The following is a 54,974-nucleotide window of genomic DNA, read 5'->3' on the forward strand; positions in this document are numbered from 1 at the left end:
GCAGAACGCTTGACTTCCAAGACAGTCGCTCTGGCCTGCCGGCCATCTCCCCCACGAGGGGGGAGATTGGCAGCTTCGGCGCGGCGCTCCGCCCTCACTCCCCACAAGCCGAAAACCCCGTGCCCGTGTTCCACTCTGCGAACGGTACAACCGCGCCCTCGACCGACACATTCCTGCGCACCGTCTTGCCGTCAGGCTGTTGCTTGCTGCTTTTGCCCTTGCCGGTCAGCACATTGTAGTCGCAGCTGCTTTTGGAATTTTCCTTCAGGGCATCGTCATGGTCGTAGGCAAAGCCGGCGACGATGAAGGCGCCTTCGCGCCAGGCGATGGTCAGCGTCTGGTTGGTGCGCTCGCTGCCTTGCGGCATCGCCGGCAGATGGAATTTGATCGAACCGTTCGCCAGCGCGGTCAGTTGCGGCTCCGTGTCGGAGTTCTCGTAGCCCGGCCGGTCGTAGCCGTTCCATTCGCCGTAGACCTGCTCACGCACCACGTCCGCCGGCTTGAGATAGTTGTGCTCCTTATCCCCAAGGAAGAAATGCACGTCCATCGGGTCGCTGGGCTGGGTCTCGACGATCATGACCAGGTCGGTGGCGCCGTCGCGGTTGAAGTCGCCGGTGGCGGCGGTGATGATCTTCTGGCTTTCGATCGGTTCGGCCATGGCCGAGGTCGACAGCAACAGCGCAAGCCCGAATAATATGGATCGCACGGCATTCCCCCGAATTGCAGTCTGCCTTGCCCGGCTTCGACCAACGGGGATGCAGCGCGCTTTGCGAACTTTCACGCCTGGAAACTGGCATGGGCGTCGGCTGTGGCGCAAGCCACTCCCGCAAGGTTTGCTACGAGGTCCCGCTGCTGCTTTATTCGAGGATTAGGAGGAAGGACGCTGATGCTCGCAAAAGGAAAATCCGCCTGATGGCGCCGGTCAAGGTCGACCCCGACAAGGTCAGGGAATTCCGGGATCCGGAGAGCTTCTACGCCTGGCTCGGCCAGCATCACGCCACCGAGACCGAAGTCTGGATCAAGGTCCACAAGGTGGGTTCCGGCCTGCCGTCGATCACACCCAAGCAGGCCATCGACGTCGTGCTGTGCTTTGGCTGGATCGACGCCGTACGCAAGAGCCTCGACGACATGAGTTACCTGCAGCGCTACACGCCGCGCGGCAAAAAGAGCATCTGGAGCCAGATCAATGTCGACAATGTCGCCCGCCTGATAGCGGAGGGCCGCATGACCGAACATGGGTTGAGAGAGGTCGAGGCGGCCAGGGCCGACGGCCGTTGGGGCCGTGCCTATGCCAGCGGCAAGGACATGAAAATCCCCGACGATCTGCAGGCCGCCATCGATGCCGAACCCAAGGCGAAAGAAATGCTGGCCAAGCTCAGCGCCCAGAACCGCTTCGCGCTCGCCTTCCGCACCCACAACATGAAGACCGAAGCCGGCCGCAGGAAGAAGATCGAGACCTTCGTCGAGATGCTGAAGGGCGGCGAGACGATCTACCCGCAGGGCAAGAAATAATCGCGGGCGGCCTCGATCGAGACCGCCCGCAATTGGAATGAGGCGCTACCGGCCGAGATCGAGTGCGGCCGTCAGGTCGCCCATCGGCGGCTGGTCATTGTTGCGCAGTGCCTTGTCGCGGGCGACGATGCCGGGAAGCACCGGCAATTCGTAGCGCGCGGTGATGAAGCGCAGGATCGACGTCGTGTCATATTGCGTGTGGTCGACGGTTCCCATCTTCGCATAGGGCGAGATGATCATCGCCGGAATGCGGTTGCCCGGCCCCCAGCGGTCGGCCTTGGGCGGCGCGACATGGTCCCAGAAACCGCCATTCTCGTCATAGGTGACGACAACCAGCATATGGCTCCATTGCGGGCTCTTTTCGAGGTGGGAGACAAGATCGGCGAGATGCTGGTCGCCGCTGGCGACATCGGCATAGCCGCCATGCTCGTTGAGATTGCCCTGCGGCTTGTAGAAGGTCACGGCAGGCAGCTTGCCGTCGTCGATGTCCTTGATGAACGCCACGCCGTCCATGCCGCCGTCCTTCAGATGCTCGGCGCGCGCGGCCGTGCCCGGCGCATAGGCGGCGAAATAATTGTAGGGCTGGTGGTGGAACTGGAAGTTCGGCACCGGCGTGGCGTTCTTGCCGTCGAGCGCGGCCTGCCAGGCGCCGCCATACCAGGCCCAGGAGACGCCCTTCAGCGACAGCAGATCGCCGATGGTGATCTCGTGCTGCGGCGGCAGCGTGGTCGGCTGGGCCGGGTCGGCCAAGGCCTTGTCGCCGCCCTCGGCCGGCTTGTTGGCGCTCGGCTGATACGGCGGTTGCATGGTGTTGACGGCGTAGAAGTCGGGCGTGATGGCGCCGTCATTGACGAATTTCGGCGCGCCGCCGAGTGCCGAGGGCGGCGAGTTGTCGGCAACCTTCAGCGTCTTGCCGTCGGCGTCGACGACGGCGATCTGGCCCTTGACCGGGCTGGTGTCGGCATGGGGATAGACCGGCGCGCAGGCGCAGGCGAGCATGATATGGTTGAGGAAGGAGCCGCCGAAGGCGCCCTGGAAGAAATTGTCGGCCAGCACGTATTTCTTCGCCACCGCCCACATCGGCAGCACCGAGCCGTCATAGTGGCCCAAGACGAGACCACCCGAATCCGCCCAGGCGACGAACTTGTCGTTGCGGCCACCATCGATCTGCATCTGCTCCTGGTAGAAGCGATGCCAGAGATCGCGGGTGATGACATTGGTCTTCTCGTTGAAGCCTTTGGGATCGTCGATGGCGAAACTGGCATTGGCCAGATGCGCCGACTGCGCCTCGGTCACCGGAGGCACAACGCCTTTGGCGGTCAGGCCGCCCCAGGCGGGCGGCAGTTCGGCAAGCGGCTTGCCGTCGCGGTCGAGCTGGCGCGCCTGGTCCGCCGTCAGGTTCGACAGGCCGTTGGCGCCGGGAAAGCCGCCATAGAGATTATCGAAGCTGCGGTTCTCGGCATAGATGACGACGACGGTGTCGATCTTGTCGAGGCCGGCGGGCGCGGCGCTGGCCGCCGTGGCAAATGAAGCCAGGGCTGAGCCGGCCAGAAAAAGCGAATTGAGGAGCTTGAGCCTCGTCATGGGAAGTACCTCGTGGCTGGGTTGGCTGGGGGAGCAATGCCTGGCGCGGGGGCGACGAACCAGCAGGGATGGGAGCTACTTCTCTGCCTTGTCACCTTTGTGACATTTTCCATCCTGGCGAACACGGTTTCGTGAGGGAGGGAACCGGTCATCAATCCGTTGCAGTGGCTACCTATTTCCCCGTGTAGAACCGGACTGAACCCTATGAATGCGGCACGACGCAAAAGCCTGACGATCGCAATCGCCATGGCATCGATGCTGGGGCTCGCCATGCCCGCGAACACGGTCCTTGCCGGGCCGGATGGCGTCCATCCCGGGCCGATGTCGCGCGCCGATGCCTATGCCAGGGCGGCCGCGCTGACCGGGCTTGGCCGAAAAATGTTCTTCGATCGCTCGCTATCGGCCTCCGGCCTGCAGGCCTGCTCGTCCTGCCACGATCCGCACCATGCTTTCGGCCCGGCATCGGCGGCGCCGGTCGAAATCGGCGGGCCCGGCATGGACCGGCCTGGGGTGCGCGCCGTGCCGTCGCTTCGCTATCTGCAGGCGGTGCCGGCCTTCACCGAGCATTTCTACGATTCCGACGACGAGGGCGATGAAAGCGTCGACAACGGGCCGACCGGCGGCCTGACCTGGGACGGCCGCGCCGACCACGGCAGCGACCAGGCGCGGATCCCGCTGCTGTCGCCCTTCGAGATGGCCAACAAGGATGCCGGCGATGTCGTGGCCAGACTGCGCAAGGCGCCCTATGCCGGCGAGCTCGAGGCGGTCTTCGGCGACAAGGTGTTCGACGATCCGGACAGCGCCTTCGACGCCGCTGTCGAGGCGCTCGGCACCTTCGAGCAGAGTGCTGCCGATTTCTATCCCTATTCCAGCCGCTACGATCGCTTCCTCGCCGGCAAGGCGACGCTGTCGGCGCAGGAACTGCGTGGCCGCGCGCTGTTCGAAGACGAAGCCAAGGGCAATTGCGCCAGCTGTCACCTGAGCGAACCCGCCAATGACGGCGAGCCGCCGCAATTCACCGATTTCGGCTTCCTCGGCATCGGCGTGCCGCGCAATCCGGCCATTCAGGCCAATGCCGATCCGACCTATTTCGATCTCGGCCTCTGCGGTCCGCTGAGGACCGATCTCAAGGGCAGGGCGCAGTATTGCGGTCTGTTCCGCACGCCGACGCTGCGCAACGTGGCGCTGAAGCAGAGTTTTTTCCACAACGGCTACTTCCATTCGCTGCGCGACGCCGTCGCCTTCTACGCCACGCGCGACACCGATCCCGGCCGCTGGTACCCCAGGAATGCCGACGGCACGGTCCGCCAGAATGACGACCTTCCCAAAACCTATTGGGCCAACCTCAACCAGGATCCGCCCTTCGGCAAGAAGCCCGGCGGCAAGCCGGCGCTGACCGATCCCGAGATCGACGACATCGTCGCCTTCCTGCAGACGCTGACCGACGCCGACCAGCAGGCCGGCGCGCCGCCGGTGCGGTGAGCGGCCGGGATGATCACCGGCGTCGACGCTTGCGGGGCCGGCAGGCCAGCGAGCAGCTTCACGCAGTCGTGACCGGCCGGCCGGGGTGACGCGCGGCATGCTACGAAAATAGCATTCTCGCACCTCGGGGTGGATGCTAGGGTCGCGGCCCGTGCACCCAAGGCACGCAGCGGCCCGCAGGACGGAGGCATACTGAGCGGGACGCCGGCCGTATTCTCAGCAAATCGGACGACACTGTTGAACCATCGTGACGCTGCCGCGTTTCCTGCGGTTGGCCACAAGGGAGGAACCACCTGTGAAAGCATCCTATCTCGTCTCGGTCGCGTTGCTTGCGGCGACCGCCATGCCTGCAGCAGCGGGCGAAATTTCCGACGGCAAGGTCAAGATCGGCATCCTCAACGACCAGTCCGGCGTCTATGCCGATTTCGGCGGCAAATGGTCGGTCGAGGCCGCCAAGATGGCGGTCGAGGATTTTGGCGGCAAGGTCCAGGGCGCGCCGATCGAAATCATCAGCGCCGATCACCAGAACAAGCCCGACATCGCCTCCAACATAGCGCGCCAGTGGTACGACACCGAGCAGGTCGATGCCATCATGGAACTGACCACGTCCTCGGTGGCGCTCGCCGTCCAGGGGCTTTCCAAGGAAAAGAAGAAGATCGACATCGTGACCGGCGCCGCTTCGACCGATCTTACCGGCAAGCAGTGCTCGCCCTATGGTTTCCACTGGGCCTACGACACCCATTCGCAAGCCGTCGGCACCGGCGGAGCGCTGGTGCAGCAAGGCGGCGACAGCTGGTATTTCATCACCGTCGACTACGCCTTCGGCTATTCGCTCGAGGAGCAGACCGCCAAGCTGGTTAAAGCCAGCGGCGGCAAAGTGCAGGGCGAGGTGCGTTATCCGCTGGGCTCCACCGACTATTCGTCCTTCCTGCTGCAGGCGCAGTCCTCCGGCGCCAAGGTCATCGGGCTGGCCAATGCAGGCCTCGACACCTCCAACTCGATCAAGCAGGCGGCCGAGTTCGGCATCGTCGCAGGCGGCCAGCGGCTGGCGGCGCTGCTGTTCACGCTGGCCGAAGTGCACGGGCTCGGCCTGCAGGCGGCGCAGGGCGTCGTGCTCACCGAAGGCTATTACTGGGACCGTGATGACAAGAGCCGCGATTTCGCCGACCGCTTCTTCAAGCGCACCAACCGGATGCCCAACATGATCCAGGCCGGCACCTATTCTGCGGTGACGCAGTACCTCAAGGCCATCGACAAGGCCGGCACCGACGAGACCGAAGCGGTGGCCAAGCAATTGCATGAGATGCCGGTCAACGACGTCTTCACCGCCAACGGCAAGGTGCAGGCCGACGGCTCGATGGTGCACGATATGTATCTCTACCAGGTCAAGAAGCCAGAAGAGAGCAAGAAGAACTGGGACTACTACACCTATCTTGCGACCATTCCGGGCGACAAGGCCTTCATGAAGGCCGAGGAAAGCGGCTGCCCGCTCGTCACCAAGTGACGAGCGCAACCGTCGCGACCGTCCGGCCGGACGGTGATCAGGACGTGCCGCGGGTGGTGCTTTCCGCCCGCGGCCTTCGGCGCGACTTCGCCGGCTTCGTCGCGGTCAACAATGTCGATCTCGACGTTCATGACGGCAAGATCCACGCGCTTATCGGGCCGAACGGCGCCGGCAAGACCACGATCTTCAATCTGTTGACCAAATTCCTGCAGCCGACCAGCGGCAGGATCGAGCTGCTCGGCACCGACATCAGCCGGACCTCGCCGGCAAAGGTTGCGCGCATGGGCCTGGTCCGGTCGTTCCAGATATCGGCGATCTTTCCGCATCTGAGCGTCCTCGACAATGTGCGCGTCGCGCTGCAGCGGCCGAGCGGGCTGGGCTTCCAGTTCTGGCGCTCGCTGTCGGCACTCGACGAACTGACGCCACGGGCACGCGAACTCCTCGGCATCGTCGGCCTCGACGACGCTGCGAACCGGCTCGCCGGCGATCTGTCCTATGGCAGGAAGCGCGTGCTCGAAATCGCCACCACCCTGGCGCTCGATCCGAAAGTGCTGCTGCTCGACGAGCCGATGGCCGGCATGGGGCACGAGGATGTCGGCACGATCTCGCAAATCATCCGTTCGCTGGCTCGCGACCGGGCCGTGCTGATGGTCGAGCACAATCTGACCGTCGTCGCCGATCTTTGCGACTGGATCACCGTCATGCAGCGCGGGCAGGTGCTCGCCGCCGGCGACTACGCGACCGTAAGCCAGGACGAGCGCGTCCGGATCGCCTATATGGGGACGGAGCATGAGTGAGCCGCTGCTTGCCGTGCGCGATCTCCACGCCTGGTACGGCGAAGGCCAGGCGCTGCATGGCGTGAACCTCGATGTCTTTCGCGGCGAGACCGTGACCTTGCTTGGCCGCAACGGCGTCGGCAAGACCACCACGCTGCGTGCCATCATGGGTCTGGTCCGCAAGCGCACCGGCAGCGTCACTTTCAACGGCGCGGACCTGATCGGCCTGCCGCTGCACCGCGTCGCCCATCAGGGCATCGGCTTCGTTCCCGAGGAGCGCGGCATCTTCGCCACGCTGACGGTCGACGAGAACCTGATCCTGCCGCCGGTGGTGGCCAAGGGCGGCATGAGCGTCGACGAGATCTTCGAGCTCTTCCCCAACCTCAAGGAACGCCGCAACAGTCCGGGCACAAGGCTCTCCGGCGGCGAACAGCAGATGCTGGCGATTGCCCGCATCCTCAGGACAGGCGTGCAGATGCTGCTGCTCGACGAACCGACCGAAGGCCTGGCGCCGGTCATCGTCCAGCGCATCGGCGAATTGCTGGCGACCTTGAAGAAGCGCGGCATGACGATCCTGCTCGTCGAGCAGAATTTCCGCTTCGCCGCCCGCATCGCCGACCGCTTCTATTTGATGGAGCACGGCAAGGTGCTGGAAGCCTTCCCGGTCGGCGAACTCGGCGCGCACACTGAACTGCTGCACGAAGTGCTGGGAGTATGATGGCGCCATGACGATGATCTTCGGCATCCCCATCCAGGCCTTGCTCGGGCAGTTGCTGGTCGGGCTGATCAACGGCTCCTTCTATGCCATGCTGAGTCTCGGGCTGGCCGTCATCTTCGGCCTGCTGCGCATCATCAATTTCGCCCATGGCGCGCTCTATATGCTCGGCGCCTTCATCGGCTATTTGCTGCTCGTCCATGTCGGCATCGGCTACTGGCCGGCGCTCGTCCTGGTGCCGCTCGCCGTCGGCCTGTTCGGCATGGCGGTCGAGCGCGCGGCGCTGTCGCGGCTCTACAGGATCGATCCGCTCTACGGCCTGCTCTTCACCTTCGGCATGGCGCTGGTCATCGAAGGCGTCTTCCGCTTCTATTACGGCGTGTCGGGAAATCCCTATGCCGTGCCGGCGCTGCTTGCCGGCGGCACCAATCTCGGCTTCATGTTCCTGCCCAATTATCGCGGCTGGGTGGTGCTGGCCTCGCTTGTCGTCTGCATCGGCACCTGGCTCTTGATCGAGAAGACCAGGCTCGGCTCCTATCTGCGCGCCGCGACCGAGAACCCCGAGCTGGTCCAGGCCTTCGGCGTCAACGTGCCGCTGCTCCTGACGCTCACCTACGGGCTGGGCGCCGCCCTTGCGGGGCTTGCCGGCATCCTGGCCGCACCCGTCTACCAGGTCAGCCCGCTGATGGGGTCGGATCTCATCATCGTCGTCTTCGCTGTCGTTGTGATCGGCGGCATGGGCTCGATCTTAGGGGCCATCGTCACCGGTTACATGCTCGGCCTCGCCGAGGGCCTGACCAAGGTTTTTTACCCCGAGGCGTCGAACCTCGTCGTCTTCGTCATCATGGCGATCGTGCTTCTGCTGCGGCCGGCCGGCCTGTTCGGAAGGGATGCCTGATATGAGCGAACTGACCCTTCAGGAAAGACGCACCGCTGCCTCCGTGCGGCTGGAATGGGGCCTGGTGGCGCTTGGCGTAGCGGCGCTGATTGCCGCGCCGTTCTTCATCTACCCGATCTTCGTCATGAAGATGCTGTGCTTCGCGCTGTTTGCCTGCGCCTTCAACCTGCTGCTCGGCTACACGGGGCTGCTGTCCTTCGGCCACGCCACCTTCTTCGGCGGTGCCGCCTATTTCTGCGCCTATGCCGTCAAGGCATGGGGCTGGCCGCCCGAGGCAGGCATCCTGCTCGGCATGGGCGGCGCCGCACTGCTCGGGCTGGTGATGGGCTTCCTCGCCATCCGCCGGCAAGGCATCTATTTTGCCATGATCACGCTGGCGCTGGCGCAGATGTTCTACTTCTTCTGCGTCCAGGCACCCTTCACCGAAGGCGAGGACGGCATCCAGGGCGTGCCGCGCGGCAGCCTCTTCGGCATCGTCGACCTGAACGTCACGATGAACATGTACTATGTCGTGCTCGCCATCTTCCTGATTGGCGTGTTCGCCATCTGGCGCATCGTCAATTCGCCCTTCGGCATGATCCTGCGCTCGATCCGCGAGAACGAGAACCGCGCCATCTCGCTCGGTTATTCGGTCGGCCGCTACAAGCTCGCCGCCTTCGTCATGTCGGCGGCACTTGCCGGGCTTGCCGGTGCTACCAAGGCAATCGTCTTCCAGTTCGCCACGCTCACCGACGTGACCTGGCAGATGTCGGGCGAGGTGATCCTGATGAACCTGCTCGGCGGCATCGGCACCATGGTCGGCCCGGTCGTCGGCGCCGGCCTCGTCGTCGGCCTGGAAAACACCTTGGCCACCTCGGGCTTCCCGGTGACCATCGCCACCGGCCTGATCTTCATGGTCTGCGTGCTCGTCTTCCGCCGCGGCATCGTCGGCGAAATCTACGCGCGCTGGCTGGCGCCGGCGGCAGCCGGCAGAGACCGCTGACCGATCCCGAGATCGACGACATCGTCACCGAGATGGGTGGAAAGCGGAACGGCAGATTTCGGGGAAGCAGCTTAGGAAAGCAGACGTGCAGTTCGCTCGCTTCTATGTCTGTCATGGGCCGAGAGAGGACTGGCAGCTTCAAGACTCGAATCGTCAGAAGCGGACATTCAGCTTCTTGGGGGCATCGACGTGATTTACCCGAAGCCGACATCGCCCCTGGCTCTTCCCGCATTGCTCTCGATCGCGCAATTGCACCTTGCGCGCCTATCCCGATTGTCGGATCAGAATTGAAGCCAGTTGCTAGTCGGGCAATCCTGCCAAGCGCATGCATTCGATGAGGTCGTCAGCCATCTTGGGGTCAACAAACATTGGATTCTTCCGCAGGGCACGCAGCGAGTAGCGCGGAATCAGGCGGAGCAGCTCGTCCACGTAATGCTTGGCTTCCTTGGGGCGACCTTGACGAGCATAGGAACACGCCAATGTCACTAGCGCGCCGAACAGAGCGGGATCTTGTTGAAGCCCCTTCTTCGAAACGTCGATCGCTTTTTCATAATCGCCGAGGAAGAAATAAGCGTGTCCCATCGCGTCATATAGCCAGGTTCCGCGAGAATCGCGTGGGTTGCCGCGTTCCGCTCTTTGGCAAGCAGCCAAGCCACCTTCCAAATCGCCACGAAACACCAGGGCATGCCCCAAGACCGCGTAGGCCTCGGCATAGTTCGAATTGAGCTCTATCGCCCGTTGGGCCACCCTAATGGCCTGCTCTGCCTCTCCGGTCACCGCCAGCATGAACGCCAGAGACTGATTGGCCTGCGGGTTTGTTGGCGCCAGGTGAACCGCCTTCTCCGCCCAGCGCCGGGCCTCTTCGAAGGCCAGGCGCGCCGGACGAATCCATCCGCGCAACCCGATGTGCACGTGGCATTGACCAAGCAGGGCGTGAGCATTGGCGAAATCGGGGTCGATCTCGATCGCTCTTCTGAGATCGGCAATCGCCGCTTCCACATCCTGCTTCGTCATCCTGTGATAGGCGGCGATCGCCCGCAAATAGTGGTCCCATGCACCGAGATCGTCCGGCCGTTTTCCTCGCGCCCGCTCGATCTCAGCCAACGTGATTTCGGGTCCGACTACCGACGCGATGCTGGCCACGATGTCGTCCTGCAACTCGAAGAGATCATCCATCTTGCGGTCGTATCGCTGTGCCCATACATGGCGATCTGACTCCGCATCGATCAACTGAGCGTTGATTCGCACGCGGTCACCGGCCCGGCGCACACTGCCTTCGAGAATATACCGGACCCCGAGCTCCCGCCTAATCTTCTTCACGTCAACGGCCTTGCCCTTATAGGTAAAGGCGGAGTTGCGCGCGATAACAAACAACCATTCGAAACGCGAAAGTGCCGTCGTCAGATCTTCGGATATGCCATCCGAGAAATACTCTTGGGCATGATCATCGGACATGTTGTCGAACGGCAGGACGGCGATCGACGGTTTGGCCGGCAAGGGAATAGGGCCAGCCGGTTGGCTCGACACGCTCGCCGCAACCACTCGATACGTCCGTACGGGATCTGCGATATTTCTTACCTGGTGAGTTCCGAAGTCCTGGAACCCGGCGTCGAGTTTGCCTTTTACCTGGTCGAAGGCCATGCCGGAGATACAGATGCCGCCTGGGTCAGCCAGCTTTTCAAGTCGCGCCGCGACGTTGACGCCATCGCCATAGATGTCTTCGCCATCGATGATGATATCGCCTACGTTCACACCAATCCGAAAGGAGATCGACGCGCTATCGGGCATTGCGAGATTTCGTTCGGCAACGCGGCGCTGAATGCAGACTGCACAGTCCACCGCATCGACCGCACTGGCGAACTCAATTAATGCTCCATCGCCCATGAGCTTCACCAGACGCCCTCGATACTCGGTGAGGATCGGGCTTATCAAGTTGCGGCGCAGTTCCTTGAGCGCACTCAGTGTTCCTGTCTCGTCCGCTCCCATGAGGCGGCTGTAGCCCACGACGTCAGCCGACATTATAGCAGCAAGACGCCGCTGAACGCGTTGCTTCGTCATTCCCTTCCGCCTCTGGCTAACGCGGTCGCAAGTGTATCGCCCACTGCCTTGGTGTGTCTACGAAGGTCTCGTTTCCCCAAATTCGACAGGCCACCGCGCGATGCGGCGACTGGCGCGGATCCGTCAATCGGGCATGGTCCGCCGTGGAAGAAGGAGCGCGAGATGATCGCTGAGGTCGCTCATCGTAACCGGCGCCGTGTCTGGAACTGCTTGCCCAAACAGGTACATGCCGGGTGCCTCGACTACGCCGCCGTCGTGACGTGTCCGGCCTTTGCGACGACTTTAGAGAACGGCAGGTTTGACAAATGCCATGGCGCCTCTCGAATGTCCGAAACGCGGCGCGTGACGGCCCCCCGGGGCACGCCGAGAGGCCACTATGATTCTGATCAGATCTCAGTCCCTTCGGCGAGGGCAAGCGCATCTTCGACGTCCACGCCAAGATAGCGAACCGTATTCTCGATCTTGGTATGGCCGAGCAAGAGCTGCACCGCTCGCAGGTTCCCCGTCGCCTTGTAGATGATCGAGGCCTTCGTGCGACGTAGCGAATGAGTGCCATAGTCCTCTGGGCGAAGACCGATCGCTGTAACCCATTCATCGACTAACCGGGCGTACTGTCGTGTGCTCATGTGAGCAGAACAATCGACCCTGCTTGGGAAGGCAAAATCGTCGACTGTTCCGCCACGCCGCTCGAGCCACGCTAGCAAGCTCGATCTCGCGTCAGGCATCAACTCAAACTGGACAGGTCGTCGTGTCTTTTGCTGAATTACAATTGCACACGTTCGGATTTCTGGACCGACGACCAGGCTGCCGATCTTGATTTTCACCAGGTCGCATCCGCGTAGCTTGCTGTCGATTGCGAGATCGAAAAGCGCTCGATCGCGCAAGCGCCGTTCGCGATCGAGGAGGAATCGTATAGCCCATATTTGCCGTTGCTTCAGAGGTCGCTTCGCACCAACTTTCTTGCCGGCATTCCAAGCCCGTCGCTCCTGATCCGGAGGATCATACCGTGAAATTCCCATAGTTGTTTCTCCTTCGGCCACATTGGCCGAAAGGAAAACGAATTATGGAAGCGACAATCATTTTGGGCCGAAAGCGGACTGGCAGCTTCGAACCTCAGATCTTTAATTGCGGACCTTCAGGTCGATAGCGACCGCTGCGGCCCGTCGTGCCGTGGGTCGGGCTGCGCGATGCGCACACGTTCGGCCGAAGTCGCCTCTTGAGCTGTCTAGTCCCCGAGCGGCAGGCCACTGGAACGAAGGGCGGCCTTCTCGGCCTCAAGTTGCGTGGGATCGCGTCGGATTTGGGTCGAAGCCCATCTTCGAATGGTGAAGTCAGGATGTCGGGATAGAAGACGCTTGGCTGTTTGCTCGGCTAAATCAGCACGTCCGCTCTGGCAATATGCAATCACGAGGTCGACGAGGCCGAAGCCGGGATTGCGCGCCTCGTAAGCCTTGAACGCTGCGATCGCAATCTCAAAATGACCTGCGAGGCGATAGGCGTGGCCGAGATGTCCGAGGTAATATCCTGGATACTTGGGACTGAGCTTCGTCGCCCTCTCACTGTACTCGATAGCCTTCTCGGGGAGACCTGCGGAGGCGAATACGAAGCTCGCGAAGCTCGCCGCGTCGGCAGACCCCGGAGCCAGTTCGACGGCCTTTCTGGCATGGGCGGCGGCCTCATCAAAGCGTCCCTCCAGCAGGAGCACAAGGCTCGACGTCGTGAAGGCAACGGCACTTTCAGAATCGAGTTCGAGAGCCTTGTCGGCGTAGGATCGCGCCTTATGCTGAGCCGTCTCGCGGGTATCCCACCAACCAAAGCGGGCATCCACATAATGGAGCAGGCCAAGCATTCCGTTGAGCGCCGCCGAGCCAGGGTCGAGGGCCAGCGCCTTCTCCCAATGGGGAAGCGCCCGACCGCAGTTCTCCTTCGTCACCGCCTGTCGGTAATAAGAAAGGCCGTGAACCCATTGGGTCCAAGCCTCCACATTGCTCGTTGTCGTGTACTGAAGCCGTGCCTGTTCACCCTCCGTCAAACTGACCTGCAGCTCCGTGGCAAGGACGAGGGTGATCTCGTCCTGGACGGCAAAGATGTCCTCGATGGTGCGGTCGTAGCGCTCAGCCCAGATGGCAGAGCCGGACCGCCCGTCGATAAGCTGCACCGAGATGCGAATGCGAGAGCCGCTCCGCCGGACGCTGCCCTCAAGGACATGGCGCACGCCCAGTTGCTTGGCCACGTCCCGGACGTCAGCGGCCCGGTCCCTGTAGATGAAGCTGGAATTGCGGGCGATCACCCGCAGGCCCGAGAGCTTGGACAGGGTGGTGATGATGTCCTCGGCGAGGCCATCTGCAAAGAACTCCTGGTCCGGATCGCCGCTCAGGTTTGAGAACGGCATCACGGCGATCGTCGGCAGGTCTTCCCGAGTCATCGCGTGCGACGGGGGCTGGTCCGTGCTTTCCTTGCCAAGGTTGGCGCGATAGACGCGGACGGGTCGCGAGATGTTCTTCAGAACGACCTCGCCCATGTCAGAGAAGGTGGTGGCCACCTTGCCGTCGACCTGGCGCCAGACGTCCTCCGAGATCGAGACCCCTCCCGCGGGAGCTACACCCTCGAGCCGTGCGGCAATGTTGACGCCGTCCCCAAGGAGGTCGGTGCCATCGACCACGACGTCGCCGACGTGAACTCCGATGCGCAACTCCACGCGCCGGTCCGCCTCGGTATCAGAACTGCGGGTCGCCATCCCGCTTTGGATCACGATGGCACAACGAACGGCATCCACAGAACTCGGGAATTCGATCAGAAGCCCGTCACCCATTGTCTTGACGATGCGCCCATGTGCATCTGCGATCGCCGGCTCGATAATGGCGTCCCGCAATATCTTTAGGCGGGCCAACGTTCCTTCCTCGTCGAGGCCGGTAAGTCGGCTGTAGCCGACGACGTCAAGTGCGACGATCGCTGCTAGCCGTCTGATAACGCGTTGCGGCACGGCTACCTCCCGCTACGGCAAGACCATGGTTGCGGGCCGAATTCCTCGACATCTATTGCCTCCGCCGTCGATCGTTGGCAACATCGTCTGGGAACTTAGCACCCCTCATTCGTGCGGGAGCCTGTCATGAGCAGCGCTGAAACGCATACGGGAAAATGCTTTTGCGGTTCAGTCGAGTTCAGCGTCACTGGGCAACCGGTCGCGATGGGCTATTGTCACTGCAATTCCTGTCGCCATTGGTCGGGGGCACCGGTCAACGGCTTCACTCTTCGGCCCCCGTCCGCCTTGACCATATTGAAGGGAGCCGAAAACATCGCGACCTACAGTCGTAGCGGAAGAAGTCTGCGCCGCTGGTGCACGGCCTGCGGAGGGCATCTTTTCTCCGAACTGCCGGCCTGGAACCTTGTCGACGTGTACGCCCCGCTCATTCCGTCGCTCAGTTCGAACCGGCAGTTCACGTCCATTACCAGGAGACGGTTCTTCCAATGAAGGATAGCCTTCCCAAGCTGAAAGACCTGCCTGAGGAACTCGGCGGATCGGGCGATATGCTTTCGGATTGAAGGTCCTCCGCGAGAATCGGATCGCGACCTTCGCTGCATCCAGCACAAATGCCGGGTCATGGCGCAACCACCTTGGTCGCCGGCGATGTCTGCTTTCAGGAACCGGCAAAAGTTATCTCTACGACCGAGATTAGGCGCAAAGCGGCCAACGCGGTGCGGCAGTCGAATGTCTGCTTTCGGGCAACGGTCAGCAACGTCGTTGCGGCCAAGATGGAGGTCGAACCAGTCGTTCGGAATGATTGGGTCTTGACCCACCTTACGCAGCGCGCTTGGGTTCCAACGCGAACGGGCTGAGGCCGAGCCAGGTCTGCATCTTCCTGCCGATGGCCTGGTCGCCGGTCAAGGCGACCTTCGCACCGGCCTTCTCGACCGTCGTCAGCCCCATCCAGATCGCCGTCATCGTGTGCAGGTCGGTCGAGACATAGAGGTCAACCTCGAAGCCCGGATCGTACCAGCACAGGTCGACCTCGCCATGCTTCTCGTCGATCAGCCACCACGAGCGTTTGGACGCCGGTAGCTCCTGATACAGAAACTGTATCACGGTCCGTCCCTCGGGCAGGGGCGAGGGGTTCAGATTGCGGGAGATTGGCAGCTCCGACGCTCCGCCACCTCACACCGGCACTTCCAGCCCGACCTTCACCCGGTCCATGGCGACGAAGGTGCGGAAGCGTTTGACGTTGTTGTTCTCGAAGAACAGCCGCCGGGTCAGCGCCTCATAGTCGGCCATCGTCGCGACGGTGATGACGAGGATGAAGTCGGCATCTCCCGTCACATAGTAGCATTGCTGCACCTCGGGCACGGCGATGAAGCTGCGCTTGGCGGCGTCGATCAGCTCGGCCCGTTCGCTCTCCACCTCCACCTCGACGAACAGTGTGATCGGATGGCCGACCTTGGCCGGGTCGACCAGCGCGACATTGGCGCGGATGATGCCGGTTTCCTCCATGCGCTTGATGCGCCTTTGCACGGCCGGTGCCGACAAATTGACCGCTTCGCCGATGGCCCGCTGCGGCGTCGTGTTGTCCTTCTGCAGGATGGCGAGGATGGCGCGGTCGAAGCTGTCGAGGCTTTGCGAAGCGGGCATGGCGACATCCAGACGAAACAAACTTGCAATCAGATGGTCAAAACAGAGCGCATTTCTCATCCGCCTTGCAATAGATTTCAGCCACTCAAGGGAAAAAGACCATGCTGCTCAACCGCCGTCCTGAACATCGCCAGCCGTTGGTGGCCGCCGATGCGGTATCGCTTGGCGTGGCCGGGGCCGACGAGGCCGAGCGCTTTCTGAGCCATCGCGAGAACCATGCCGGGACGCCGCTGCATGCGCTGCCGGCGCTGGCGGCCGAACTCGGCGTCGGCTCGCTGCACGTCAAGGACGAAGGTTTGCGGCTCGGGCTCGGCAGCTTCAAGGCGCTGGGTGGCTCCTATGCCGTCATCCGGCTGGTGCTGGAGGAGGCGGCTAAGCGGCTCGGCCGGACCGTGGATGTCACGGAACTGGATGAGTCCGACGTGCGCGCCATTGCCGCCGGCATGACCTTCGTCTGCGCCACCGACGGCAATCACGGCCGCTCGGTGGCGCAGGGCGCCGGCCTGGTCGGTGCCCGCTCGGTGGTCTTCGTCCACTCCGGCGTCAGCGACGAGCGCGTCGCCGCCATCGCCCGCTTCGGCGCCGAGATGGTGCGGGTCGACGGTGGCTATGACCATTCGGTGCGGGAAGCCGCCGAGGTCGCGGCCGCGCGCGGCTGGACGGTTGTCTCCGACACGTCCTGGGCGGGCTATGAGCGCATTCCGGGGCTGGTCATGCAGGGCTATACGGTGATCGTGCGCGAGGCGCTGCGGCACCTGCCCAAGCCGCCCACCCATGTCTTCCTGCAGGCCGGCGTCGGCGGTTTCGCTGCGGCCCTAGCAGGCCATCTCGCCGTCGTGCTCGGCGAGGACAGGCCGACGGTGACGGTGGTCGAGCCCGCGCGGGCTGCCTGCATCTACGCCACCGCCGAAGCCGGACGTCCGGTGAAAATCCCGCATGACGAGCCGACGGTGATGGCGATGCTCGAATGCTACGAGGCCTCGCCGGTCGCCTGGCGCGTGCTGGCGAGGGTCGGCGATGCCTTCATGACGGTCGAGGAGGAAGACGCGGTCGCGGTGATGAACCGGCTGGCGCGGCCGGCGGGCGACGATCCGGCCATCGTCTCCGGCGAGAGCGGCGGCGCCGGGCTCGCGGGGCTGGTCCGCGCCGCGGCGTCGCCCGACATGCGGGCAGCGCTCGGCCTTGATGCAGGCTCGCGCGTGCTGGTCATCAACACCGAAGGCGCCACCGATCCCGGCCGCTATGCCGAGCTGGTCGGCATGGCGCCAGAGGATGTCCTGCTGCAGACTGCGTGAAAGGCGGATGACCATGGCCGAAGTCGATCAGGAAAACCTCCATCGCGACATGACCGCATGGCGGCATGAATTGCACGCCCATCCCGAATTCGGCTTCGAGGAGAAGCGCACCGCGGCCTTCGTCGCGCAAAAGCTGCGCGAGTTCGGCCTGGAGGTTGCCGAAGGCATCGGCGGCACCGGCGTCGTCGGCACGCTGACCAGAGGCAGCGGCAACCGCGCGATCGCGCTGCGTGCCGACATGGATGCCTTGCGCATCGCCGAACAGGGCACGATGACCTACCGCTCGCAAACGCCTGGCACCATGCATGCCTGCGGCCATGACGGCCACACCTCGATGCTGCTCGGTGCTGCCAAACTGCTGGCCGGAGAAGGCGGCTTCGACGGCACGGTGCGCTTCATCTTCCAGCCGGCCGAGGAATGGGGCAGGGGCGCGCTCGCCATGCTGGACGACGGCCTCATCGAGCGCTTCCCCTTCGAGGAGATATTTGGCCTGCACAACATGCCGGGCCTGCCGGTCGGCCATTTCGAGACCCGCGCCGGGCCGATCATGTCGGCGGAGGACAATTTCGAGATCGTGCTGAAAGGCGTCGGCGGCCATGCCGCGCGGCCGCATTCCGGCAGCGAGACGCTGGTCGCCGCCTGCGCTTTGGTCATCGCCCTGCAGACCATCGTCTCGCGCCGGCTGAGCCCGGCCGACATCGCCGTCGTCTCGGTCACGGAGCTGATCACCGACGGCACCCGCAACGCGCTGCCTGGGCTCGCCCGCATCCTCGGTGACGCCAGGAGTTTCCGGCCCGAAGTCAGCGCCGCGATCGAGAAGCAGATGCGCATCATCGCCGAAGGCACCGCGCTGGCGCACAATGTTTCGGCCGAAGTCACCTACACGCGCGAATTCGTGCCGCTGGTCAACGATGCCGCGCTCGTCGACGAGGCCTTCGTTGCCGCCAGGAGCGTGCTGGCCGACAACGCCGTCGGCGTCGCGGCGGAGCCGATGACCGGCTCGGAAGACTTTGCCCGCTTCCTGACCCATGTGCCGGGCTGCTTCGTCTTCCTCGGCAACGGCGATAGCGCGCCGCTGCATAATCCCTCCTACGACTTCAACGACGAAGGCCTGTTGCACGGCGCGCGGTTTCATACGGCGGTGGTGCGGAGGCGGCTGCCGGGGTGAGGTCGTAGCCGGCGAGCCGAGAGGCCGAAATGTCGGCGCTTGAACACCCCCCTCTGTCCTGCCGGACATCTCCCCCTCAAGGGGGGAGATTAGATTTCACTTCGGCTTTCGCCAATCTCAAGCACTGCAGGATGGGCGGCAAGGCCGGAGCTGCCAATCTCCCCCCTTGAGGGGGAGATGTCCGGCAGGACAGAGGGGGGCGCGAAGGAACGCGACACAGGGTGAGTGGCCCCAAGACTCCTAAATCCCATCGCCCGTCTTCTCGATCTCCTGCAGATAAAAGATCTTGCTCGGCTGCAGATGGTCGACGCAGAGCTGGGCCAGCACCCAATTGTCCTTGCGCTTCATCGCCTCGATCATGAACCAGTGGTGCTGGCGCGAGACTTCGAGCTTGTCGCGGTCGGCCAGCGAATTCGCCCGCACCGGCAGGCTGAGCCGCATGTAGTGGTCGATCGACGACACCAGATAGTCATTGCCGCAGGCCGAGAACATGGTCAGGTGGAAGCGGTCATTGGCCTCGTGAATGCCGCGCAGATAGTGGGCGTCGACATGGGCGCTGTAGATCCGGTGGATCTCCATCAGCTCCGCGATCAATGCATCGCTTGCCGGCAGCGGGATCATCAGCGCCGCCTGGCGCTGCAACAGCTCGCGGACCTCGTATATCTGCCGCACCTCGTCAGGCGACAGGCGCCTGACCATCGCGCCCTTGTTGCGCTCGCGGGTGACGACGCCGAGTTTTTCCAGCTGGTAGAGCGCCTGGCGGATGGTGTGGCGCGAGACCGGGAAGCGGGCGAGCAGCACGTCCTCGACCAGCCGCGTGCCCGGCGCCAGCTTGCCGAAGATAATGTCTTCCTCCAGCGCCTTAACGACGTCGGCTTCCTTGCCGCCATAGTCTGCCATGTTGAGCATTGTGTCGTCCTCGCGCCGTCTGTGGGCCACTCTAGCCGCAGACCGATCCTTCCCGCAACTTGCAGAAAAGGCTTCACATAATCGATAATATGGTGTGCGCAGGCAAGGGGGATTGGCCGATTTGGCGTCTGGTAGAAATCGGAAGCCAAGGATTATTGACAATCTTGGCCGCTTGCCTATGGTGCGACGTCAGCGGTGGCCCTCGCTCCGGCGACGCGGTCCCGATGTCGGCGCAGATTGAGTCCACAGGTGTCGATTGGTCTATCGCGGCCTCAGAAAGGGAGTGACCAGCTACGGCGACGCGGCCTTTTCACTGTTTTTGCGCAAGGCCTTCATCAAGGCCGCCGGCTATTCGGACGATGCGCTGGACCGGCCGATCGTCGGCATCGTCAACACCGCCAGCGACTACAATCCCTGCCACGGCAATGCGCCGCAGCTGATCGAGGCGGTCAAGCGCGGCGTCATGCTGTCGGGTGCGCTGCCGATGGTGTTCCCGACCATCTCGATTCACGAATCCTTCGCGCACCCGACCTCGATGGTGCTGCGCAATCTGATGGCGATGGACACCGAGGAGATGATCCGGGCGCAGCCGATGGATGCTGTCGTCGTCGTCGGCGGTTGCGACAAGACGCTGCCGGCGCAGATCATGGGCGCGATCAGCGCCGACCTGCCGACGGTCGTCGTTCCGGTCGGGCCGATGGTGGTCGGCCATCACAAGGGCGAGACGCTCGGCGCCTGCACCGACTGCCGCCGGCTGTGGTCGGGGCACCGCGCCGGCGAGATCGACGCCGCCGAGATCGAACTGGTCAACGGCCGGCTGGCCCCCTCCGTCGGCACCTGCATGGTCATGGGCACCGCCAGCACCATGGCCATCATCGCCGAGGTGATCGGCCTCACCGTCCCCTTTGCCGCCTCCATTCCGGCGCCGCTGGCCGAGCGGGTCCGTTCGGCGGAAGCGTCGGGCCGGGTGGCCGCCGCGCTTGCCGTCAGCGGCAGGCCGTTTCCCAGCGAGCTCGTCACCCCGGCGGCACTGCGCAACGCCATGGTCGTCATGCAGGCGATCGGCGGCTCGACCAACGGCATCATCCATCTTGCGGCGATCGCCGGCCGGGCAGGGCACGCGATCGATCTCGCCGAATTCGACAGGATCGGCCGCGAGATGCCGGTGCTGGTCGACCTGAAGCCGTCGGGCGAGCACTATATGGAGCATTTCCACGAGGCGGGCGGCGTGCCGCGCCTGCTCGCCGAACTCACCGGCTTCCTCGATCTCAGCGTTCCCGTCATCGGCGGCGGCACGCTTGCCGACCGGGTGATGAAGCGCGAGCACATGCACGACCAGCATGTCATCCGGCCGCTCGGCCAGCCGCTGAAAGCGCAAGGCGCCATGGCCGTGCTGTCGGGCAATCTCTGCCCGCGCGGCGCCGTCATCAAGCATTCGGCGGCGTCGCCGGCGCTGATGCAGCATACCGGCCGCGCCGTGGTCTTCGAATCGGTCGCCGACCTTGCCGAGCGCATCGACGATCCCGATCTCGACGTCGTCGCCGACGATGTGCTGGTGCTGCGCAATGCCGGGCCGAAGGGCGCGCCCGGCATGCCGGAGGCCGGCTACATTCCGATCCCGAAGAAGCTCGCCGCCGAAGGCGTCAAGGACATGGTCCGCCTGTCGGACGCACGCATGAGCGGCACCGCCTTCGGCACCGTCATCCTGCATGTGTCGCCGGAAGCCGCCGCCGGCGGTCCGCTCGCTTTGGTGCGCAACGGCGATCGGATCAAGCTCGATGTCGCCGGGCGGCGCATCGACGTTCTCATCGACGACGCGGAACTGGCCAGGCGCGCCGCCGCGGCACGCCCCGCCGTCGAGCGGCCCGAACGCGGCTATGCCCAGCTCTACCATGACCACGTGCTGCAGGCCGACCAGGGCTGCGACTTCGATTTCCTCGTCGCCAGGCCGGCGCACGGCGAGGGGGCTGACGAATGAACGCGGAACGGCCCGGGATCAGGACGGAACCACGGCTCTGCCTGCCGCCGCTGGCGCCGGTGCGGCGCGACGCCAACCGCCTGCCGCCGGGAACCTGCGACACCCACGCCCATGTCTTCGGGCCGGTCGCTCGCTTCCCGCTCGACCCTGGCCGCGGCTACACGCCTTCGCCGGTCACCATCATCGACTACCGCCGGGTCATGGACGCCTTTGGCATCGAGCGCGCGGTGCTGGTGCAACCGAGCGTCTATGGTTTCGAAAACAGCGTGCTGTTCGAAGCGCTGGAGACCATGCCCGACAGGCTGCGCGGCGTGGCGGTGATCTCGCCCAAGGCGCCCGAAACCTTGTTCGCCTGGGCGCATCGGCTCGGCGTGCGCGGCCTGCGCATCAATCCGCGCAATCCGGCCGGCCTGACGATGAAGGATTTTCACGCTGTCGCCGAGTGCATCAAGCCGTTTGGCTGGCACATCCAGCTGCAGGTCGACATCGAGGATTCTGCCGATCTGGGCCACGTCGTCGCCGCTGCGGGCGTTCCGGTCATCATCGACCATTTCGGCTTCCCCGACCTGGCGCGCGGCCCCGATGGCCGCGCCTTTGCCGAACTGGTCGAGCTGGCGGCCGCCGGCCAATGCATTGTCAAGATGTCGGCGCCCTATCGCGTCGCCCCGGATCGCTACGCCGCGCTCAAGCCTTTCGTCGAGCGCCTCGTCGACCGCGCACCGGCCGCGCTGATCTGGGCGCTCGACTGGCCGCACACCGAATGCTTCGAGGCGGTGCCCGACGACGGCGCCATTCTCGACCTCGTCTGGGACTGGCTGCCCTCGGAGGAATTGCGCCGGCAGGTGCTCGTCGACACGCCGCGAAACCTGTTCTGGGCAGACGGCGAGCCCGCTTCAACCAAAGCCTCCGGATCCAAAGCATGAAGACCCTGAAAGGCGTCATTGCCGCAACGCCCACGCCGCTCAATGCCGACCTGTCGATCGACACCGACCGCCTGATCGGCCATTGCCGCTGGCTGCTCGGCGACGGCGGCTGCGACGGCATCAATTTGCTCGGCACCACCGGCGAGGCGACCTCGTTCTCGGTCGAGCAGCGCATCGCCGCCATGCGCGCGGTGGCGCAATCAGGCGTTCCGCTGCAGCGCATGATGGTCGGCACCGGCGCCTCGGCGCTCGCCGACTCGGTGGCGCTGACCAGGGCCGCGCGGGAGCTCGGTTTCGCGGGTGCGCTGCTTCTGCCGCCCTTCTACTACAAGGGCATCGATGCCGAGAGCCTGGCCAACCATGTCGGCGAGGTGATCGCCAAGGCCGGCCCATTCGGCCTGAAGATCTACCTCTACCACATCCCGCAAAACACCGGCGTGCCCTTCGTCGCCGAAGCCATCGCGCGGCTGCGCGAGCGCTATCCCGACATCGTCGTCGGCCTCAAGGATTCTTCCGGCGACATCGCCTTCTCGCGCTCACTTGCCGTGCAGTTTCCCGGCTTCGACGTCTTTCCGAGTTCCGAAGGCAGCCTGACCGAATGGAAGAGCTCGCGCTTCGCCGGCTGCATCTCGGCCACCACCAACGTCACCGGCGCGCTGTCGCAGATCGCCTGGTCGGATCCCGACAGCGAGAAGGGCCGCCAGGCGGCGGCTTCGGCGATGGCCATTCGCGGCGTGCTCGGCGGCTTCCCGCTGATGGCGAGCGTCAAGGCGGCATTGGCCGCAATGACCGGCGATGGCGGCTGGGAGCGGCTGATGCCGCTGCGCCGCCTGTCGCCGGCCGAGCGGGCCGAGCTGTTTGCGCGGCTGGGCAAGACCGATTTCGCCGCACAGCACGCGCCGGCAACGACCGGCTGAGACACGGAGTCTACGGAGAAGAAAAGGGAGGTCCGTCGGAGCAGTTCGAAAAGCCAGCGCGCCGGCCGGACCTCGGACGCGCATCGCAGGAAAAACATCAACGGAGGAGAACGGAAATGAAAAGACGTACATTCATCGCACTCGCCGCGGCAGCGGCGGCAGCAACGACCATCAGTGTTTCGCCCGTCTTCGCGCAATCGAAGGAGATCGTCTACCTGGCTCCGGCGCTTGACGTGCCGTTCTGGCGCACCGTTGCCAAGGGCGTCGAGGCCGGCGCCAAGGAGGGCGGCTTCAGCTTCCAGGCGCTGGAGGCGCAGAACAACGCCCAGAAGCAGCTCACCAACGCGCAGGACGCGATCACCCGCGGCGTCGCCGGTATCGTCATCTCGCCGACCGATTCCTCGACCGCGCCGAGCGTCCTGAAGCTCGCCGCCGCCGCCAAGATCCCGGTCGTCATTTGCGATATCGGCACCACCGAAGGCGAATATGTCTCCTTCATCGCCTCGGACAACACGGCCGGCGCCAAGGGTGTCGGCGAGGCGGTCGCCGCGGCGGCGAAAGCCAAGGGCATGAAGGAAGCGCCCTACGGCATGATCACCATCTCGCTCGCCCGCATCAATGGCCAGAAGCGCACCGACGGCTTCCGCTCGGCGATGGAGGCAGGCGGCTACGGCAAGGAGATCGCGCTGCAGCAGATGCAGGCCTACACGGCCGACGAATCGTTCAAGTTCGCGCAGGACATGCTGACCGGCAATCCGAACCTGAAGGCGATGTTCATCGAGGCCGACACGCCGGCCATGGGCGCGCTGCGCGCCATCAAGGCCAGCAACCGCTCCGGCGACATCATCGTCGGCGCCTTTGACGGCATTCCCGAATTCGTCGATCTTCTGAAGAGCGGCGAACTGACGGCGGCCGGCATGCAGCAGCCCTGGCTGATGGGCGAGACGGCGGCCAAGTCGCTGACCGAGCACCTGGCCGGCAAGACGCCGCCGAAGGAGGTCCTCGTGCCGGTGATGATCGCCACCAGCACCAACATCGAAGAGCTGCTTCCCGAAGCCAAGAAGAACGTCTTCGGCGAGTAGCACAGGCATGTTTCAATCGCTGCGCCGGTATGGTCCGGCGCGGCTTTCCAGCGAAGGCGTGAATGCAGGCGACAGCAGCGAAAGAAACCCTGTTCACGGCAAGCGGAGTCGAGAAATCGTTCGGCCGCACCCGTGCGCTCGCCGATGCCTCGATCACGCTGCGGCGTGGCGAGATCCACGCTCTGCTCGGCGCCAACGGCGCCGGCAAGTCGACGCTGTCGCGCGTCATCTGCGGCCAGATCCGGCCGGATGCCGGCGATATCGCCTACAGGGGCAAGCCGTTCTCGATCCGGCGCGCCCGCGACGCCATCGATGCCGGCATTTCGCTGGTCATGCAGGAAACCAGTCTCGCCCCCGATCTGTCGGTGGTCGAGAACATCTTCTTGCCCGAGCTTGGCCGGCCCGGCCTGCCCAGATTCGGCGAGATGCGACGGAAAGCCGAGGACATACTCTCCCGCCTCGGCCAGCGCGCGCAGTTGCCGCTCGACGGCGACGTGCGCGCGCTTTCCGCCGCGCAGCGCCAGCTGGTCGAGATCGCCAAGGCGCTGGCGCAGGACGCCGACCTCATCATCTTCGACGAACCGACGGCATCGCTCAGCCCCGGCGAGGTCGAGCGGCTGTTCGACATCATGGTCAAGCTGCGCGACGAGGGCAGGGCGCTGGCTTTCGTCTCGCACCGGCTGGAGGAAGTGTTCGCCGTCACCGACAAGGTCACGGTGCTGAGGGAAGGCCGCACCGTCGCCGCCGATGTCGCCACCGCCAAGCTGACCCAGACCGAACTGATCCGCCACATGGTCGGCAGGGAGCTCAGCCAGATCTACACCGAGCGGGCGCCGAGCGAACATGCCGAAAGGCCCGTCGTGCTCGAAGTCGAGAAACTGAAAAGCGCGCCGCTCGTCCGCGACGTCTCCCTCAGCCTGCATCGCGGCGAGATCGTCGGCCTCGGCGGCCTTGTCGGCGCCGGGCGCTCGGAGACGCTGGAGGCGATCTTCGGCCTGAGGCGCCGCGATGGCGGCTCAGTGCGCCTCAACGGCAAGCCGTTTGCGCCGCGCAAGCCCGCGCAATCGATCCGCGCCGGCATCGGCTTCGTGCCGGAGGACCGCCGCCGCCAGAGCATCGTGCCGGACCTCAGCGTCAGGGAAAACCTGTTGCTTGCTCATCTCGGCGCCCATCGCGGCTTCGGCCTCGCCTATCGGCGGCGCGACGAGAAGGTGAGCGAATTGCTCGCCATGCTTGGCCTGCCTGCCGACCGGTTGCTCGACGCCAGCATGCTGAACTTTTCCGGCGGCATGCAGCAGAAGATCATCATCGCCCGCTGGCTGATGCTCGATCCCAAAGTGATCCTGCTCGACGAACCGACCAAGGGCGTCGACATCGGCACGCGCTCCTCGATCTACGCCATGCTGCGCGCCATCGCCGACCGTGGCGTCGCGGTGCTCATCGTCTCATCCGACTTCGACGAATTGCTCGGCATCTGCGAGCGCGTCGTCGTCATCAGCGACGGCATGTCGATCGCCGACATGCCGAGCGCGGTGCTCGACGAGGAGAAGCTGACGCTGCTGGCCGCGCCCCGCACCTCGATGGAGCGCAACGTCCGCTTCCTGCGCGACCTCGCCGCCACCTATCGCGGCGCCGCCTTCTGGGGGCTGATCGAGGACGAGAAATTGTTTTGCCTGAAGGTCGCCGTCGCCGATCAACGTGCCGCGCCCGGCTTCGGCGACGGCGCTGCAGTGGATTTTGGAGAGACGCTGATTCCGGCGGCACTCGCCGCCGCGAAATCGCAATTCGTCGCCGAGGCCGACGGCGGCCTGAACACCTTGATCGTCGATGTCGCGGGCTCGCGTGGCCATGCCATGGGCGCGGCCGGCCTTGTCCTGCCGCACGACACTGAGCCGCCCGACGCCGGCCAACTGGCTGCTGTCATCAAGGCCCACTACGCCGCCCAAGACTGATGCCGCTGATGACTGACAAGGAACGCCCCGCAATGGCCGCGAATGAAACGATCGGCACCGCCTATGCGTCGCCACCGCCACGCCAGGCGCTCAGATGGCTGACCGCACGCCTGGAAGTCAGGATGCTGCTGCTTGCCGTGCTGATTGCCGTCACGCTGTCGCTGGCCTCGCCCTATTTCCTGACCACCATCAACGTGCTGAACCTGCTCGACCAGTCGGTGGTCGTCGGCATCGTCGCCATCGGTATGACCTTCGTCATCCTCACCGGCGGCATCGACCTATCCGTCGGTGCGGTGGCCGGGCTGACCGGCATCATCTTCGGCCTCGTCGTGCCTGACCTCGGCCTGCCGGTCGGCGCGCTGGTGGCGATCGTCGCCGGCGGCCTGATCGGCCTCGTCTCCGGCGTCCTGATCAGCTATTTCGGCCTCGCCGCCTTCGTCGTCACGCTCGGCATGATGTCGATCGGCCGCAGCCTCTGCTACATTTTCTCCGGCGGCATCTCGATCTCGAACATTCCGGAATCGCTGAGCGACTTCGTCTACACCAAGGTCGCCTTCATCCCGATGAACGTCTTCGTCCTGCTCGTGCTCTACCTGCTGGCCTATCTCTATCTCGGCTACACCAAGGGCGGCCGCACCATCTATGCCATCGGCTCCAACGCCGAAGCCGCCAGAACCGCCGGCCTCAACGTCGTCGGCTACGCCATCCTGCCCTATGTCGTCTCCGGCGCGCTGTCGGCGGTATCGGCGCTGCTCCTGGCCGGCAAGATCCTGTCGGTCGATCCGCTGGCCGGCAATCTGCTGGAGCTCGACGCGATTGCCGCCGTCGTCATCGGCGGCGCCAGCCTGTTCGGCGGGCGCGGCTCGATCATCGGCACGCTGATCGGCGTCTTCATCATGGTGATGATCCGCAACGGCCTCAATCTGATGGGCGTCTCGCCGTTCTGGCAGGGCTCGGCGATCGGCGCCATCATCATCGCCGCCGTGCTGGTGGAAAGGCTGGTGAGCCGCCGGGGCGCCCGATGACGTCAGTACCCTCCAGCGCCGCCTGCATCCGCCAGGAGCCGGCATGACCCTGCGCATTGGCATGATCGGCGCCGGCTGGGTGACGCGCCACCACCTCGATGCCTGGCGTCGCCTTGCCGACCGGGCCGTCGTCGTCGCCATTGCCGACCCCTCCGCCGAGGCGCGCAACCCCCGTGCAGCCGAGTACGGCATTGCCGGCATCCATGCCGACGCCGCCGACATGCTGGCGGCCGAAAAGCTCGACGCCGTCGACATCGCTTCGTCGCGCGAATTCCATGCCGGCCATGTCCGGCTGGCGGCGCGAGCGGGGCTGGCCATCCTCTGCCAAAAGCCGCTGGCGCCGAGCTTTGCCGAAGCGGAAACGCTGGTCGCCGAGATCGGCAATCGCGTCCCGTTCATGGTGCATGAGAACTGGCGCTTCCGGCCGCATTACCGGCAGATCAGGCACTGGCTGGACGCGGCCGGCATCGGCCGCCCGCTGCAGGCACAGATGAGCGCGCTGAGCAGCGGCCTGGTGCCGGACGCCGATGGCCAACTGCCGGCGCTGCGGCGCCAGCCGATGCTGGCTGCGCTCGGTGAGATGCTGGTCAAGGAGATCCTGATCCACCACATCGACACGCTGCGCTTCCTGTTCGGCGAACTCTGCCTGCGCTCCGCCGCCGTTGGCAGGCTGAGCGATGCGGTGATCGGCGACGACCACGCGCTGCTGTCGATGGTCGCCAGCGATGGAACACCAGTGATCCTGCAAGGCAATCTCAACGCCCGCGGCTATCCCGGCGAGGTCTTCGACCGGCTGGAGGTCTTTTGCGAACGCGGCCGTATCCTTCTGGAGCGCGACCGGCTGACGCTTGACGGCGAACGGTCCGAAACCGTGGCGATCGACCTGGCGGCGAACTACGCCGCATCCTATCGCGACACGATCGCCTGCTTCCTCGACGGTCTGGCGGCGGGCCGCATCCTCGAAAACAGCCCCACCGACAATCTCGGCACGCTGCGCCTCGTCGACGAAGCCTATCGCTGGCGGCGCCCGACCTGAGCCGGGCGAGGGGACGTGCCTTGCGCATGCCGTGCCGCCCTCATTCCCTTTTCGCACCCTTGTCGCTGTTTTGGGGCTTTCCCCTTGCGGGGACGTAGATTGTCGAAGCCCATATTGTGGTCGGCATCCGACGTGTTCCAGTTGCAAGCCAGATAGCGGACGTCAGCCGTTCGCCCATGCTGCTGTGAGTCGAACAAAGCCCCGCCACCCTGTGGGCTATTGGCATCGGTGCAGCAGTCATGAAACGCTCTTTAGACCGAGTGAACCAGGGCACTCAGTCGTAATTGAGTGATTTCTAATATATATATAAGTTGGTCCGCGCGGGGGGCTTCTTCCTATCCCGCAAATGGCCGATGCGGTGCGATAGATCTAGCAACGAGCGCCCGACCGCACCGGCCATTTCACTCCTCTGTGCAGAGTGTCGGTAAGCCAGCAGTCTTTCCGGCGCTCGATCACTTGCGACCCAAGCTTGAGAGCATGTTCCGCCGGCTCCTTTCTGTATCGATACAGCGTTGGCAGCTCTGGCGGCGGCGGCTCCCGATCATCCCGACGGCCCAGACGAGCATTTTGCTCCCCATGCGACCGTTGAGCTACCTGATGCCTCGCGAGTTCCAGACAATTTTAACGATTGGGTTGGCAGGCCGAGCCATGCACCGGCACGACGGCGCACTCATTGGCCGCGTTGCAAACAATTTTAATAATTTAGCTGCAGCTAATAAAATCCGCTATAATGCGCAATCAGCCGGCAACCTTCTACCCCCCGTTTGCTGGTTAGGCCTGGCGGCCGATCGAGCCCCCCCTCACACGGCCGCTGGGCCGCACTGCTTGGCCGGCCTCTGGCGCAGTTCGAATTAGAGAAGGGAGGGCAAGGGGATGGCTGCCTATCTGATTGCAGATGTCGATGTCACCGACGCTGCCACATTCGATGAATACAAGCGCGAGGTCCCGGCGACCGAAGCGCGCCATGGCGGGCGATATCTCGCGCGCGGCGGCGCAACCCGAGTGCTCGAAGGCGATTGGGATCCGCATCGGCTGGTCATCGTCGAATTCCCCGACATGGCCGCGCTCACTGCCTGGTACGATTCTCCGGAGTACGAGCGCCTGAAGGAAATCCGCTTCCGCAGCGCCAGGACACGCATCATAGCGATCGAGGGAACGCCGGCGGCCTAGCGAGACCGACGGAAGCGCCTAGGCACAGTTCCTCGGTCACACCATACGTGCAGGCAGCCTATCTGCTACTTTGTTCCGGCGGCGGACTTGGTTGACCGCCTGGCCGGCGCCTTTACCCCAAAGCCCCCCGCCCAACGGGCGCCGGCCATCTTCCCTGGCAAATTGGCTTATGCAACCTTCAGGTTTATCACCCGCATCACTGCGACCACTGTTCCGTTGTTCGTAGCAGCCTCCTTCGTGCTACCCTTGCCGCAACTCCACACATCGCCTTCCTTGGCCGTGAATTGCATGTCGCCGGCCGTGACCTGCAGTTCGCCTTCAGTGACCGTGCAGACCATGTCGTCCGCCATGACGTCCCCCAGCGGGCTAGTTCCCTTCGGCTGGTAGACGACATCTTCCATGGCGATGGTCTTGTACCCCTTGATATGGGAGTCTCGTGTTCCCAGTTCGACGAGCCGGACACCGGGGAAAATCTCTTTGCCATCAGTCGGACCGTAGGTCTTGGCCGCTGCCGGAGTCGGCAATGCGACCAATAGCGGGGCCGACAACGAGGTGGCACCAAGGGCGAGAGCATTACGTCGATTCATCTTCATAACATCCTCCCTACGTTAGTCCGCCCACCGGGCGAACCTGATATTTTACGCGCTCGAGCAGCCAAATAGTCAAAACACAATTGAGCAGGCCCATTCCGCCCCCGACAGCGGGTGGCTGTAGAGGCCACCGCCTCTTGTCCGGCGTCACGGCGTGGCTGGTGAAAGACAGAGTTTGGTCGACGCGGCCCGCCTCAGGCGACGGGCGAGAGCCAGCACGATTTTCTTGCGCGCTCGCCATACGTTTATGGGCGGTTCGACTCTGGCTCATCCGATTGGATGGTTAGGAGAACCGAAACACAGCCGTTTTGCCAAGTTAGCGGCAATGCATGGCCGGACTACAATCTTTTCAGCCGGCGAACCGTTGCCGGTCAGGCCCGGCGGCCGATTCGAGCCCACGAGCCCTCCCGGCCGCTGGGCGGCTCGGTCGCCGAGCCTCAAGCCTCGCCAGCGCGCGTTTCGGCGGCCAAAGTGCCGGAGAACGCATGATCGCTATCTGGACCAATGCCGGAACAATCATCGTGTTCGATCCCGAAGTCGGCACTGCATCTGGCCGTTCCGAGCATGAAGCATGGAAAGAGATCGAGCGCCGCAAGGCGATGAAGCAGGAACGGCGAGCAGTCCTACAGTGCTGAAGCGCAGGTTCAGAGCGCGGACACTACTGGGACGGATGCAGCTTTCATTCAATGACGCGGGACAGGGCCGGTAAGCTGAGGAGGCCTGATGGCCCGGTCTGCTTCGTTGGGTTGCCACAGAATTTGCAGGCCGGGCCGCGCCCCCCGGCGGTTTCGATAGCCGGAGCCCCGAAACAAATTGCTCCTTATTCGGCGGTTAGACAAATCACGGTTGATTGCGCCATGGAGAGGGCGGGAAACCCGCGTCTCTCCTTGTACGGGGAGACGCGGGCCAGGTTGCCACCTGTTGCACGTCACCAGCGGTGAAATGCAACCGGACACAATCATTAACCATCGCTAATGTCTAGGCCGGGATTCCGCGATTGAGAATGAGCAGCGGGGACCGGGTGGGGGGCTTGGGGTAGGTCCCCGCTGCCTTGGGCTGCCTTCGCAGGGTGCAGTGGCAGCACAACCAAATAGGTGACTGAGCATGAAAGAACGAATGGCAGGTGAGCCGTTTTGAACGTCCTGTCAGTCCTCTTACACCGGCCAATGCCGGGGCCGGCGTCTCAAGGAGTGCGGCCGGGGGACGGACCTTCAAGACGTTGCGACTTCCGTAACCCCAACCGCACACCCGGCTTGACGTACGTGCCCACCCAATTGACCCCAGCGTCAAGCGACAGATCAATAGTAGCCGATGTCGATCGCCCCCAAATCGGCCGCTTGAGCTAGCGCGGATAGACAATTCGGGTCAGCGAGGTTCGACGCGGAGAAAAGAAGGTCGGAATATCCGTGCCGCCGCCAGCGCGCGTCCTTGCCGGCCCTGTAGGCAGCTTACGTCAGTCCCAACTGCACCTGCCATTTGTTAACCTCTACGGCTGGGCAGCGCTAACCATCACCCGCCATTCCCTTTCACGTATATTCGAATATGCTAATTTAGATATGGCGCAGTTGTTAAGACCACTGTCCTGCGCCGCTGAGCGCCGGACACCTGCTGATCTTCTCTTCGCTAGCCCGACCGGCACCGGCGCTCCCTTTCCGATTTCATGTAGCAGCCCGCGTCTTTGGTCCGCTTCCCTGAAATCCTGCATCGAAGCGCGTGGTCCTCGCCCCGCAGCTGCTTCACACGGCCGATCAGACCTGGCCTGACCCCCATGGCGCCGGCCCGGAATGCCTCTGGACGCGCTCCCAGAGGCGTTCCCGCAATCCCGTCCTTGGCGAAGCGAGCCACCATCCAGCCGCTGGGCCGCACCCGCGCCCCCAGGCTAGCGGAGGCGCGGGCCGATTGGGTCACCCCAACATGCAGCACCGTAGAGGCGATGCTGCGAGGTGACAGTCATCGATCCGAGCGCTCGGCTCTATTAAAAAAGTTATAGAAACCGAAAAAAACAATGCCCTTGATTCTGAAGCGGAGGAAGCCCGCGCCAGCAATTGGCTGCTCACGCCGAATTCCGAGCACGACCGCGGAAGCTGGGCGGCTGAAAAAGGCCCGCCGGCCAGAGCCAGCGGGCGAAGTTGGGGGTGGATTAGCCAGAGTGAAAAGGCTCCAGCAGAATGGGTGCAGTCGCCGTGACTTGGGCGATACAACCGGCGCCTGGCTCCCGCTTGCGCCCCGGTTGCCGGCCCCGGTAACGGATTCTTCTCTGCTTTTGTGCACATTGTCCGCGACAGGGTGGACAAAAACCGGGCATGGCAGACGACAAGACACGCAATGGAGAGTTCTGGGCACTGGCGCTCGAGCGTGCCCATCTCGGCGTCTGGGACTGGGATATCAAGAGTGGCGCCTGCTATTATTCGCCGACCTGGTCGAAGATGCTCGGCTATGACGAGGGCGAGCTTGCCGACGCGGCCGACCTCTGGCTGCAGTTGACGCATCCCGACGATCGCGAGCGCGCGAAGGCCAGCGGCGACGGCCATATTGCCGGCCTGACCCCTTCGATCGAGACCGAGCTTCGCCTCAGGCACAAGGACGGCCACTGGGTCTGGGTGCTGGACCGCGGCGGCATTGTCGAGCGCGATGAAAACGGCCAACCGCTCAGGCTGATGGGCGTGCAGACCGACATCACCAGGCAGAAGGAGGCGGAAGCCGCACTCGAGCAGGTCAATGTCCGCTTCCGGCTGGCGCTCGCCGCCAGCGGCACCGGCATCTGGCACCATGATATCGGCACCCGCAAGAGCTATTGGGATGCCCGCACCAGGGAGATCTTCGGCCTCGTCGCCGACACCGATGAGGTGACGGCCGACCTCTGGCACACCTATCTGCACCCGGACGACAAGGATGCCACCGAGCGCGCCCACCAGGTGCCTCTCGGTTCTGCCACCGTCATCGCTTCGCAGTACCGCATCGTCAAGCGCGACGGCGAGACCCGCCATGTCGAATCCCTGGTGCGCTTCATCGCCGCCGGCTCGGCGGGCCAGATCCTCGGCACCGTGCGCGACATCACCGAGGACAAGACACGCGCCCAGGAACTGGCCTATGCGGCCAACCACGATGCGCTGACCGGGCTCTTGAACCGCGCCGCCTTCGACAGGCTGCTGGCCGACCATATCGCCACGGCGCGCCGGCTGCCGCTGGCAGTATTCTATGTCGATCTCGACTACTTCAAGGCGCTTAACGATTACGCCGGCCATGCCGCCGGCGACCTTGCGCTGAAGGGCGTCGCCGGCAGCATCGTGCGCTGCCTGCCGCCATCCGCTTATGCAGCGCGCCTCGGCGGCGACGAGTTCGCGCTGCTGGTGCCGAATTGCAATGCCGCGCAGGCAGAGCGGCTGGCCGCTGCCGTTCTCGTGGCGGTGCGCGACGCCGACCTTGGTGCCGCGGCGACGTCGCGCAGGCTCGCGGCCAGCGTCGGCATCGCCTTTGTCTCCGACCACAACACCACCGTGGCCGACGCGCTGGCCTGCGCCGACGACGCCTGCTACGCGGCCAAGGCCGCCGGGCGCAACCGTTTTGCCGTGTTTTCGCCGGAGACCGCGTCGGGCTCCGGCGGGCTCAACGCGGCACGGCTGGCCGCCGACCTGGTCGACGCCATGGAGGACGGCAGGCTGAAGCTGTTCGGCCAGCAGATCCATCTGCTTGGCAAACCGTGGCAGGAGAGCCGTCATGTCGAGGTGCTGGCACGGCTGATCGGACGCAATGGCCGGATGATCCCGCCCGGCGAATTCATCCCGGTGGCGGAGCGCTTCGGCCTCGCTTCCCGGCTCGACCGCTGGATCATCAGGACGGCGCTCTCGCAGCACGGTCCGGCAATGCGGTCGGGCGCGATTTCGCTCGGCTTCAACCTGTCGGCGCAGACGCTGAGCGACCCGCAACTGTGGGACTTCGTCGACGCCGCCATCGCTGAGTCCGGCGCACCGCATTCGGGCATCGGCTTCGAGATCACCGAGACCGCCGCCGTCACCAATTTCGACGCCGCTGAACAGTTCGTGCGCAAGGCGCGCGAGCGCCGCTGCCGCGTCAGCCTCGACGATTTCGGCGCCGGCATGAGCTCGTTCGAATATCTGCGGCGCTTTCCCGTCGACGCGATCAAGATCGACGGCTCTTTCATTGAGCACATCGCGCAAAGCCGCTTCGACCGCGAGATCGTTCTGGCCATCACCAGCATCGCCAGAAGCCTCGGCTGCTCGGTGGTGGCGGAGAAGATCGAGCAGCAGACGGCGCTCGACATGCTGCGCGACATGGGCGTCGACTCCGGCCAGGGCTTTCTGCTGCACCGGCCCGAGCCGCTGGAGGCGATTGTTTCTCGAGCGACGGCTCAGGCGGTTCTGCCGGAGCGGCGGCAGGCGTAAGCTCTTTTTGTCGGCTTCTTGAGCAGGCTTGCGTCGCACCGTGGCACCGCCGTGGGATGGGCGGCGACGATGCCGGCGTCGGCGGCGGCGTAGGAGGCCTCGGCGCGCGCGGCTGCGGGATCTCGCGCCAGCGCCGCCTGCTAGTGGTGGCGTTGAGGCCGCGAAAAGCACCGTAGGCGGCGCCGATGCGGGTCGCGAGGTTCATAACTGTACACGTCCGACGGGAACGACTGGCATGCCGGCCTTCGCCATCGCTCGCTGGAAGTCCGCGAGCAGCAGTTCAACAGGCACCTGCAGGGTACGTCGCCATCTTCTCGAAGGTCGGCACCTTCTTGCCAGCCTTGGCCCGCAGCCGATGAGCTTTTTCGTGCGAACGGGGCGGCGGCGAAAGTCGTCGCTCTGCAGATACATAGCGAGAAGTTCGTCCATCACTCAGGCCTTTCCGCCTGGCGGGGAAAGCGAACACGCGTCACGAGGTTTTCGCGAAACGTCTTCACTTCGGCCAGCATCTGTTCGAACGAAGGATCACCGAGCGGCGGCAGGAACGGTGCCGAGAGGTCAATCCCGATGACCTTTGCGCGATCCCGGACCCTAGCCAACAACGACGTTACGTTGATGAGTGTCATGCGATCGGGGATCGTCGTCGCCTTATTATGATCGAACTCCCCGAGTTCGCGCATCGTGCCGTAACTGATATTGACGGCTTCGCGGAGGCCAAGCCCCTTACGGCTTTGCCCATAAAGCTCGACTTCTTCCAAGACCTGACCGCGCTCGAGAGCGACGAGGAATGTCGGCTCGGCGATCTGGTCTGCCTTCGAGACGGCCGCGCACCACTGGTCGTTGAAGCCTTTCAAAAGCACGGCGGCCACTTTGCGCGTGAGCGCGGGAGCTAGCTCGTCGGTCAGCTTCCAGGCGACAGCGTCAAGGTCGAGGAACGTTCCTCCAGCCAGCATGCGGTCGAGCCCGGCCATGAAGACAGCTTCGCGCCGGCTGATCGCAGCCCTGAACGTGGTCGGCTTTACTTCCGCGAGGGCGAAAAATTCATCCGAGGAGAGAGTACGCATCGCTTCACCTTCCTTTTGTTGCGACATGCAATTAGCACTAATTGCGCGTCGTAACAAGACCGGATGACGTAGGCTGTGGAAAAGGCGGGTGCGACGCCTGTTGACTCCTCGACATTATACATTATATGCAATTGTATATTGAAAAGAGGAAGTGCGGCGATGCAGCCAGTCAGGATCACCAATGAGCTCTCGGTCACGGGACAGCCGCGTGTCGCGCGGCCCGTCGTCTGGGGCCTGTTCGATCCGCGCAGTTCGAGCATTCAGTATGTCGTCTCCGACCCGGCGACCATGCGCTGTGCCATCGTCGATCCGGTTCTCGACTTCGACGAGAAATCCGGCGCGACGGACACCCGCAATGCCGATGCCATCCTTGCCTATGTCGCGGACAATGGCCTGACCGTCGAATGGATCCTCGACACCCATCCCCATGCCGATCATTTCTCGGCGGCCTCCTACCTGAAGGGCAGGACGGGCGCGCCGACCGCGATCGGCGCCCGCGTCGTCGACGTCCAGCGTCTCTGGAAAAATATCTACAACTGGCCCACGCTGGCGGCCGACGGCTCGCAATGGGACCGGCTGTTTGCCGATGGCGATCGCTTCAAGGTCGGCTCGATCGACGCGCATGTGCTGTTCTCGCCTGGCCATACGCTGGCCTCCATAACCTATGTGATCGGTGACGCGGCCTTCGTGCACGACACGCTGTTCATGCCGGACAGCGGCACGGCGCGGGCGGATTTTCCCGGCGGCAGCGCGGAGGTTCTGTGGGCATCGATCCAGCGGATTCTTTCGCTGCCGGACGGGACGCGCCTGTTCACCGGCCATGACTACCAGCCGGGTGGCCGCGAGCCGCGCTGGGAAAGCACGGTGGCCGAGCAGAAGCGCTCGAACCCGCATATCGCCGGGATCGACGAGGCGGCCTTCGTCGCGCTTCGCCAGGCGCGCGACCGCACGCTGCCGATGCCGAAGCTCATCCTGCACGCGCTGCAGGTGAACTTGCGTGGCGGGTGCCTGCCGGAACCGGAAGACAACGGCCGGCGCTATCTGAAATTCCCGCTCGATGCGCTTGCCGGCGCGGCCTGGGGCTGATCATGACGATGCCAGCCAAAGCCGCGATGACTCGCGCCGACATGGAAGGCAGGGCAGGGGAGGTCGCCGGCCTGCTGCGGACCCTGTCGCACCCCGCCCGGCTGATGATCGTCTGCACGCTGGTCGAAGGCGAGTACGCCGTCGGCCAGCTCGAAGAGGAACTCGGCATCCACCAGCCGACGCTGTCGCAGCAACTCACCGTGCTGCGCGACGCCGGCATCGTCGAGACGCGGCGCGAGGCCAAGCAGATCTTCTATCGCCTGACGGAAGCCAAGGCCGCGCGCCTCGTCGAGGCTCTTTACACGATCTTCTGCGCCGAAGCGGTGACGCCATGATGCATTATTGGCCTGCGCTTTTCGGCGGCATGCTGATCGGCCTCTCGGCCAGCCTGCTGCTGCTCCTCAATGGCCGCGTCGGCGGCATCAGCGGTATCGTCGGCCGGCTGCTGCTGGCGCGCGCCGCGACGAACGCGGCCTTTGTCATCGGCCTGCTCCTCGGTCCGCTGCTGTTCCTCGCCGGCTTCGGCCACTGGCCGTCGGTGACCATCATCGCCTCGCTGCCGATGATCGCCGCCGCCGGCCTGCTGGTCGGGTTCGGCTCGCGCATGGGCTCCGGCTGCACCAGCGGCCATGGGGTCGCCGGTCTCGCCCGCCTTTCGCCGCGCTCCTTCGTTGCCGTGCTGAGCTTTCTGTCGGCCGGGATCGCGACCGTTACCTTGATGAGGATCGCCGGACTGTGAATCTCCAGACTTTGCGTTTTCTTGCCGCCCTGGTCTCCGGCGGGGTCTTCGGTTTCGGCCTGTCGCTTTCCGGCATGCTCGATCCCGCCCGCGTCCGCGGCTTCCTCGATGTCGCGGGCGACTGGGACCCGAGCCTCGCCTTCGTGCTCGCCGGCGCGGTCGCCGTGGCGGTGCTGGGCACGTTGCTCTCCAGGCGCATGAAGCGGCCGGTCCTCGACCACGCATTCCATCTGCCGCCGGATACCGGCATCGATCGGAGGCTGGTCCTCGGCTCGGCCCTGTTCGGCATCGGCTGGGGCATGGCCGGTTTCTGCCCCGGCCCCGCACTGGCCAGCCTGACGCTCGGGCTCGCGCCTGCCTTCCTGTTCGTCGCCTCTATGGTCGTCGGGATGACTGTCTACGACCGCCTCGTCGCCGACCGCAAGGATCAGGCGGGCTCGCGGAAATTTCCATTGAGGATATCGCGTGCAGCGCTACGAACGCCCTCTTTGGAGGAGCCATTGGCCGCGAGATGCTCAAGCTCATCCGTCAGGCAGTCGGCGAGGGCAGGAGAGTAGGCAACGACGCTGACGAGTATCCAGTATATCCAGATGTCGTCGTTACCACGCAGGATCTCGCGCAGATACGGCGCGAGCGGTGGACCGATGCCGGCCAGGAGCGGCTGCAACGCTTGCGCTACGGGCCAATTGATGTCCTGAAGCCATTCGAGAAGCTGCGGCAGGATCGGCTCGATTGCTGGATAGCCGAGCGCCGTCAGGGCGGAGGCCTTGTCGGTATCGAGCTTGTCGACAGGCACCAGATCCGCCAAGTTTTGTTCAGACGAGTTCACCGGGCAATCCTACCGTCGGCATCGGAGCAAACAGGTCGACCTAACGCCCTCTTGCAGCCGCGCCGGCCTTTTTCGCCTCTCCATCACCTGCAAGATGGTAAGGCTGGATAAGCACCTCCGCGGGGATGCGCCAGTTCTTGTGAATCCGGTGCGCCATGTCCATCGTCAGCAAGCGCTTCCTGTTCAGGATTTCCGAGGCCCGGGACGCCGATCCGATGATCTCGGCGAGGGCCAGTTGCTTGAGCCCCGCCATTTCCATGTGGGCGCGAATGGCCGTAACCGGGTCGAGTGCCTCGATCGGGTAGTGCCTGGCCTCATAGGCCTCGACCAGATCGGCCAGCACGTCGAAGCGATCGCTATCGGGAGAGCCGACCTCGGGCTCGTTCTCGAAGTATTTGGTGATCTCCGCGATGGCCCAATCATAGTCGTCTTCGGTTTTAAGAGGGCGAATGTTTTCCATCACACTGTCTCCGCATCGATCCTGTCGTACTCGGCGCGGGTGCCGACGAATTTGATCAGCACCCGCTTGTAGGTATAGCTGACATGCACGATGACCCGATATTTGTTGCCGGCGATGTCGAAGATCGTGCGGTTGTCGCTTACGAAATCCACATTCGCACCGAATTGGGCCTTGATGTCAGCAGGGGTCTTCCACTCGACCTTGTCGACCACCTGATACCAGGCAGTCAGCGCCCCTCTCGACTGGGGATGTCTGGTCCAGAAGGCGACAAGGGTCTTTCTGCTGACGATCTGCACGCTTGCCTATAGCAAATTCCCAATACGGGAACAAGGGGTAAGTTCCCAAAACGGGAAACTGTTGCGGCTTTGGCGGACGCTATGGGCTTCTGCGACCCGTCCAGCGGGGGCACCTCGCGCGGAAATTACTTCTTGCGACGGCCGCCGGCCGCCTTCGCCATGCTCACCGAACCTTGCGCCTCGCGCATCATCCTCAGCGCTTCGTCCCTGGTCAGCCCGCATTTGCGCGCAAAATAGCTCGCCTCCTCATAGGCTTCCGCCTGGGAGACCGCCGATATGCCGGAAACTGCCGGCTTGGATTTCTTCTTGGCCATCGTATCGCCAACGCTGAATCATTTTAGTCAGCTAATATAGTATCATTGTTTGCCAATGCAAAAGGCGAAGATTGTGATGCTTGATGACGGGCAGGGTCATCCGGCGGGCCCTGCCGGTGATCAGCGCCAGGCGTTTCCGGCGCCGCCCGGAGCTCCGCCGCGCACCGGCGCCGGCGGCCCCTCCTTGAAGGCCCATTGAAGCGTAATTATATCAATGACTAAGCGTGCGGTGCACGCGAAACGCAGTGCTTTTGTCAAGCTTCTCTATGGAGGTTGTCATGGCAATGAAACTGATGGAAGGAAGAAAGGGCCAGGATTGGATCAATCTGGTCCTTGCGATCTGCCTGTTCATCTCACCCTGGATCATTGGCTTTACCGCTGAAACCACGCCTGCGTGGAATGCCTGGATTGCCGGCTTCGTGCTCGGCGGCCTGGCCCTCGCGACGCTTTCGGCGTTTGCCGAATGGGAAGAGTGGGCGAACCTTGTTATCGGGCTTTGGCTGATCGTTTCGCCCTGGCTGCTTGGCTTCATGGCCAGCACCAACGTGATGGCGACCCATGTCGTCCTCGGCGTGCTGGTGGTTGCCGCGTCGGCCTGGGCGGTCTGGGACTTCCGCCACCCGCACGCGCATGCGTGACCGGTGACGGCAGGCTAGGCGGGGGCCCGGCGCGGGAGCGGCGGGCTCCTTTGGATTATCGGGGCACAGGGCTGGACCGGAGCGGCTTCACGAATTGCTGCAACCGGAAACCGTTTCGTGCATTCTTGGGAATGGCCTCGATGCTCCACTCCGACAACCCGGCAAAATGCTGCTCCTACTGCGGCGGGCGAGACCATGACTACGAGGACTGCCCGAAGCGCAAGGCCGACGCCGAGAAGCAGGCGCCGAAACCGCGGGAGCCGCAGCCGGCCGATGGCAGATCTTCGCGGAACTGAGCACACAATCCCATGCAGTCGCGGGCCAGCCACCTACCTCCTCAGCGCATGCCCGACCGCATCGGCGAACGAGATATCGCCCTTGATCTCGCGCATCGCCATCGAGGTGATCGTGCGGCGCACGCCGGGCAGGCGGCTGAGCTCTTCGCGCAGCATCCTGTCCAGCGCCATCATGTCGACGGTCACGATCTGCAGCAGATAGTCGGCCTCGCCGGTCGTGGCGTGGCAGCGGCGGATCAGCGGATGTTCTTTCACCGCCGCCTCGAAGGCGTCCGACACCTCGAAGTCGATCGACACCTGGATGAAGGCCTCGATGCCGAAGCCGATGCGCGCCGGGTCGATCTGCGTGGTGTAGCCGCGGATGATGCCGGCGTCCTCCAGCGCCTTGACCCGCTTCCAGCACGGCGTCTTGCTCAGGCCCACCTCGTCGGCAAGCACGGCAAAGGAGATTCGCGCATCCCGCTCCAGCGCCGCGACGATCCTTCGGTCGAGAGCATCCAGCACAGATCGTTCTCCCAATTTCCAAAACAGGCGACCATCGTACTCCATTTTATCTTATTCGGATAACAGAAAGGAACAATGTTCGAGCCGAAAGCGTCTATCATGGCGACCGAACCGAATGGATGCCCCGAGGCCGGGCAGGGGAGAACACCATGCACAAGCCCGATTATCATGCCCGCATCGAAGCGCCGGAGATGCGCGACTACGGCGTCTACCTGCAATGCGACAAGCTTCTGCAATGCCAGAAGCCGCTGTCCGAGATGGTCAATGCCGACGAGCTGCAGTTCCAGATCGTGCACCAGGTCGAGGAGCTGTGGATGAAGCTCATCGCCTACACGCTGGTCGATGTCCTCGACTATCTGGAGAGAGAGGACACCCACCGCATCGTCACGCTGATGGGCAGGGTGCACCGTCTCATGCGCATGATGACGGCGCAGCTCGACCTGCTCGAGACCATGTCGCCCAAGGAGTACCAGCAGATCCGCCTGCAGCTCGGCAATGGCAGCGGCCAGGAATCGCCGGGCTTCAAGCTGCTTTTGCGCCTGCCGCCGGACCTTTGGCGGGCCTTCAAGGCTTCCTACCTCGACGGCCGCGGGCTGACGGTCGAGGACGTCTACGATGCCCGGTACGACCATGGCGACTCCTACGTCGTCGCCGAGGCGCTGATCGAGTTCGACGAGCTGTTCCAGAAATTCCGCGCCAACCACCTCTATCTCATCCACCGCTCGATCGGGCTCGGCTCGAAATCGCTCAAGGGCCGGCCGGTGGAAATGCTGGAAGGCGGCGCCCGCCACCGCTTCTTCCCCGAGCTCTGGGACATACGCTGCGACATGACCGACCGCTGGGGCGCGGAGTATGGCAGGGTGAGGGACTCGATCAGCCACCCGGAGGCGAAGGCGGGGTAGGGATTTTCGTCATCGGCGGTTGGCGGGTGGTATCGGACCAGAACGTCGCGATCCTTCGCGCCCCCCTCTGTCCTGCCGGACATCTCCCCCACTTGGGGGGAGATTGGCGGTTTCCTCGATGGCGCTCTTCCTCCAACGTTGGCGACTGGCGAAAGCCGGCGTGACATCCGATCTCCCTCCTTGTGGGGGAGATGGCCGGCAGGCCAGAGGGGGCGCTGTCCCGCCGGCATCGATCTGTTCGCCTCGCCTCACCCAAAACTATTTCATCCATGATGTCGGAACCGCCGCCCTTCCTCCGTCCTTTGGGCACATCGACCGCACCAACCCGGAGGACATCATGGATACCGTTCAAACGCCGTGGCAGACCGCTGCCATTCTCATCGCCCGCCTGATCTTCGCCGCCATGTTCGCGATGGGGGTGGCGTTCAAACTCATGGACATGGGCATGACCGCCGGCTACATCGCCGCCGCCGGCTTCCCGTTCCCGCTGTTTCTGGCCTGGTGCGCCGCGATCCTCGAGACGCTGCTGGTGATCGCCTTCCTGACCGGCGCGTTCCTGACCCCGGCAGCGCTGATCGGCGCGGTTTACGTGGTCTTCCTCGGCTTTGCCTTCCACGGCCCGTCACATTGGGCCGGCAACCAGGCCGAGTTCGGTGCCTTCATGTCCCACTTCCCGTTCGCCGCCGGCCTGCTCTTCGCCGCCGCGCATGGACCGGGCAACGTGCTGGCGCTGCGGCAGGGCTGGCCGGGCAGGGCGTGAGGAGCCCGCATCGGCAAGGCGGGAAGGGGCCTCACATCTGGTCGTTATAGGGTTCCTTCATCTGGCCGACCATGCGCGCCAGTTTCGAGAAGGACGGCATGTCGGCTTCCGGCTGGCACTGGTTGGCGAGTTCCAGCAGCCGGATCGGGAAATTGACGGCATCGCGGCTCGATGCCGACATGCCGCCGGAACGCTCCTCGCCGGTTTCGCAGGCCTCCGCCTTGCGCAAGGCGATGTCGATCTCCTCGACCGACAGCAATCCCTTGCGGACCAGCACCTGGTTGATCGACGCTACGGCCATCAGCAGGCCCTCAAGTTGCAGATTGGCGACGTTCATGGCTCTGTCTCCCATTGGTCAGGTTTCAACGCGCGAAGGCCTGATACGATCCGGAGCCGCGCCGATCGGCTGTCTGCCGGCCAATGCGTCTTGCGTCCTACGCCTCCATCCAGCGCTGGCCATATTCGGCCCATAGCGCCCTGATCTCACGGCCGCTCAGCGGCGGCGTCGAGCGGTCGCCGTAGGAGATGGCGGCGGCGCTGAGGTCGTACAGGCCGTCGGCCTGGACGATGAAGCGGATCGCCTGGCCGAGCGGCTTCGAGTGGAAGATCGGGTCCGCCTGGCCCGTGCCAAGGCTGCGGACGCCCGAAATGGTTGCTGGCTGATGCCGCATCCTGAAGACGGATGCCATGGCAGGTTTGTCCATGCCGCTCTCCCCGAGTCCCCGGCGGAATGATTCCATAGGCGCCGGCTAATGGCCAGACGGGGAGAAAACCTTGTTGTGAATACTGGGCCGGCGGACCCTTCAGATGGAATAGGAAAAAATACCTAATTATATACGTGACGTAGCGGCTTCCCGCTGCTAATGATTCGAGGGACAGGCCGGTATGTTGTAACGGAACTTTAGGAAATTTCCTGTGACCGACGAAGGGGCCGAAGGGCCAGCAAATGAACCTGAATTGCGGATGGAGATGATCCGCGCTGGAATGGACGCCTATAAGCGCTGGAATAGCGACGACGAGGAGATCGCGGCGCTTGTAGTCGACGTATTCTATTCAATGCTGAGAGCCATCCCAGATCACTTGGGCCGGCTAACTTCCTTGTGAATCGCTGCCGTCAGTTTTCTAAAATCTGGCGAGAGAACCAAGTAGTGGGCGGCACCAAGCACTTCGGCTAGCACTGGATTGATGCGATCCGGCTCATGGCGGAAAAACTCGTCGGCCTTCATGTTGACGGCAATCGCGATCCCGGCAAGAGGGTGACGCTCAATCCCGTCGATCAATCGCACCTTTCTGGTTGATGCCGAATAGGCAATATTCTGCGAAATCCAAGCCAGGATTTGCTCGTCTTCGTTTGGAGTGCCGGAATGCACTCCAGAAGCAACGTTCGCTACGTATTTGAGGACATTCCCGCGACTGAATCGGCGTCCTTTGACTGAGATCACTATCTGCGACAAAAAGGTGTCTAGCCGCATTCGCTGCGGGGGAGTCTTTGGGTCTGTAAGCTTTGGAAGAAGGTCGGCAGGAAGTGCCCTACCCATGATGATTCCAGTCATCCTCACGCCATAGGTCCACGCGCCGCCGCTGGCGAAAAATGGATAAGGGTCTTCCCCTTCAGCATCATAAATCACGTCATTGTCGGGGCCGTCGAACATGAACCGACCGATCCGTGGCGCGGCAACGGGCGTAAGGTCATCGTCGACCAAAAGTCGGCGCATTACGCTGCTGAGCAACCTGAGCGCTGTTCGGTCGGGATTTTTTTGGTTCAAGATGGTGTGTAGATGCCTCGCATCCTCTAGTAGGGCGGCGGCGGCGTCCTTTGTGGTCGCTAATAGCTTTTGACGCATTTCCGCATCTAATGGCATAATGGCCGCCATGGACACGAACGAACAAACCAAGGATGCGGCGCTGAGCGAAGAAGATATTCGCAATCGCCGAGATGCAGCGCTAGGCCGCGCATTGAAAACCCCTCCGTCCAAGCACCAGACGAAGGGGAAGCCAAAGGACAAGAAGAGTCAATCTTCGGTTCGCGGGCGAAAATAGCGCTACGCGATCGTCGGCCCAGAATCCGCCAAAAGCACTTCAGGCTTGAATCCGGCACCCTTCTGGGTGCCCTTGTCGAACCATATGCACCAGATGGATAGCTCGCCATCCGGCGCACTTACTTCGTCTATTGTCATCGATGGTCCGCCTGACTTCAGCCGAACAACATCTCCGACTTTGAAGGTAGTAGCCATGTCGTCTCCTCTATTGGTTGAGCGCTACAGCGCTTCCGATCTTTGCCTTATCGCGAGGTTTGAAAGTATCCGGCCAAAAGCCATTGGACAGCGAGTTAGGCTGAACAGCGGCGGGCCGAAAATGCTTGTGGTGGATACCCCGAACCCGTCAACAGTAATAGTTTCATGGCGGACTCAGCAAGGGGAAGTTCATGAGGCGAACTTCCCCTCGATTTGCGTGCATCACATCTAGCCGCGATAGCGTTTTCGCCAACGCATAAAGGCAGCCGCTTTCTGCTTAGGAGTGAGCGGCATCGTCAGTTTGTTGATAGGTCAGGCGCTTGCCAGTGGTGCCACGGATCAAATCGTCTGAGCGCTCACGGTCGGTGACGCCAAGAGCTGTTCGGCGATTGTAACGGAAATCGAACTCGGCAAGGTAGCGGTGCAAGTGGGCTTCGCCGCAATGCTGGTAGACGCCGATCATGCCACGCTTGAAGACTGAGAACACGCCTTCGATGGTGTTTGAATGGATCGTCTCGTCGCCTTCGTAGCGGACATATTCGCCAGCGGAATGATTGGTCGTCTTGTGCGAGGCGTATTCCTCGCCAGTGCTGGTGTAGAGGCGCGACGAGTCGGTATAGAGCGTTGTGTCACGCGACACGTTGCGAACCAGCACGTCGCGAACGGTTGAAGCCGTGGCGTCGTTCAAGTGGAACATGCGGGCTTTACCGCCACGCTCGACCAGACCAACCACGATACGCTTCTGTGCGCCGCCGCCTTTGCCTTTCTTGGTGTAGGGGTAGCCCTTGCGGTGCACGCGCGGTGTCTCACGCTTGCCGATATAGGTTTCGTCGGCTTCAACAGTCTTGCCTTCGCCACCAAGCGGCCCGGACGACTTAACGTCTTCCTTCATGGCTTCACGGATGCGATGCGCCATAAACCATGCAGTCTTGTAGGTGACGCCAAGCATACGGTGCAGCTGGTGCGCGGACATGCCTTTCTTGGATGAGGCATAGAGGTGGAAGCCCAAAACCCATTTGCAGAGCGGGATTTTCGAGCGCTCCATAACGGTGCCGACAGTCACGGTGAAATGCTCACGGCAGGCGTTGCACTGAAACAGGCCGGGACGCGTGGACTTGCCAGCGAGCTTGCGGATTGTCTCACCGTCCGTGTTGCCGCAATGCGGGCAATAGACGCCATCGGCCCAGCGGATGCTTTCAAGATGCTCGCGGGCTGCGTCATTGTCGTGGAAGATCGGGGCGGTGAGGTTCATTGGTGCTAACTCCTTGGATTCATTTATCGTCCAAGGCGTCTGCTATGTCAAGTATATAATTAGGAAAAAATACCTTGCCAGCTGACGGCAGCTATGCTACTATCTTGTCCATGGTGCTGATTTGCGCCAACGACCCGCCGCCGAGGCGGGTTTTGTTTTCGGCTTCCCTTCGAACGAAAGTGCATCTTGGCCGGTGACGTGACCGTGCATGAGGCCGTCCGCGCCCCTGGACCTTGGCAACCGCAAAGATGGAACTAGATACTCCGCTATAGCAACGTAACGGAGAGTGTCCAATGATCTCGCGCGAAGGCCCGATCGCAAGGCAAGAGGACGCGATTGTCCGCTTGCACGAAGATATTCAATCCGTGCCGGAACATCCTGGCGAGATTCGCGCCAACGATAACGACAAGTGCGTGAACCTCAGTGAGGAAATCATAGCTGACAACCTCAGGATGATCGCGAAGCTTAGAGGGGTGATAGCTCGTGTCGAGGATGACGACTAAGCCGCCTCGCGACGCTGCCAGTAGCCGTTAAAATCGACTGAGGGCTTTCGCTTCAATGCGTTGCCGGCGACGCGCTGGACCTGTTCGCTGTTGGTGTTGCGGCGGTTGCTTTGCGCCATGCTGCTCTCCCCAAGTCCCCGGCGGAATGATTCCATAGGCGCCGGCTAATGGCCAGACGGGGAGAAAACCTTGTTGTGAATACCGCGCCGGTCAGGCTGTGGCGACGCGGAATCGAGGCGGGTAGGAAAAAATACCTTGCCGGGTGACGGCAGCTATGCTACTATCTTGTCCATGGTGCTGATTTGCGCCAACGACCCGCCGCCGAGGCGGGTTTTGTTTTTGGCGAAAGTGCCTTGGCCAGTAACAAACGCTGGCGGGACAGCGCCCCCCTCTGTCCTGCCGGACATCTCCCCCTCAAGGGGGGAGATCGGATGTCGCCTTGGTTTCGAAAATCACCGGCGCTCATCCTTCTGGCAAGTGAGATGCCAGCGGCGAAGCTGCCAATCTCCCCCCTTGAGGGGGAGATGTCCGGCAGGACAGAGGGGGGCGTGACGGAACGCCATCTTTCGCCGCCAAGCCGATGACACATTCCGCAACATCTGCGAGAACCCCCATGCCACGCTACGCAACCATCATCACCGACGATGACGGCCAGGAAATCGTCAGCGCCATCGGCGAATTCGAAGCCGCGCCGCAGGCGCGCGCCGGCCGTTTCGAATCCGTTCCCGTTGGCGTGCTGATCGGCATGGTGCGCGGCGGTCCGGTCGACGCCGTCGGCGGCTTTGGCTTTCCGCTGGGTTCGCAAGGCGCGGGCGACAGGGCAATCGGCGTCGCCGCGATCCAGAAGGCCAGGGCAGGCCTGGCAAGGGCCGATGCCGTTGAGCCCGAGGCCACATCGACGGCGACATTGGCCACCGCAAAACCCGATACGACCAGGCCCGCGCGCAAACCCGCAAAGGCCAAGGGGCGCCGCAAGCCCGGCAAGGCCAAAGCGGCGCGTTCGAGGCAGGCCAACACGGTGAAGCAGCCGGCGGGCGGACTCGACGGGGCGACGCATGGCTGACGCCACGCCGCGTCGGCAGCGCAAGCCGAAGGCAGCCGCCGCCGTCCCGTCGCGCCCGAAGCGCCCCAAAAAGACGCTGGGCGATGATTTCGTGGCTGCCGTGCGCGCCGATTTCAAGACCCATGGCGCCGGCGTCATCGCCGCGGTGCGGGCCGACAAGCCCGACCAGTATCTGAAGATCGTGCTGTCGGTGCTGCCCAAGGATTTGCATGTCAACATCAATGAACTGGACGCGCTGAGCGATGACGAGATCCGGAGCCGAATCCGCGGCCTCGAAGCTGTCCTCAAGCCTTTCCTCGAGACCTCGGGCCCCGACAAGCCAGGTCTCGAAAGGCCGGGCGACACTGGTCGCGGCGCGCAGGGACTATCTGGCGCTGCTGAAGGAACTGGACCGCAGGCGCCGCGCTAACCAGCTGGCCGCCTACCGGCCCTATCCAAGGCAGGCCGAGTTCCATGCCGCGGGCGCGGCCAACCGCGAGCGCCTGTTCATGGCCGGCAACCAGCTCGGCAAGACCAGGGCCGGCGGCGCGGAGTGGGCCATGCACCTGACCGGCCGCTATCCCGACTGGTGGCAAGGCAAGACCTTCGACAGGGCTGTGCGGCTGTGGGCAGCCGGCGTCACCGGCGAAGGCACGCGCGACAACCCGCAGCGCGTGCTGGTCGGCCCGCCGCAGCAGCAAGCGGCCTGGGGCACCGGCATGATCCCGGCCGACGCCATTCTGCACACCACCATGGGCCGCGGCGCGCCGGGTGCGCTCGACAGCGTCGTGGTCCGCCATGGCGGGGGCGGCGATGTCCAGGCCGACGAAAGCGTGCTGTCGTTCAAGAGCTACGAGAAGGGCCGCGAGAAATGGCAAGGCGAAACGCTTGACGGCGTCTGGTTCGACGAGGAGCCGCCGCTCGATGTCTATTCCGAAGGGCTGACCCGCACCAACGCGACAGGCGGCATCACCATCGTCACGTTCACACCGCTGCTCGGCATGTCTGATGTGGTGCTGTTGTTCTTGTCGGCGGAACAGATCAACAGCCTGTGAACGCTAGCGCCCGGCGGGGTCGCGCTTGGCGGCCCGCCGCTTGAACCCGCGTTCGATAATCAGGACCACGCCGACCGCGATCAGGCTTGCTATCGCGGCTGATGTCACGATCTGTTGGAGCGGGTCACCGGATCCGATCCTGTACATGATATGGCCGAAGACGACACCAATCGCTGCTCCGCGTCCAGATTTCAGCAACTTCGGATCCATAACGAACCTCACGTCAGTTCGAAACGCTGATAAGTTTAATCAGGGGTACTTGCTGCCCGCAAGCTGCCTGGCGCGAGCTTTGGGATCGGTTGCTTTCCGGGTCAGCGGTTGACACCATATCCTTTCATCACCTGTAATTTGATTGTACCAGACATTGCATACTTTATTCGGTGTGTCCGGGGTACAAACTTTGCGTTGGAATCCCCTGAGTTCGTACATCCTGCAGGTTTGCTTACTCGTGTCATAAGGCACGTTCGACTGGCAAGCTGTGGCGCTCGCGGCAATGGCCACGACGATTGCTATGCGGATCATGTATCTCCCCCGATTCATCAGCAACTTTGCACTGATGAACAGTATTCTCAATGGCTGTAAGTCGTCACGGCAGCTAATTACGGCAAGCTAATGTGACCCGTCTCGTCACCTTCATGACCATCGACGACGCCGGGCGCTACACGCCGCACCAACGCCACAGGCGGCATTACCATCGTGACCTTTACGCCGCTCTTGGGCATGTCGGATGTGGTGCTGTTGTTTTTGTCGGCGGAAGAGGTGGAGCGGTTGGGAAGGGTGAGCCTTGCAGAACTTGGTTCCTCGCCCCGCGCGAAGCGGGGGCAACAACGTCACGTCTGCCGCGCTGCCCCTCATCCGCCTGCCGGCACCTTCTCCCCGTATAGTGACGGGGAGAAGGGGCTTGCCGCAACCTTGGCGCCCCGTCCACAACGCTGGTGACTGGCGAAACCGTCGATAACAGCGCCCCTCTCCCCGTCACTATACGGGGAGAGGATGCCGGCAGGCAGGTGAGGGGCGGCGCCAACGCCGGCGGAAATCATGTGCAAAAAACAATGCGCTACAACCGCATCCTGAATCATTCCGGGAGGTGAGCCATGACCCGTCACGTCACCTTCATGACCATCGACGATGCCGAGCACTACTCTCCGGAGCAGCGCGCCGCGATCGTTGCCGCCTATCCCGCGCATGAGCGCGAGGCGCGCGCCAGGGGCATTCCCGTGCTGGGCTCCGGCCGCATCTTTCCGGTGGCCGAGCAGCTGATTGCCTGCGAGCCGTTCCGCCTGCCGCGCTACTGGCCGCGGCTCGGCGCACTCGATTTCGGCTGGGACCATCCGTCGGCCGCCGTCGAGCTCGCCTGGGATATGGAGGCCGATGTCGTCTATGTCACCAAGGCAGCCCGCGCCGCGCAGCAGACGCCGGCCATGCAGGCGCTGACGCTGAAGCCGTGGGGCGAATGGCTGCCCTTCGCCTGGCCGCGCGACGGCCGCCGCGAGACGCTGGAAGGCGCCGGCGTGGCGCTGGCAAAACAATATGCCGCGCACGGGCTGAACATGCTGTCGCGCCACGCCCAGTTCGCCGACGGCTCGGTCTCGGTCGAGGCCGGGCTGATGGAAATGCTCGACCGCATGCAATCCGGCCGCTTCAAGGTGTTTTCGACGCTGCTGCCCTGGTTCGAGGAATTCCGCCTCTATCACCGCAAGGACGGCCAGGTGGTGAAGCTGCGCGACGATTTGATGGCGGCGACACGCTATGGCGTGATGATGCTGCGGGAGGCTGTGGTCGATCCTGCGGAGTTCAAGACGGGGCGAAAACGGTCGGCGGGGCAGAGCGATCCGCTGGGGGCGTTTCGGTAGTCTCGCCTTGGTAGTGGGTCAGTTTGAAATCTGACGCTGCGTTTTTTGCCGGGCGCCGTTCTTCGCTCAGATCTGGGCATATTTGTCAGTTCTTCGGCATTTGGGGTGGCACAAGTTGAACGTATGGTGTCGTCGGTTCCTCATTAGCGTGACTGCGGCTCGGGGCCGGCTTCCCGGCTTTGCCGAGCGACCTAATGTATTGATAGAGCGATTGCATATCGCTCTCGTCCATCGCTCGAAGATTGTACCAAGGCATCGGTGGAAGCGTTCTAATGCGCTTCAGCATCCCTACGAATCCACGCTCGCTCATTACCGCAGCATCTCTCCGAAGATTGGTCGCATAGGTCGTGCCCCAGGGACCGCGCCAACCGACCGAGCTGCCCATTAAAGCCCTTTCAGGATCAATCTTGCCTTCTGTTTCGCTGTAGCCTTCGGTATGGCAATCGTGACACCCGCCGATGATTGATACCTGCAACCCTCGTTCGACCGATACTTCGCCTTGAGCGAAGGCTGCAGGCATCGTGAGGCTGGCTAATAGGTAAAACAGGCTTGTGACGCGCATCCTTCCCTCCCATGCGTTCCGCTTAAGCATATATGAGCCAACGTCCGAAGGCGAAGGCCCGCGTCAAGGCCCTCAAATTTCAAACTGATGAACTACCCTTGTACGGGCCGCGCATATCGCCGCCAATCTTGCTGCGATGTCGCGAATTGACCCCATAGCCAACTCCTACTCCACGATCTTCCAATACGAATCCTTGCGGGTCACCTTGCCGTCGCGAAACGTGTAGAAGTCGCAACCCTGGACCTCCTTTTTCACCCCCTCGCGGGTGGTGCCGGTGAGGAGCCATTTCGACATGCCGGTCCCGGCAGCCTCATCGGCAAAATGCTCGCCATTGCCGTAGTGAACATCGGGCAAGCCTTCAAAGCGGGTTGCCAGTGCTGCTCGTACGTCTGCTTTGCCCTCGAGACGGGAACCCCAGGGCTTGCTCCCCCTCGGCATCTCCAGGACGCAGTCGTCGGCAAAGCACGCCATGATGCGATCGAGATCGTGGGCGTTGAAGGCTTCGCATAGCTCGGTCAGTGTCGATCGAATGTCCATTCGCCCGTCCTCCGTCGCATGACCATTATGTCGGTATCGGCACAGCGATGGAACACGTTAGCCTTCGGCTGTCGCCAAATTGGTGCTGAGCTCGAAAGCGAGTCCCGATCCGTCGGCGTAGGGGTGCAGCACGGGCGCACTTTCGCTCACGATGGCCTCCACGACGCGCTTGCGTTCCTGATCGCCCATGTCTTTGCCGACAGCACTCATGCCGACCAGCGCCATCGCGTTCAATCGCAGGAAGGGTGCGCCGTCCTGGAAGCGTATGGTGCGCGATATCGTCTCTAACCGGACGTCGTGGAAGCCGGCGTCCCGGAGCAGCGCCTCTAGCGCGGCCGCGTCGCCAAAGCTGTACCGCTGATCCGCGATGGCGCCCAGGTGGCGCTCCGCCACGCGGCGCAGCTCCCGAAAGAACGGGATTTCATCGTCTGATCGCCATGTGGCTACCGCCAGCCTGCCGCCCTTCGCCAGCGCCCGCCGCATCTGCGCTGCCGCCGCGGGCCTGTCGGGAAAGAACTGCAGTCCCTGCTGGCAGACGACAATGTCGAACTGCTCTCCGTCATGGAGAGGCAGGGCGCTGGCATTGCCTTCGCGCCAGTCGATGCCCGGTGCCACGGCGCGCGCAACGGCAAGCATATTCGAACTGACGTCGATGCCGACGACGTATCCGGCGTCACCGAGCCGCTCCCTTGCAACGCGGGCCACTATTCCTGTTCCGCAAGCGATGTCGAGGACACGATCGCCTGGAGACAACTCCACCAATTCGAGAGTCAGTTCGGCCCACGGCTGGAAGAGAGGGCCTGCGAGCCACCGCTCGTACATCTCCGGGAAACTTGCCTGGCTCATCGCGTAGTTGGGCAGGGGCATCATTGCCTCCAATGGATCGTTCTGAGATTGGCATATTTATGCCGACATGCCGCGCCGGAAAGTCCCGGCAAACTGCGGGTTCCGGCTCTCCCGCGCGGCATAATCCGGCACTCGGCATCATATTTCTGTTCGTGCGCGTTCGACGTCCGAAGTTAGCTCACCAGCGATTGCGCCGGTCAAGGCCGCGGGGCTCCGAGCTCCGCTGCCAAGGCGAGGCGCATCCCTATGGCTCTGGTCCTTGCATGACCGTCCGCATCATTCCCGCCACCCTGCGCGACCTCTCCTACATCGCCGCCAATCTGCGACCCGAGGACCGCGCCGAGATCGACTGTCAGTTGGACAACTGGTCGCCGGCGCTGCTGGCGCTGACGGCGCTGCAGGGCTTTGCCTGTGTCGCCGAGCTCGACGGCAATCCGGAGGCCGGGTTCGGCGCTGCCGAACAGCGGAGCGGGTTGTGGATCGCCTGGAGCTGGGGCACGCGCCGCATGAAGCGCTGCGTGCCTGGCATCACGCGGTTCTTCCATGATGTGCTCGCCCACCAGGTTGCGGCGCGCGGCGCGTGGCGGGTCGAGGCGAGGGCGCTGGCTGAAAACGAATTGGCGCTGCGCTGGCTCGGCCGGCTCGGCGCCAAGCAACGCTGCCTGCTGCCGGGCTACGGCCGGAACGGCGAAGACTTTTTTCTCTACGACTGGACAAGAACCTCTCAACTCGGGGAAAGCCATGTGCCTCTTTCAAAAGCCACCGGAACTGAAGCCGCTGCCGCCGACACCGACGGCGCAGGACAAGGACGTGCAGGCGCGCGAAGCCGCGCTTAGGGCTGAGCTCGAACAGCGCCAGGGCAGCTTGAGCACGGTGAAGACCGACCTTGCGCCCGGCGATCTCACCGGCCGTCGCCGCGTGCTGCTGGGGGTGTGACCATGACCGCGATGAAGCGCAGTTTCAGGAAGCGCGTGCTGGCGTGGTGGTACTGGCGGCGACATTCGCGGTTGCTGAAGCGGCGAGGGTGAGGGGCGTTATCACAGACGCCTCATTCCGTCGCGCCCCCCTCTGGCCTGCCGGCCATCTCCCCCTCAAGGGGGGAGATCAGATGTCACCTTGGTTTTCGCCAATCTCCAACGCTGAAAAGGTGGCGGGGCGCCGAAGCTGCCGATCTCCCCCCTTGAGGGGGAGATGTCCGGCAGGACAGAGGGGGGTGTTCAGGCGCTGCTTGGAAGGCCCTACATCTGCCCGTCCAGCCACTCGCGCAGGGCCTTGTCTTCCTCGCTTTCGGCAACAGGCGGGGTGCGCCGTCTCCAGACGTACCAGAGGGCGGCAAGCACGCCGGCGGCCCACAGGCCGGCGAACAGGTTTCCGATGAAGTCGATCTGACGATCCTCCCAAGCCGGCGAATATTAGCACGGCCTTAATGAGGGGGACAGGATCGAAGTCGTTTCCCCGGCCGCGGCTGCCTGCCGCGCCCGAAGGCCGGATCAGCTTGGTTTGCGGGCGAAGGCCCAGACCATCAGCGGGTATTCCTCGTCGTTGCTGAGGTCGCGCCACAGGCCATAGGCGCGCACCGGCCCGCCGATATGGGCTCTTGCGCAGGCCTTGTTGCCCCAGCCATGGACCTTGATGTTCGCTTCGGGAAAACCGCCCTCGACCATCAGCTGCTTCAGGCCGGCAGGGGTCCAGCGATTGTAGTCGTGCGGCCTGGCATGGACCCGAAACAGGAAGGGTGTGGCCACCATCGCCCAGCCGCCCGGCCGGGTCATGGCATGGATGTTCTCGGCTGCCGCCAGCGGCCGCTGCACATGTTCCAGCACCTGGTCGGCGATGACGATGGAATACTGCTCCTCGGTGCGGTCCTTGCAGATGTCGAAGTCGGGGAAGTCGACCGACGTGTAGTTGGGGCAAATCGCCTTCCAGTAGCGGTTCCAGCCCGGCGAGATCTCGATCACGTCGGAGGATTTGCGGCCGCCCGCCTGCAGGAACTCGGTGAACGCCTCGATCTGGCGGATGCGCAGCCAGTTGCGCGAATCATAGCCGATCAGCCGCTTCACGGCGCGTTTGCTTTGGTTTTTCAGGGTACCGGCAAGGCTTGTCGTCACATCGACCTCCTCCAATGCCCCGCCGCGCTGCCTCCTTAGCATCGCAAAGCGCAAGAAATTTGACTGCTCGCAAGCAATTGAACGACAGCGAAGAAAGATTGCCACCATGACCGATTCCCGTGCCCGCGATATCCTGTCGCGCCAGGCCGAACTTGAGAGCGAACGCGCCGAATACGAGCACGTCTGGGAGGCCGTCTCCGAATTCTGCGATCCCGACGCGCCCGATGTCTGGAGCGGCCGCAGGACCGGCGGCCGGGCTCGCAGGCCGAGCGGCAGGAGCGGCGCGGCGCCCGCGTCTATGCCAACACCATCAACTCGGCCGCCAACCGGCTGGCCGCCGGGCTCGAAAGCCTGATCATCCCGCAGTCGGAAAAATGGCATGGGCTGACCACCGCCGAGATGAACGACGAGGAGACCGACGAGGAAAAGGAATGGGCGGAAGCCTTGCGCGATTTCCTGTTTGCGCTGCGCTACTCCGCCAATTCGAATTTCGTGCCGGCAACGCAGGCCT

The 54,974-nt window shown here is 63.5% G+C and carries 57 protein-coding genes and 4 pseudogenes (1 of these 61 running past the window's edge); 35 read left to right on the forward strand and 26 right to left on the reverse strand.

What is annotated here, in order from left to right:
• Positions 1-94: 94 nt before the first annotated feature.
• Positions 95-706: a hypothetical protein gene (locus DH08_RS14805; RefSeq protein WP_192180002.1), complete on the reverse strand. Its 612-nt coding sequence runs from the start codon at positions 704-706 to the stop codon at positions 95-97.
• Positions 707-912: 206 nt separating this feature from the next.
• Between DH08_RS14805 and DH08_RS14810 the strand changes: the two genes are divergently transcribed.
• A complete protein-coding gene (locus DH08_RS14810; RefSeq protein WP_192180003.1) occupies positions 913-1,512 on the forward strand; it encodes a YdeI/OmpD-associated family protein in 600 nt (199 codons plus the stop codon).
• A 45-nt stretch (positions 1,513-1,557) separates the two neighbouring features.
• Here DH08_RS14810 and DH08_RS14815 read toward each other — a convergent pair whose 3' ends face one another.
• Positions 1,558-3,096 (reverse strand): acid phosphatase, encoded by a 1,539-nt coding sequence (locus tag DH08_RS14815; protein WP_192180004.1) that lies wholly within the window; start codon positions 3,094-3,096, stop codon positions 1,558-1,560.
• A gap of 246 nt (positions 3,097-3,342) precedes the next feature.
• On the opposite strand from DH08_RS14815, the gene DH08_RS14820 reads away from it, so the two are divergent.
• From DH08_RS14820 to DH08_RS14845, 6 genes are all read left to right on the forward strand, one after another.
• On the forward strand, positions 3,343-4,578 hold the full coding sequence (locus DH08_RS14820; protein WP_246800849.1) for a cytochrome-c peroxidase: 1,236 nt from the start codon (positions 3,343-3,345) through the stop codon (positions 4,576-4,578).
• Positions 4,579-4,873: 295 nt separating this feature from the next.
• Positions 4,874-6,082: an ABC transporter substrate-binding protein gene (locus DH08_RS14825; RefSeq protein ID WP_192180006.1), complete on the forward strand. Its 1,209-nt coding sequence runs from the start codon at positions 4,874-4,876 to the stop codon at positions 6,080-6,082.
• On the forward strand, positions 6,079-6,879 hold the full coding sequence (locus tag DH08_RS14830) for an ATP-binding cassette domain-containing protein (RefSeq protein WP_192180007.1): 801 nt from the start codon (positions 6,079-6,081) through the stop codon (positions 6,877-6,879). The genes DH08_RS14825 and DH08_RS14830 overlap by 4 nt, the downstream gene beginning before the upstream one ends.
• Complete coding sequence (locus tag DH08_RS14835; protein WP_192180008.1) at positions 6,872-7,576, forward strand: ABC transporter ATP-binding protein; 705 nt, start codon at positions 6,872-6,874, stop codon at positions 7,574-7,576. The genes DH08_RS14830 and DH08_RS14835 overlap by 8 nt, the downstream gene beginning before the upstream one ends.
• Positions 7,577-7,583: 7 nt before the next feature.
• Complete coding sequence (locus tag DH08_RS14840) at positions 7,584-8,471, forward strand: branched-chain amino acid ABC transporter permease (protein ID WP_192180009.1); 888 nt, start codon at positions 7,584-7,586, stop codon at positions 8,469-8,471.
• A gap of 1 nt (position 8,472) precedes the next feature.
• Complete coding sequence (locus DH08_RS14845) at positions 8,473-9,453, forward strand: branched-chain amino acid ABC transporter permease (RefSeq protein ID WP_192180010.1); 981 nt, start codon at positions 8,473-8,475, stop codon at positions 9,451-9,453.
• 300 nt (positions 9,454-9,753) lie between these two features.
• On the opposite strand, the gene DH08_RS14850 is transcribed toward DH08_RS14845, so the two are convergent.
• From DH08_RS14850 to DH08_RS14860, 3 genes are all read right to left on the reverse strand, one after another.
• Complete coding sequence (locus tag DH08_RS14850) at positions 9,754-11,511, reverse strand: adenylate/guanylate cyclase domain-containing protein (protein ID WP_192180011.1); 1,758 nt, start codon at positions 11,509-11,511, stop codon at positions 9,754-9,756.
• 386 nt (positions 11,512-11,897) lie between these two features.
• Positions 11,898-12,530: a tyrosine-type recombinase/integrase gene (locus tag DH08_RS14855; RefSeq protein WP_192180012.1), complete on the reverse strand. Its 633-nt coding sequence runs from the start codon at positions 12,528-12,530 to the stop codon at positions 11,898-11,900.
• A gap of 206 nt (positions 12,531-12,736) precedes the next feature.
• Complete coding sequence (locus tag DH08_RS14860; RefSeq protein ID WP_192180013.1) at positions 12,737-14,494, reverse strand: adenylate/guanylate cyclase domain-containing protein; 1,758 nt, start codon at positions 14,492-14,494, stop codon at positions 12,737-12,739.
• Positions 14,495-14,620: 126 nt separating this feature from the next.
• Between DH08_RS14860 and DH08_RS14865 the strand changes: the two are divergent.
• Positions 14,621-15,054: pseudogene (locus tag DH08_RS14865) on the forward strand (GFA family protein).
• 256 nt (positions 15,055-15,310) lie between these two features.
• Here DH08_RS14865 and DH08_RS14870 read toward each other — a convergent pair.
• Together DH08_RS14870 and DH08_RS14875 are read right to left on the reverse strand one after the other, a co-directional pair.
• Positions 15,311-15,595, reverse strand: coding sequence for a hypothetical protein (locus DH08_RS14870; protein ID WP_246800844.1), 285 nt, complete (start codon positions 15,593-15,595; stop codon positions 15,311-15,313).
• Positions 15,596-15,664: 69 nt separating this feature from the next.
• On the reverse strand, positions 15,665-16,135 hold the full coding sequence (locus DH08_RS14875; protein ID WP_192180014.1) for an Lrp/AsnC family transcriptional regulator: 471 nt from the start codon (positions 16,133-16,135) through the stop codon (positions 15,665-15,667).
• Positions 16,136-16,236: 101 nt separating this feature from the next.
• On the opposite strand from DH08_RS14875, the gene DH08_RS14880 reads away from it, so the two are divergent.
• Positions 16,237-17,430, forward strand: a complete 1,194-nt coding sequence (locus DH08_RS14880) for a diaminopropionate ammonia-lyase (protein ID WP_192180015.1) — start codon at positions 16,237-16,239, stop codon at positions 17,428-17,430.
• Positions 17,431-17,443: 13 nt separating this feature from the next.
• Positions 17,444-18,598 carry a M20 aminoacylase family protein gene (locus DH08_RS14885; protein WP_192180016.1) on the forward strand — a complete coding sequence of 385 codons (1,155 nt, stop codon included), beginning with the start codon at positions 17,444-17,446 and terminating at the stop codon, positions 18,596-18,598.
• Between the two features lie 240 nt (positions 18,599-18,838).
• Here DH08_RS14885 and DH08_RS14890 read toward each other — a convergent pair whose 3' ends face one another.
• Positions 18,839-19,507 (reverse strand): GntR family transcriptional regulator, encoded by a 669-nt coding sequence (locus DH08_RS14890; protein ID WP_192180017.1) that lies wholly within the window; start codon positions 19,505-19,507, stop codon positions 18,839-18,841.
• Positions 19,508-19,790: 283 nt separating this feature from the next.
• On the opposite strand from DH08_RS14890, the gene DH08_RS14895 reads away from it, so the two are divergent.
• The 8 genes from DH08_RS14895 to DH08_RS14930 all read left to right on the forward strand — a co-directional run bounded on the left by DH08_RS14895 (position 19,791) and on the right by DH08_RS14930 (position 29,590).
• Complete coding sequence (locus tag DH08_RS14895; RefSeq protein WP_192180018.1) at positions 19,791-21,485, forward strand: dihydroxy-acid dehydratase; 1,695 nt, start codon at positions 19,791-19,793, stop codon at positions 21,483-21,485.
• On the forward strand, positions 21,482-22,408 hold the full coding sequence (locus DH08_RS14900; RefSeq protein ID WP_192180019.1) for an amidohydrolase family protein: 927 nt from the start codon (positions 21,482-21,484) through the stop codon (positions 22,406-22,408). The genes DH08_RS14895 and DH08_RS14900 overlap by 4 nt, the downstream gene beginning before the upstream one ends.
• Positions 22,405-23,325, forward strand: a complete 921-nt coding sequence (locus DH08_RS14905; RefSeq protein ID WP_192180020.1) for a dihydrodipicolinate synthase family protein — start codon at positions 22,405-22,407, stop codon at positions 23,323-23,325. Before DH08_RS14900 ends, DH08_RS14905 begins: the two co-directional genes overlap by 4 nt.
• 116 nt (positions 23,326-23,441) lie before the next feature.
• Positions 23,442-24,407, forward strand: coding sequence for a substrate-binding domain-containing protein (locus tag DH08_RS14910; RefSeq protein ID WP_192180021.1), 966 nt, complete (start codon positions 23,442-23,444; stop codon positions 24,405-24,407).
• 62 nt (positions 24,408-24,469) lie between these two features.
• Positions 24,470-26,359 (forward strand): sugar ABC transporter ATP-binding protein, encoded by a 1,890-nt coding sequence (locus tag DH08_RS14915; RefSeq protein WP_192180022.1) that lies wholly within the window; start codon positions 24,470-24,472, stop codon positions 26,357-26,359.
• A gap of 32 nt (positions 26,360-26,391) precedes the next feature.
• Positions 26,392-27,384, forward strand: coding sequence for an ABC transporter permease (locus DH08_RS14920; protein ID WP_192180023.1), 993 nt, complete (start codon positions 26,392-26,394; stop codon positions 27,382-27,384).
• A 43-nt stretch (positions 27,385-27,427) separates the two neighbouring features.
• Positions 27,428-28,420, forward strand: a complete 993-nt coding sequence (locus tag DH08_RS14925; RefSeq protein ID WP_192180024.1) for a Gfo/Idh/MocA family protein — start codon at positions 27,428-27,430, stop codon at positions 28,418-28,420.
• 873 nt (positions 28,421-29,293) lie between these two features.
• Positions 29,294-29,590 (forward strand): DUF1330 domain-containing protein, encoded by a 297-nt coding sequence (locus tag DH08_RS14930; RefSeq protein ID WP_192180025.1) that lies wholly within the window; start codon positions 29,294-29,296, stop codon positions 29,588-29,590.
• 167 nt (positions 29,591-29,757) lie between these two features.
• Here the strand turns inward: DH08_RS14930 and DH08_RS14935 are convergent, their stop codons facing one another.
• On the reverse strand, positions 29,758-30,183 hold the full coding sequence (locus tag DH08_RS14935) for a hypothetical protein (protein ID WP_192180026.1): 426 nt from the start codon (positions 30,181-30,183) through the stop codon (positions 29,758-29,760).
• A gap of 482 nt (positions 30,184-30,665) precedes the next feature.
• On the opposite strand from DH08_RS14935, the gene DH08_RS14940 reads away from it, so the two are divergent.
• Together DH08_RS14940 and DH08_RS14945 are read left to right on the forward strand one after the other, a co-directional pair.
• Positions 30,666-30,815 (forward strand): hypothetical protein, encoded by a 150-nt coding sequence (locus DH08_RS14940; protein ID WP_006205676.1) that lies wholly within the window; start codon positions 30,666-30,668, stop codon positions 30,813-30,815.
• 1,668 nt (positions 30,816-32,483) lie between these two features.
• The gene (locus DH08_RS14945) at positions 32,484-34,583 is read left to right on the forward strand and encodes an EAL domain-containing protein (protein ID WP_192180027.1); all 2,100 of its coding nucleotides are present in this window, start codon (positions 32,484-32,486) and stop codon (positions 34,581-34,583) included.
• A 428-nt stretch (positions 34,584-35,011) separates the two neighbouring features.
• Here DH08_RS14945 and DH08_RS14950 read toward each other — a convergent pair whose 3' ends face one another.
• The gene (locus DH08_RS14950; protein ID WP_192180028.1) at positions 35,012-35,647 is read right to left on the reverse strand and encodes a hypothetical protein; all 636 of its coding nucleotides are present in this window, start codon (positions 35,645-35,647) and stop codon (positions 35,012-35,014) included.
• 216 nt (positions 35,648-35,863) lie between these two features.
• On the opposite strand from DH08_RS14950, the pseudogene DH08_RS14955 reads away from it, so the two are divergent.
• From DH08_RS14955 to DH08_RS14970, 4 genes and pseudogenes are all read left to right on the forward strand, one after another.
• Positions 35,864-36,733, forward strand: a pseudogene (locus tag DH08_RS14955) (MBL fold metallo-hydrolase); the annotation flags it as partial.
• 2 nt (positions 36,734-36,735) lie between these two features.
• Positions 36,736-37,068, forward strand: coding sequence for a sulfite-sensing transcriptional repressor BigR (gene bigR / locus DH08_RS14960; RefSeq protein ID WP_192180030.1), 333 nt, complete (start codon positions 36,736-36,738; stop codon positions 37,066-37,068).
• A complete protein-coding gene (locus DH08_RS14965) occupies positions 37,065-37,472 on the forward strand; it encodes a YeeE/YedE family protein (RefSeq protein WP_192180031.1) in 408 nt (135 codons plus the stop codon). The genes bigR and DH08_RS14965 overlap by 4 nt, the downstream gene beginning before the upstream one ends.
• Positions 37,469-37,894: pseudogene (locus DH08_RS14970) on the forward strand (DUF6691 family protein); the annotation flags it as partial. The gene DH08_RS14965 and the pseudogene DH08_RS14970, both read left to right, overlap by 4 nt.
• A 5-nt stretch (positions 37,895-37,899) precedes the next feature.
• Here the strand turns inward: DH08_RS14970 and DH08_RS37405 are convergent.
• The 4 genes from DH08_RS37405 to DH08_RS14990 all read right to left on the reverse strand — a co-directional run bounded on the left by DH08_RS37405 (position 37,900) and on the right by DH08_RS14990 (position 39,371).
• Complete coding sequence (locus tag DH08_RS37405) at positions 37,900-38,301, reverse strand: DUF5071 domain-containing protein (RefSeq protein WP_192180032.1); 402 nt, start codon at positions 38,299-38,301, stop codon at positions 37,900-37,902.
• A gap of 40 nt (positions 38,302-38,341) precedes the next feature.
• On the reverse strand, positions 38,342-38,761 hold the full coding sequence (locus DH08_RS14980; protein ID WP_192180033.1) for a helix-turn-helix domain-containing protein: 420 nt from the start codon (positions 38,759-38,761) through the stop codon (positions 38,342-38,344).
• A complete protein-coding gene (locus DH08_RS14985) occupies positions 38,761-39,057 on the reverse strand; it encodes a type II toxin-antitoxin system HigB family toxin (protein ID WP_192180034.1) in 297 nt (98 codons plus the stop codon). Before DH08_RS14985 ends, DH08_RS14980 begins: the two co-directional genes overlap by 1 nt.
• Before the next feature lie 125 nt (positions 39,058-39,182).
• A complete protein-coding gene (locus DH08_RS14990) occupies positions 39,183-39,371 on the reverse strand; it encodes a hypothetical protein (protein ID WP_192180035.1) in 189 nt (62 codons plus the stop codon).
• 278 nt (positions 39,372-39,649) lie between these two features.
• On the opposite strand from DH08_RS14990, the gene DH08_RS14995 reads away from it, so the two are divergent.
• Positions 39,650-40,009 carry an SPW repeat protein gene (locus DH08_RS14995; RefSeq protein WP_192180036.1) on the forward strand — a complete coding sequence of 120 codons (360 nt, stop codon included), beginning with the start codon at positions 39,650-39,652 and terminating at the stop codon, positions 40,007-40,009.
• A gap of 329 nt (positions 40,010-40,338) precedes the next feature.
• Here DH08_RS14995 and DH08_RS15000 read toward each other — a convergent pair whose 3' ends face one another.
• A complete protein-coding gene (locus tag DH08_RS15000; protein ID WP_345892396.1) occupies positions 40,339-40,809 on the reverse strand; it encodes an Lrp/AsnC family transcriptional regulator in 471 nt (156 codons plus the stop codon).
• Positions 40,810-40,958: 149 nt separating this feature from the next.
• On the opposite strand from DH08_RS15000, the gene DH08_RS15005 reads away from it, so the two are divergent.
• Together DH08_RS15005 and DH08_RS15010 are read left to right on the forward strand one after the other, a co-directional pair.
• The gene (locus DH08_RS15005; protein WP_192180038.1) at positions 40,959-41,711 is read left to right on the forward strand and encodes a tryptophan 2,3-dioxygenase family protein; all 753 of its coding nucleotides are present in this window, start codon (positions 40,959-40,961) and stop codon (positions 41,709-41,711) included.
• Between the two features lie 337 nt (positions 41,712-42,048).
• Positions 42,049-42,471, forward strand: a complete 423-nt coding sequence (locus DH08_RS15010) for a DoxX family protein (protein ID WP_192180060.1) — start codon at positions 42,049-42,051, stop codon at positions 42,469-42,471.
• 31 nt (positions 42,472-42,502) lie between these two features.
• On the opposite strand, the gene DH08_RS15015 is transcribed toward DH08_RS15010, so the two are convergent.
• A complete protein-coding gene (locus tag DH08_RS15015) occupies positions 42,503-42,808 on the reverse strand; it encodes a hypothetical protein (RefSeq protein ID WP_192180039.1) in 306 nt (101 codons plus the stop codon).
• A gap of 97 nt (positions 42,809-42,905) precedes the next feature.
• Entirely contained in the window at positions 42,906-43,175 is a 270-nt protein-coding gene (locus DH08_RS15020) for a hypothetical protein (RefSeq protein WP_192180040.1), read from the reverse strand.
• A gap of 211 nt (positions 43,176-43,386) precedes the next feature.
• On the opposite strand from DH08_RS15020, the gene DH08_RS35815 reads away from it, so the two are divergent.
• A complete protein-coding gene (locus tag DH08_RS35815; protein ID WP_210328743.1) occupies positions 43,387-43,575 on the forward strand; it encodes a hypothetical protein in 189 nt (62 codons plus the stop codon).
• Here the strand turns inward: DH08_RS35815 and DH08_RS15025 are convergent.
• From DH08_RS15025 to DH08_RS15035, 3 genes are all read right to left on the reverse strand, one after another.
• Positions 43,548-44,345 (reverse strand): hypothetical protein, encoded by a 798-nt coding sequence (locus DH08_RS15025; RefSeq protein ID WP_192180041.1) that lies wholly within the window; start codon positions 44,343-44,345, stop codon positions 43,548-43,550. The genes DH08_RS35815 and DH08_RS15025 overlap by 28 nt on opposite strands.
• 168 nt (positions 44,346-44,513) lie before the next feature.
• Complete coding sequence (locus DH08_RS15030) at positions 44,514-44,705, reverse strand: YodC family protein (protein ID WP_192180042.1); 192 nt, start codon at positions 44,703-44,705, stop codon at positions 44,514-44,516.
• A gap of 277 nt (positions 44,706-44,982) precedes the next feature.
• Complete coding sequence (locus tag DH08_RS15035) at positions 44,983-45,957, reverse strand: IS1595 family transposase (RefSeq protein WP_192180043.1); 975 nt, start codon at positions 45,955-45,957, stop codon at positions 44,983-44,985.
• Positions 45,958-46,250: 293 nt separating this feature from the next.
• On the opposite strand from DH08_RS15035, the gene DH08_RS15040 reads away from it, so the two are divergent.
• On the forward strand, positions 46,251-46,460 hold the full coding sequence (locus DH08_RS15040) for a hypothetical protein (protein WP_192180044.1): 210 nt from the start codon (positions 46,251-46,253) through the stop codon (positions 46,458-46,460).
• Here DH08_RS15040 and DH08_RS36860 read toward each other — a convergent pair.
• The gene (locus DH08_RS36860) at positions 46,457-46,579 is read right to left on the reverse strand and encodes a hypothetical protein (protein ID WP_282595037.1); all 123 of its coding nucleotides are present in this window, start codon (positions 46,577-46,579) and stop codon (positions 46,457-46,459) included. The two genes, DH08_RS15040 and DH08_RS36860, sit on opposite strands and share 4 nt — an antisense overlap.
• 494 nt (positions 46,580-47,073) lie before the next feature.
• On the opposite strand from DH08_RS36860, the gene DH08_RS15045 reads away from it, so the two are divergent.
• The 3 genes and pseudogenes from DH08_RS15045 to DH08_RS15055 form a co-directional block, all read left to right on the forward strand.
• The gene (locus tag DH08_RS15045) at positions 47,074-47,523 is read left to right on the forward strand and encodes a hypothetical protein (RefSeq protein WP_192180045.1); all 450 of its coding nucleotides are present in this window, start codon (positions 47,074-47,076) and stop codon (positions 47,521-47,523) included.
• Entirely contained in the window at positions 47,516-47,932 is a 417-nt protein-coding gene (locus DH08_RS15050; protein WP_246800845.1) for a hypothetical protein, read from the forward strand. The genes DH08_RS15045 and DH08_RS15050 overlap by 8 nt, the downstream gene beginning before the upstream one ends.
• A 4-nt stretch (positions 47,933-47,936) precedes the next feature.
• Positions 47,937-48,530, forward strand: a pseudogene (locus DH08_RS15055) (terminase large subunit domain-containing protein); the annotation flags it as partial.
• Between the two features lie 30 nt (positions 48,531-48,560).
• On the opposite strand, the gene DH08_RS15060 reads toward DH08_RS15055, so the two are convergent.
• Positions 48,561-48,767: a hypothetical protein gene (locus tag DH08_RS15060; protein WP_192180047.1), complete on the reverse strand. Its 207-nt coding sequence runs from the start codon at positions 48,765-48,767 to the stop codon at positions 48,561-48,563.
• Between the two features lie 884 nt (positions 48,768-49,651).
• Here DH08_RS15060 and DH08_RS15065 point away from each other — a divergent pair.
• A complete protein-coding gene (locus DH08_RS15065; RefSeq protein WP_192180048.1) occupies positions 49,652-50,410 on the forward strand; it encodes a phage terminase large subunit family protein in 759 nt (252 codons plus the stop codon).
• Positions 50,411-50,495: 85 nt separating this feature from the next.
• On the opposite strand, the gene DH08_RS15070 is transcribed toward DH08_RS15065, so the two are convergent.
• From DH08_RS15070 to DH08_RS15080, 3 genes are all read right to left on the reverse strand, one after another.
• Positions 50,496-50,972 carry a c-type cytochrome gene (locus tag DH08_RS15070; RefSeq protein WP_192180049.1) on the reverse strand — a complete coding sequence of 159 codons (477 nt, stop codon included), beginning with the start codon at positions 50,970-50,972 and terminating at the stop codon, positions 50,496-50,498.
• Between the two features lie 165 nt (positions 50,973-51,137).
• Positions 51,138-51,509: a nuclear transport factor 2 family protein gene (locus DH08_RS15075; protein WP_192180050.1), complete on the reverse strand. Its 372-nt coding sequence runs from the start codon at positions 51,507-51,509 to the stop codon at positions 51,138-51,140.
• A gap of 57 nt (positions 51,510-51,566) precedes the next feature.
• Positions 51,567-52,376: a class I SAM-dependent methyltransferase gene (locus DH08_RS15080; RefSeq protein ID WP_192180051.1), complete on the reverse strand. Its 810-nt coding sequence runs from the start codon at positions 52,374-52,376 to the stop codon at positions 51,567-51,569.
• A 242-nt stretch (positions 52,377-52,618) separates the two neighbouring features.
• Here DH08_RS15080 and DH08_RS15085 point away from each other — a divergent pair, with 242 nt between their 5' ends.
• Complete coding sequence (locus DH08_RS15085; RefSeq protein ID WP_192180052.1) at positions 52,619-53,191, forward strand: hypothetical protein; 573 nt, start codon at positions 52,619-52,621, stop codon at positions 53,189-53,191.
• Between the two features lie 654 nt (positions 53,192-53,845).
• Here the strand turns inward: DH08_RS15085 and DH08_RS15090 are convergent.
• A complete protein-coding gene (locus DH08_RS15090; protein WP_192180053.1) occupies positions 53,846-54,505 on the reverse strand; it encodes a methyltransferase domain-containing protein in 660 nt (219 codons plus the stop codon).
• A 186-nt stretch (positions 54,506-54,691) separates the two neighbouring features.
• On the opposite strand from DH08_RS15090, the gene DH08_RS15095 reads away from it, so the two are divergent.
• A protein-coding gene (locus tag DH08_RS15095) for a portal protein (RefSeq protein WP_246800852.1) crosses the window boundary here: on the forward strand, positions 54,692-54,974 show its start. Its footprint extends 1,385 nt past the window's final position; only the first 283 of its 1,668 coding nucleotides appear in the window; its start codon is at positions 54,692-54,694; the stop codon falls past the right edge of the window.

Source organism: Mesorhizobium amorphae, from assembly GCF_014843845.1.
GTDB classification, from domain to species: Bacteria; Pseudomonadota; Alphaproteobacteria; order Rhizobiales; family Rhizobiaceae; genus Mesorhizobium; species Mesorhizobium amorphae_A.

What these genes read in the sequence shown, in the direction of transcription:
- DH08_RS14810 (WP_192180003.1), top strand. Translation starts at nt 913, where the DNA reads ATGGCGCCGGTCAAGGTCGACCCCGACAAGGTCAGGGAATTCCGGGAT.
- DH08_RS14815 (WP_192180004.1), bottom strand. Translation starts at nt 3,096, where the DNA reads ATGACGAGGCTCAAGCTCCTCAATTCGCTTTTTCTGGCCGGCTCAGCC.
- DH08_RS14855 (WP_192180012.1), bottom strand. Translation starts at nt 12,530, where the DNA reads ATGGGAATTTCACGGTATGATCCTCCGGATCAGGAGCGACGGGCTTGG.
- DH08_RS15025 (WP_192180041.1), bottom strand. Translation starts at nt 44,345, where the DNA reads ATGGCGGCCATTATGCCATTAGATGCGGAAATGCGTCAAAAGCTATTA.
- DH08_RS14915 (WP_192180022.1), top strand. Translation starts at nt 24,470, where the DNA reads ATGCAGGCGACAGCAGCGAAAGAAACCCTGTTCACGGCAAGCGGAGTC.
- DH08_RS14945 (WP_192180027.1), top strand. Translation starts at nt 32,484, where the DNA reads ATGGCAGACGACAAGACACGCAATGGAGAGTTCTGGGCACTGGCGCTC.
- DH08_RS14925 (WP_192180024.1), top strand. Translation starts at nt 27,428, where the DNA reads ATGACCCTGCGCATTGGCATGATCGGCGCCGGCTGGGTGACGCGCCAC.
- DH08_RS14905 (WP_192180020.1), top strand. Translation starts at nt 22,405, where the DNA reads ATGAAGACCCTGAAAGGCGTCATTGCCGCAACGCCCACGCCGCTCAAT.
- DH08_RS15015 (WP_192180039.1), bottom strand. Translation starts at nt 42,808, where the DNA reads ATGAACGTCGCCAATCTGCAACTTGAGGGCCTGCTGATGGCCGTAGCG.
- DH08_RS14995 (WP_192180036.1), top strand. Translation starts at nt 39,650, where the DNA reads ATGGCAATGAAACTGATGGAAGGAAGAAAGGGCCAGGATTGGATCAAT.
- DH08_RS15035 (WP_192180043.1), bottom strand. Translation starts at nt 45,957, where the DNA reads ATGAACCTCACCGCCCCGATCTTCCACGACAATGACGCAGCCCGCGAG.
- DH08_RS15005 (WP_192180038.1), top strand. Translation starts at nt 40,959, where the DNA reads ATGCACAAGCCCGATTATCATGCCCGCATCGAAGCGCCGGAGATGCGC.
- DH08_RS15020 (WP_192180040.1), bottom strand. Translation starts at nt 43,175, where the DNA reads ATGGACAAACCTGCCATGGCATCCGTCTTCAGGATGCGGCATCAGCCA.
- DH08_RS14920 (WP_192180023.1), top strand. Translation starts at nt 26,392, where the DNA reads ATGGCCGCGAATGAAACGATCGGCACCGCCTATGCGTCGCCACCGCCA.
- DH08_RS36860 (WP_282595037.1), bottom strand. Translation starts at nt 46,579, where the DNA reads ATGGCGCAAAGCAACCGCCGCAACACCAACAGCGAACAGGTCCAGCGC.
- bigR (WP_192180030.1), top strand. Translation starts at nt 36,736, where the DNA reads ATGACGATGCCAGCCAAAGCCGCGATGACTCGCGCCGACATGGAAGGC.
- DH08_RS15065 (WP_192180048.1), top strand. Translation starts at nt 49,652, where the DNA reads ATGACCCGTCACGTCACCTTCATGACCATCGACGATGCCGAGCACTAC.
- DH08_RS14980 (WP_192180033.1), bottom strand. Translation starts at nt 38,761, where the DNA reads ATGGAAAACATTCGCCCTCTTAAAACCGAAGACGACTATGATTGGGCC.
- DH08_RS14885 (WP_192180016.1), top strand. Translation starts at nt 17,444, where the DNA reads ATGGCCGAAGTCGATCAGGAAAACCTCCATCGCGACATGACCGCATGG.
- DH08_RS14850 (WP_192180011.1), bottom strand. Translation starts at nt 11,511, where the DNA reads ATGACGAAGCAACGCGTTCAGCGGCGTCTTGCTGCTATAATGTCGGCT.
- DH08_RS14875 (WP_192180014.1), bottom strand. Translation starts at nt 16,135, where the DNA reads ATGCCCGCTTCGCAAAGCCTCGACAGCTTCGACCGCGCCATCCTCGCC.
- DH08_RS14835 (WP_192180008.1), top strand. Translation starts at nt 6,872, where the DNA reads ATGAGTGAGCCGCTGCTTGCCGTGCGCGATCTCCACGCCTGGTACGGC.
- DH08_RS15045 (WP_192180045.1), top strand. Translation starts at nt 47,074, where the DNA reads ATGCCACGCTACGCAACCATCATCACCGACGATGACGGCCAGGAAATC.
- DH08_RS15070 (WP_192180049.1), bottom strand. Translation starts at nt 50,972, where the DNA reads ATGCGCGTCACAAGCCTGTTTTACCTATTAGCCAGCCTCACGATGCCT.
- DH08_RS14900 (WP_192180019.1), top strand. Translation starts at nt 21,482, where the DNA reads ATGAACGCGGAACGGCCCGGGATCAGGACGGAACCACGGCTCTGCCTG.
- DH08_RS14935 (WP_192180026.1), bottom strand. Translation starts at nt 30,183, where the DNA reads ATGAAGATGAATCGACGTAATGCTCTCGCCCTTGGTGCCACCTCGTTG.
- DH08_RS15040 (WP_192180044.1), top strand. Translation starts at nt 46,251, where the DNA reads ATGATCTCGCGCGAAGGCCCGATCGCAAGGCAAGAGGACGCGATTGTC.
- DH08_RS14840 (WP_192180009.1), top strand. Translation starts at nt 7,584, where the DNA reads ATGACGATGATCTTCGGCATCCCCATCCAGGCCTTGCTCGGGCAGTTG.
- DH08_RS14845 (WP_192180010.1), top strand. Translation starts at nt 8,473, where the DNA reads ATGAGCGAACTGACCCTTCAGGAAAGACGCACCGCTGCCTCCGTGCGG.
- DH08_RS14965 (WP_192180031.1), top strand. Translation starts at nt 37,065, where the DNA reads ATGATGCATTATTGGCCTGCGCTTTTCGGCGGCATGCTGATCGGCCTC.
- DH08_RS15085 (WP_192180052.1), top strand. Translation starts at nt 52,619, where the DNA reads ATGACCGTCCGCATCATTCCCGCCACCCTGCGCGACCTCTCCTACATC.
- DH08_RS14820 (WP_246800849.1), top strand. Translation starts at nt 3,343, where the DNA reads ATGGCATCGATGCTGGGGCTCGCCATGCCCGCGAACACGGTCCTTGCC.
- DH08_RS15050 (WP_246800845.1), top strand. Translation starts at nt 47,516, where the DNA reads ATGGCTGACGCCACGCCGCGTCGGCAGCGCAAGCCGAAGGCAGCCGCC.
- DH08_RS14880 (WP_192180015.1), top strand. Translation starts at nt 16,237, where the DNA reads ATGCTGCTCAACCGCCGTCCTGAACATCGCCAGCCGTTGGTGGCCGCC.
- DH08_RS15060 (WP_192180047.1), bottom strand. Translation starts at nt 48,767, where the DNA reads ATGGATCCGAAGTTGCTGAAATCTGGACGCGGAGCAGCGATTGGTGTC.
- DH08_RS15075 (WP_192180050.1), bottom strand. Translation starts at nt 51,509, where the DNA reads ATGGACATTCGATCGACACTGACCGAGCTATGCGAAGCCTTCAACGCC.
- DH08_RS14950 (WP_192180028.1), bottom strand. Translation starts at nt 35,647, where the DNA reads ATGCGTACTCTCTCCTCGGATGAATTTTTCGCCCTCGCGGAAGTAAAG.
- DH08_RS15080 (WP_192180051.1), bottom strand. Translation starts at nt 52,376, where the DNA reads ATGCCCCTGCCCAACTACGCGATGAGCCAGGCAAGTTTCCCGGAGATG.
- DH08_RS14890 (WP_192180017.1), bottom strand. Translation starts at nt 19,507, where the DNA reads ATGCTCAACATGGCAGACTATGGCGGCAAGGAAGCCGACGTCGTTAAG.
- DH08_RS15010 (WP_192180060.1), top strand. Translation starts at nt 42,049, where the DNA reads ATGGATACCGTTCAAACGCCGTGGCAGACCGCTGCCATTCTCATCGCC.
- DH08_RS14930 (WP_192180025.1), top strand. Translation starts at nt 29,294, where the DNA reads ATGGCTGCCTATCTGATTGCAGATGTCGATGTCACCGACGCTGCCACA.
- DH08_RS14910 (WP_192180021.1), top strand. Translation starts at nt 23,442, where the DNA reads ATGAAAAGACGTACATTCATCGCACTCGCCGCGGCAGCGGCGGCAGCA.
- DH08_RS14990 (WP_192180035.1), bottom strand. Translation starts at nt 39,371, where the DNA reads ATGGCCAAGAAGAAATCCAAGCCGGCAGTTTCCGGCATATCGGCGGTC.
- DH08_RS14940 (WP_006205676.1), top strand. Translation starts at nt 30,666, where the DNA reads ATGATCGCTATCTGGACCAATGCCGGAACAATCATCGTGTTCGATCCC.
- DH08_RS15030 (WP_192180042.1), bottom strand. Translation starts at nt 44,705, where the DNA reads ATGGCTACTACCTTCAAAGTCGGAGATGTTGTTCGGCTGAAGTCAGGC.
- DH08_RS15090 (WP_192180053.1), bottom strand. Translation starts at nt 54,505, where the DNA reads ATGCTAAGGAGGCAGCGCGGCGGGGCATTGGAGGAGGTCGATGTGACG.